Genomic DNA, 57383 nt, shown 5'->3' on the forward strand with positions numbered 1-57383 from the left:
CGCCGACGTCTGCGAATCCCCGCTGGCGAACAGGGTGACATCGTGCCCGAGAGCGACGAGTTCTTCGGTCAACCAATGAACGACCCGTTCCGTGCCGCCATACAGCTTCGGAGGCACAGCCTCCGTCAATGGAGCAACCTGCGCGATGCGCATCTCACCGTCTCCTCTTCGTGATCATGAGTGAAGCCCCCATGGCACCGGCACTGCCAAGGAGCGGGAACGTGCGGTGCATCTGTGAAGTTCCCCTCGCGCGATCACTCTTTATTCGACGTAACGTGTTCCCTCCGACCTCATTGATGCCATCCGACGCTCCAACGCTCTGACCGCGCCGTCGTCAGGGCTGCTGTGCGGGAACCGCGGAAACGGTTCATCGTTCACTGGCCGCAAATGGATGTCGCCGACATCAGATCATCGGGACTACAATGGATCAGCTTTCAGGCTACGCCCACCGGCCGTTTCCGTTCGTCATGCGCTATCTGCGCCATCGTCCGGCAGCCCATCTCATCATTCTGCTCTCAGTCGTTGGCGCAGTTGCCTGCTCGGTAGGCACGCAATACGGCGTGAAGTTCCTCGTCGACAGTCTCTCGGCCGGACCGCACGGCAACGGAGCTGTATGGGCGGCGTTCGCGCTGCTGATGCTGCTGATCGCCGCCGACAACGTTCTCTGGCGGGTCGCCAGCTGGATCGCGAGCTTCACCTTCGTCAGGGTGACGGGAGATCTTCGCCGCGACATCTTCCGTCATCTCACCGGCCATGCACCGAGCTACTTCGGCGATCGCCTGCCGGGCATGCTGTCGAGCCGCATCACCGCAACGTCGAACGCCGTGTTCACGGTCGAGAACATGTTCGTCTGGAACGTGCTGCCGCCCTGCATGGCGACGCTGGCGGCGATCGGACTGATTGGAACCGTGAGCGGTCCCATGGCGATCGCACTGCTGCTGATCGCGGTGATGATGGTGCTGGCGATGTTCCGTCTGGCGGCGGCCGGCAAACCGCTGCATGATGACTTCGCCGACAAGGCGGCGATGGTCGATGGCGAAATGGTGGACGTGATCTCCAACATGCCGCTGGTCCGCGCCTTCTGCGGGCTGCGTCATGAACATGACCGCTTCGACGCGACCGTCGACAAGGAGCTGGAGGCGCGCGGTCGCAGTCTTCGTTACCTCGAGAAGCTTCGCATCCTGCATGCGACGGTCACGATCGTGCTGACGGTGGCGCTGATGGCCTGGGCAATCTCACTTTGGCAGCGGGGCGGCGCGACGACGGGCGATGTCGTGCTGGTCTGCACGCTCGGGCTCGGCATTCTCAGCGCGACGCGTGATCTCGCCGTGGCGCTGGTCGACGTGACCCAGCACGTGGCGCGGATGAGCGAGGCGATCGCCACCCTGCTGCAGCCGCACGAGCTGCGCGACCACCCCGAGGCGGAGCCGCTGGTCAAGAGCGGCGCCGCGATCGTGTTCGACAACATCACCTTCCAGTATCCCGGCGGCCACAAGCTGTTCGAGAACTTTACGCTGCGGCTGCAGCCGGCTCAGCGCGTCGGGCTGGTCGGGCAATCCGGTGGCGGCAAGTCGAGCCTGTTCACCTTGCTGCAGCGGTTCTACGATCCGCAAGTCGGGCGCATCACGATCGATGGCCAGGACGTCGCCAAGGTGACGCAGCAGAGCCTTCGCGAGGCGATCTCGGTGGTTCCGCAGGACATCTCGCTGTTCCACCGCTCGATCCTGGAGAACATCCGCTACGGCCGCCCCAGCGCCACCGACGACGAGGTTTTGCGCGCCGCCATCGCCGCGCGCTGCGATTTCGTCGAGACGCTGCCTGAGGGATTGCAGACCATGGTCGGCGATCGCGGCGTCAAGCTGTCGGGCGGCCAGCGCCAGCGCATCGCGATCGCGCGCGCCTTCCTCAAGGATGCGCCGATCCTGCTGCTCGACGAGGCCACGGCCGCGCTCGACAGCGAGTCGGAGGAGGCGATCCGTGAGGCGCTGAGCCGGCTGATGCGCGGGCGCACGGTCATCGCCATCGCGCACCGGCTGGCGACGTTGCGCAATTTCGACCGCGTGGTCGTGCTCAGGGCGGGCCGGATCGTCGAGGACGGTGCACCCGACCGGCTGATGCAGAGCGAGGGTCCGTATCGCGAACTCGTGACCCAGGAGATGGACCGGCTGGCCAAATTCGCCGCCTGACACGTTCGACGCCTGATCTGTGTGTCGCGTTCCGTCCACATCGTGCACGCCCGGCCGCGCGGCCGGGCAGGCGCCAACATCGCACGAGGGAAACATGCCGGTCGAAACCGCAACCCAATTGAGCTCGATTGCATCCGAGGGGCCTGCCGAGCAGCCGTTCTACATCCCGATGACCGGGCCCGCGGCGCGGCCGCGGCGCTCGCTGAAACACGACGACACCTTCATCGTGCTCGACGGCCATGGCGACATCGGCGCGTCGGCCGGAGGGCCTGACGGCCTGTTCAACGCCGACACGCGCTATCTCGCGCGGCTCGAGCTGACGCTTGAGGACGTCCAGCCGCTGCTGCTCGGATCAAGCCTGCGCGACGACAATTCGGCGCTGACGGTCGATCTCACCAATCCGGACATCTACGAGCAGGGCCGGCTGGTGCTGCCGAAGGACATGCTGCACATCGTCCGTACCGTATTCCTGTGGCACGGCACGGCCTATCAGCGCATCGGGCTGCAGAACCATGGCGATCGCCGCGCCAGCTTCAAGATCAAGCTGACGTTCGACAACGACTTTGCCGACCTGTTCGAGGTGCGCGGCGCCGTCAGGGCGAAGCGTGGCATCGGCTCCGGCCGGCTCGTAGGGCCGTCCGACGTGATGCTCGACTATCGCGGCCTCGATGGCGCGACACGGACCACGGCGCTGCATTTCGATCCGCGTCCGAGCCGGCTCGCGGTCGATGCGGCGACCTATCATTTCGATCTTGACCCGCAGCAGTCGACCTCGCTGTTCATCGCGGTGACATGCAACGTCCGCGCCGGCGAGCAGCCGGGGCGGTTCTTCCGCAGCCTGCTCGCGCATCGCCGCGAGATGCGCCGCTGCACGCAAGGCGCGGCCAGCATCGAGACCTCGAACGACATCTTCAACGAGGTGCTGTGCCAGGCGGCGGCCGATCTCAACATCCTGATGACGGACACGCCGGAGGGACGCTACCCCTATGCCGGCATTCCCTGGTATTCGACGACGTTCGGCCGCGACGGCCTGATCACGGCGATGCAGATGCTCTGGGTCGATCCGCGCATTGCCCGCGGCGTGCTGCGCCGGCTCGCGGTGCATCAGGCTGATAAGACCGATCCGCTCGCCGACGCCGAGCCGGGCAAGATCCTGCACGAGATGCGCGGCGGCGAGATGGCTGCGCTGCGCGAGGTGCCGTTCGCCTGCTACTACGGCAGCGTCGATTCGACGCCGCTGTTCGTGCTGCTCGCCGGCCTCTACATCGAGCGCACCGGCGATATGGCGACCTTGCAGGAGCTGTGGCCTGCGATCGAGCGCGCGTTGCGCTGGATCGACGGACCCGGCGACCCCGATCGCGACGGCTTCGTTGAGTACCAGCGTGCCACAGAGCAGGGCCTCGCCAACCAGGGCTGGAAGGATTCCTACGACGCGGTCTTCCACGCCGACGGGCATCTCGCCGAGGGCAACATCGCGCTGGCCGAGGTGCAGGGCTACGTCTTCGCCGGCAAGCAGCTGGCGGCGCGCTGCGCCCGCCGGCTCGGCAAGACCGAGATGGCGGAGCGGCTGCAGGCCGAAGCGGCGCGGCTCGCTCAACAGTTCGAGGAGGCGTTCTGGTGCGAGGATCTCAACACCTACGCGCTCGCGCTCGACGGCAACAAGCAGCCTTGCAAGGTCCGCACCTCCAATGCGGGACAGCTGTTGTTCAGCGGCATGGTGCGCGAGGATCGCGCCCGCAAGGTCGCTGCCGACCTGCTGCGGCCGCATTTCTTCTCAGGCTGGGGTATCCGCACCGTCGCCCGTGGCGAGGCGCGCTACAATCCGATGTCCTATCACGACGGCTCGATCTGGCCGCACGACAACGCACTCATCGCGCTCGGACTGTCGCGCTACGGTCTCAAGCATGCTGTAGAGCATGTGTTCCGCGGCCTGTTCGAGGCGGCGTCCTACATGGATCTGCGGCGGTTGCCCGAGCTGTTCTGCGGCTTCCGCCGCGAGAAGCACCGTGGTCCCACGCTCTATCCGGTGGCCTGTGCGCCGCAGGCCTGGGCCAGCGCAACGCCGTTCACCTTGCTCGAGGCGGCGCTGGGGCTCGAATTCGATGCGGATTGCGGCCAGATCCGTCTCCGTAACCCGCGGCTGCCGGCGTTTCTCGACTGGGTGGTGCTGCACGATCTCCGACTCGGCGGTGCGGCGATCGATCTGCGCATTCGCCGCCACGGCGAGGACGTCTCCATGGAGGTGCTGCGCCGCCGCGGCCAGATCCAGGTCTCGCTGGTGCTGGCGCAATGAGGCGGCCGGTACGCACCCTTCGTCGCGCCGCTCGTAGCTGCGCGGTCATGCTGCCGCTGCTCGCGGCGTTGCATGCGGACCATGGGCAGGCGCAGCAGCCGTCACCGACACCGCCGGCCAAGGACGCGGCCGCGCCGCCGCCGTCGGTCACCATTCTGGGAGCACGCGACGCGCATAGCGTGCTTGGCCGCGACGTGCGCAGTTCGGCCGGCGAGGACATGGGCCGCATCGTCGACGTCATCGTCGATGCCGCCGGCACGGTGCGCGCCGCTGTGGTCGATTTCGGCGGCTTCCTCGGCGTCGGCAGCCGCAAGATCGTGGTCGACTGGACCGCGCTCGATTTCAAGCACGTCGCGGAGAAGAGCGATCAGGTCACGCTCGACCTCACCAAGGAACAGGTGAAGGCCGCGCCTGAATACAAGGAGGACAAGCCCGTCGTCGTGCTCGGCGCGGCCGGAAAACTGTCTCCCTGGAATTTCGAGCACTGAATCGATGCGTGCGACCGCAAAGTCCGCCGCCGCGTGCGGAGGGATTTCGCGGAGACATGTCTCCGCAACTTCATCCGACGCGAAGCGTTGACTGCCATGCCGATTGCGCGGCCGTCAATATCATCCGACCAGGGCGCCGAGCCGCACGGCGCGGACGAGTCGCGCCCGGATCCGGCGCGCGGTCATGGCCATGCCGGCAAGCCCGCGCCGTCGCGACAGAGCCTGCGCGGGCTCGACTGGTTCATCTTCTTCCTGGCCGACGTGCAGACCGGATTCGGGCCCTTCATCGCGGTGTATCTGACGACGCAGAAATGGACCCAGGCGCAGATCGGCCTGGTGCTCTCGATCGGCGGTCTCGTCGGGCTGATCGGCCAGATGCCGGGCGGCGCCATCATCGATGCGGCCAAGTCCGAGCGGCGCGTCGCCGGGCTTGCCATCGCCGCCATCGGCTGCAGCGCGCTGGCCTATGCCGCATGGCCGATCTTTCCCGTGGTCGCCGGCGCTGCAACCTTGCACGCGGCGGCGAGCTGCGTGCTGGGGCCGGCGATCGCAGCGATCAGTCTCGGGCTGGTCGGGCCGCGCGGCATGGCGGAGCGACTCGGGCGCAATGCGCGGTTTGCGTCGCTGGGCAACGGCGTGGCCGCGGCTGTGATGGGGACGTGCGGCTATCTGCTCTCCAGCCGCGCCGTGTTCCTGGTCACTTTCATTCTCGCCTTTCCGACGCTGATCGCGCTGTCGCGGATCCGCGAGCACGAGATCGACGTCGCGCGTGCGCACGGCCGCGCCGATCTGGAGGACAGGGAGGTTGCACGGCTCTCGAATCTGCTTGGCTTGCTGCGCCAGCGTGCGCTGCTCGTGTTTGCGCTCGGCGTATTCCTGCTGCAGCTCGCCAATGCGGCGATGCTGCCGCTGATGGCCGGCGTGGTGACGACAAAGTCGAGCGAGTGGGCGCCGATGCTGATCGCGTTCTGCATCGTGGTGCCCCAGGCGATCGTGGCGCTGACCTCGCCGTCGGTCGGCGCATTGGCACAGCAATGGGGCAGGCGGCCGCTGCTGATGCTGGGATTTGCCGCGCTCGCGATCCGCGGCGTGCTGTTCGCCGTGGTGCACGACCCCTACGTGCTGGTGGTGGTGCAGATCTTCGACGGCGTCACCGCTGCCGTGTTCGCGGTCATGATTCCACTGACGGTGGCCGATGTCGCGTTCGGCAGCGGCCATTTCAATCTGGCGCAGGGAATTGTCGGAACGGCGTCGGGTATCGGCGGCTCGTTGTCCACCGTCATCGCCGGCTTTGCCAGCGACCAGTACGGCAGTCTCACCGCCTTCATGGGCCTGTCCGGCGTGGCGCTGACAGGCCTTCTTCTCATCGCGCTGCTAATGCCCGAAACCGGGCAGCGCGTTCGCAGGGTGTGAACGGCAAGGACGCCTCAGGCGTCCATGCTGCGCAGGCGCTGACGGTTGCGCAGCACGATCTGGCGGGCGCCGGAGAAGCCGAGAACGCCTTGGCTGTGCAGCTGCGACAGCGCGCGCGACACGGTCTCGAGGGTCAGGCCGAGATAGTCGCCGATGTCGCGGCGGCACATCGGCAGCGCCATCATGCCGGCGACGGCGAGGCGGCGGTCCATTTCGAGCAGGAAGGTCGCGACGCGCTCCATCGCGGTCTTGCGGCCCAGCAGCAGCATGTGGTCTTCGGCGTGGCGGAGATCGCCGGCGGTCATGGTCCAGAGCTTGCGGGCAACCGCGACGTCGACGCCGGCGGCCTGCTCGAGGCTGCGGCGCTTCACCAGCCGCACGGTGGTGTCGATGATCGCCTCGGCGGCGAGGCGGTGGGCGGAGCCGAATTCGAGGCCGAACACGTCGCCGGGGAGGTGGAACGCGCCGATCTGGCGGCGGCCGTCGGATAGCAGCTTGTAGCTGCGAACGGCGCCAGAAATGACCTGGTAGACGTACTCGGCCGGCTCATCCTCGCCATAGATCTCCTCGTCCTTCTTGTAGGAGAACTCGCTGGCGATCAGGCCGGCATGACCGGTGATCTCGGCAAACGGATTGGCGGCAGGAGAGGGGACGGTCTGGGAGGCGCTGGTGCTGACGACCGAATTGGTGAGCGACTGATTGAGCATGACCATCTCCTTGCGGCGGATGGCGATGTGGTACATTGCGGCTCCCGTTAAGGACATTTCGCGCGATATCTTAAGGGGGGTCCCTTACGTAGATGTACGTAGGTCGGCCGGTCAGGACGCCCTCTGGGCGGTAGCCGAATGCTCGTTGGCGATCGCCTTGCGGATGCGCTTGACGAGATTGTCGTCGAGCAGCGGCTTGAGCAGGAAATCCTGGATGCCGACGGCCGCGGCGCGCGCCTCCAGCCTGTCGTCATAATGCCCGGTGATCAGCACCACCGGCGCGGTGGCGCCTTGCTTGCGCAGCCGTTCGGCAAGCTCGACCCCGTTCAGCTCCGGCATCTTGTAATCGACGACGAAGCAGTCCACCGGCGCGTGGTCCGATGCCTTGAGCAGCGCGTTGCCGCTGCGAAACGTCCGCACGTCGAAGCCATCGGCTTCCAGCAGGAAGCGCAGCGAGCCGAGGACGTCAGCATCGTCATCGGCTACGTAGACCGTAGGTTTGATATGAGCCGACATCGCACGTGCCGCGAGAATGTGATGGTGAACCGAGGCACAACATAACACTCGATGGTGTCAAGCCAGCTTGATCTAGCTCAATCCTTCAGCGCACCGGCCCGCATCGCCAGACGAACCAGTTCGGACAGGCTGTTGGCCCCCATCTTGGTCATCACGTTGGCGCGGTAGACCTCGATGGTTCGCGGGCTGATGTCGTATTCCCGGGCGATCAGCTTGTTGGAGAGCCCAGCCATCAGCCCGTCCATCACCTGGCGCTCCCGCGGGCTCAGGCTCGCGATGCGTCCCAGGATGTCCTGCGTCGCCGATTCGTTCTTCGCTGCAGGCTCGGCCTGCCGAATCGCGAGCTCGATCATCGCGACGAGGCGCTCGTCCTCGAACGGCTTCTCGAGGAAATCGACGGCGCCGAGCTTCATCGCCTCGACGGCGAGCGGCACGTCGCCATGGCCGGTCATCACCAGGATCGGAAAGCTGCTGCCGATCGCCTTCATGCGCTTGAGCAGCTCGATGCCGTCGATGCCGGGCATCCTCACGTCCGAAACGACGCAGCCGAATGCGAGCGTCGGAAGCCGGTCGAGAAATGCTTGCGCATTGTCGAACAGGGTGACGTCGAAGCCGGAGGAGTCGAGCAGGAAGTTGAGCGAGTCCCGCATCGCCTCGTCGTCGTCGATCACATAAACCCTGGCCTGCTCAGCCATCATGCTCAACCTTGGTTGGGGCCGCCGGCAAGGTGAAGCGGAAGGTCGCGCCGCCCGCTTCGTTGTTCTCGGCCCACATGCGTCCGCCATGGGCCTCGATGATCGACCTGCTGATCGAGAGGCCCACGCCCATCCCGGTATCCTTGGTGGTGAAGAAGGTCTTGAAGAGGTTCGGAATGACGTCGTCGTGGAAGCCCGTTCCGGTGTCCGACACCGCCACCTCGATCAGGTCGTCGCTGACCCGCCGATTCGTCGCGGCGAGCTCGCGACGCCCGGACTGCGACATCGCCTCGAGAGCGTTGCGGAACAGATTGACCAGCACCTGCTGGATCTGAACCCGGTCGGCGAGCACCAGGTCGGCATCCGGATTGAGCTGGAAGCGCAACTGGACGTTCTGCTCGCGCGCACCGGCGAGGCCGAGCGCGCCGGCTTCCTCGATCAGCTTTGACAGGCTCTCGACCCGCTTTTCCGATTCGCCGCGCGAGACGAAGTCGCGCAGGCGGCGGATGATCTGGCCGGCGCGGATCGCCTGCTCGGCGGCGCGATCCATCGCGCTCTCAATCTTGCCGGTGTTCGGATCGCTGCTGCCCACCAGCAGCCGGCGCGAGCCTTTCATGTAGTTGCTGATCGCGGCGAGCGGCTGGTTGAGCTCATGCGCCAGCGCCGAGGCCATCTCGCCCATCGCGCTGAGGCGCGACACGTGGACCAGCTCGGATTGCAGCTCGCGCAGCCGCGCCTGGGTCTGCTGATGCTCGGTCAGGTCATGTGCGAAGGCAGTGAAATAAGGATGGCCGGCGGACTGCATCTCGCCGATCGACAGGTGCATCGGAAACGTCGTGCCGTCGCGTCGCTGCCCGGTCACGATGCGGCCGATGCCGATGATGTGGCGCTCGCGGCTGGCATGATAACGGCGCAGATAGCCGGAATGGCGCGAGCGGTCCGGCTCCGGCATCAATTCGCTGACGTCGAGACCGACCGCTTCCGCCTCGCTGAAGCCGAACATGCGCTCAGCGGCCGCGCTGAAGAACTGAATGATGCCGTCGCCGTCGATCACGATCATCGCGTCGGGAACCGTGTCGAGGATCGAGCGGAAGTGCTGCTCGCGCAGCCGCAGCGCTTCCTCCAGCCGCTTCTCCTGATCGACGTCGAGCGCAATGCCGCGCAGAAACCGCGGCTGGCCGGCCTCGTCGGGAACCACGCCGGCCAGCACGCGAACCCAATGGCCCCCGCCGGACACCTTGAACGACATGTCGATGCCGGTGCCCTCGCGGCGCGCATGCGCGATCGCCGCCTCGACCGGCGCACGATCCTGCGCCGCGAGCAGCGACAGGAAGGAGCTGTAGGTCACCGGCTGATCGGCAGGGACCCCGAACAGCTTTCGCGTCGTCACCGACCAGTAGAACGCGTCGGAGGCGAGGTCGAGATCCCACGCGCCGAAGCCGAGGGCACGGGCGTCCTCGGGCCTGACGGATGCATCGGGAAAAGGTTGGGTGACGCCGCGCACTTCGAAGCCTTCGATCGATTCGCCGTTCTGACGCAGCCGGGCAGGCCGGCCACCACGTCATTCTATACTAGATCGTGCCGATGCAACCCGGCCCGTCGTAACATTTGGTTCGATAATTCAACGGTTTCTCGGTTTTCCGCCGGTTCCATCTGGGGCTTTCCGGTTGTGTTCCCGTGCCGCACATTGATCTATCTCATCACGCCCGGCGATTTCACCTCTAAGACATGCATGGAAGCAATGTTTGGAGAGGCGGGATGACGTTCGCCACTGTCATGGTGAGCTTGGCGCTCAACCAGCCGAATGAAGCCCGCCTTCAGGTCGCGAGCGATCTCGCGGGCCGGTTCGAAGCGGCCCTGATCGGCACGGCAGCCGCGGAATTCACCCCGCCGCTCTATTTCACCACCGGCGAGCAGGCCCAGGATCTGATCGAGCAGGGCGAGGCGGCGCTGCTGAAGCGACTGGCCGAGCTGGAGCAGCAGTTTCGCAGCGTCGTCGGCGACCGGGCTGCGCCATTGAGCTGGCGCAGCGCTCTGGATTTCCCCGCGCGCCACGCGCTGGCGCAGGTCCGCGCCGCCGACATTCTGGTCACCGGCACTGCGTCTCACGGCATCTCCGATGCCTTCGCGATCGCAAGCCCGAAGGACCTGGTCATGCAGGCCGGCCGGCCGCTGCTGGTGGTGCCGGACAATGCGGCTTGGCTCGATCTCTCGACCGTGCTCGTGGCCTGGAAGGAGACGCCGGAGGCGCGCCGCGCCGTGAGCGATGCGCTGCCGCTGCTCGCCAAGGCCACCGATGTCGTCGTGACCGAAATCCTGGAAAACGCCTCGGACTACGACGCCTGCGAGATGCGGCTGAATGACGTGATCGGATGGCTCGCGCGTCACGACATCGTCGCCTCGGCCCGCGTCGAGGAAGCGGGGCAGAGCCGCAGCGTCGCGGCCAAGCTCGACGCTGTTGCGGCCGACCTGGCGGCTGGCCTCGTTGTTGCAGGGGCCTATGGTCATTCGCGCTTCCGCGAGCTCGTGCTCGGCGGCGTTACCGAACATCTGCTGACCCGCACTGAGCGCTGCGTGCTGCTGTCGCACTGAGATTCAACTCCGAGAACAGGATTGCCGCCTTGTACAAATTTCTCGAGGACACCGCCGGCAGCTACATGACGCGGACCATCACGACCGTGAGCCGCGACACGACGATTCGCGAGCTCGGCGAGATGTTCGACCGCGACGATTTCAACACCTATCCCGTCGTCGAGAACGACGAGGTGATCGGCATCGTCACCAAGTTCGACGTGCTGAAGTGCTTTGCCTTCACGCCGAATCAGATGCTGCCGCGCTACAGCGATCTGATGAACCGGACGGTCGCCGACGTCATGACGTCCGAGTTCATCTATGTCAGGCCGGATACCAAGCTCACGCGCGTGCTGCAGCTGATGGTCGAGCATCGCATCCGCAGCCTTCCCGTGACCGATGGCGCCAGCCGGCTGGTCGGGATCCTCGCCCGCGAGGATATCGTGAGGGCGCTCGCGGCCGCGGCCAAGGACTGACGGTAACGCCGTCTCTCCGAAACTAATACGGAAGTCTAAGACGACGTGATCCCGCATGCAGGTGCTGCGTGCGGGACGCGTCTGTTTGCGTGTATCGCGGCCGTGGCCGCCGAAGCCCGGTGGCGCAACATTGCGACGCTTTACTGGCGAACGGGTCGCAAGGTTGATTTCGATCAATTCCACGTGTGGACGATTATGGTTGCTGGTCTCGTGTTCTTTCAGCGAGATTCCGCATGAGCGCGTCCTCACCAACAAAATCCATGACCATCGGCGAAAGTGGCTTGACGCTTACTTTTGCCGTCACCGCCTTCTTGTGCGTCTTCGCTGCGGCGAAGGCACTGGATCCGGCCTTCGCGTTCCACGCCTCGCTCGCGGCTGCCGCCAGCGCGGCGTCCGTCTTCTTCATCCTCAACCGCTACTTCGAGCGCGGCGAGCTGCCGCCGCAGGAGATCAACGGCCGGCCGAACTACAATCTCGGCCCGGTCAAGTTCTCCTCGTTCATGGCCATGTTCTGGGGCATCGCCGGCTTCACGGTCGGCCTCATCATCGCCTCGCAGCTGGCCTGGCCGGCGCTGAACTTCGATCTGCCCTGGACCAGCTTCGGCCGCCTGCGGCCGCTGCATACCTCGGCGGTGATCTTCGCCTTCGGCGGCAACGTGCTGCTGGCGACGTCGTTCTACGTCGTGCAGCGCACCTGCCGCACCAGGCTCGCCGGTGACCTCGCGCCTTGGTTCGTGGTGGTCGGCTACAACTTCTTCATCCTCATCGCGGGCACGGGCTATCTGCTCGGCGTCACCGAGGGCAAGGAGTATGCCGAGCCCGAGTGGTACTCCGATCTCTGGCTGACGATCGTCTGGGTGGTCTATCTGCTGGTCTTCCTGGTGACGCTCATCAAGCGCAAGGAGCCGCACATCTTCGTGGCGAACTGGTTCTACCTGGCCTTCATCGTCACGATCGCGGTGCTGCACCTCGGCAACAACCCGGCGCTTCCGGTGTCGGTCTTCGGATCCAAGTCCTACGTGGCCTGGGGCGGCGTGCAGGACGCGATGTTCCAGTGGTGGTACGGCCACAACGCGGTCGGCTTCTTCCTGACCGCCGGCTTCCTCGCCATCATGTACTACTTCATCCCGAAGCGGGCGGAGCGGCCGATCTATTCCTACCGGCTGTCGATCATCCACTTCTGGGCGCTGATCTTCCTCTACATCTGGGCCGGCCCGCACCACCTGCACTACACGGCGCTGCCGGACTGGACGCAGACCCTCGGCATGACCTTCTCGATCATGCTGTGGATGCCCTCCTGGGGCGGCATGATCAACGGCCTGATGACCTTGTCGGGTGCGTGGGACAAGCTGCGGACTGACCCGGTGCTGCGCATGCTGGTCGTCTCGGTCGCCTTCTACGGCATGTCGACCTTCGAAGGTCCGATGATGTCGATCAAGGTGGTCAACTCGCTCAGCCACTACACCGACTGGACCATCGGTCACGTGCACTCCGGTGCGCTCGGCTGGGTCGGCTTCGTGTCCTTCGGCGCGCTGTACTGCCTGGTGCCGTGGATCTGGAACCGCAAGGGTCTCTACAGCCTCAAGCTCGTGAACTGGCACTTCTGGACGGCCACGCTCGGCATCGTGCTCTACATCTCCGCGATGTGGGTCTCGGGCATCCTGCAGGGTCTGATGTGGCGGTCCTACACGGCGCTCGGCTTCCTCGAATACTCGTTCATCGAGACCGTCGAGGCGATGCACCCCTTCTACATCATCCGTGCCGCCGGTGGCGCGCTGTTCCTGATCGGCTCCCTCATCATGGCCTACAATCTCTGGATGACGGTCCGTGTCGGTGAGGAAGAAGTTCAGTCGCCCGTCGCCCTTCAGCCGGCGGAGTGAGGTATCCAACCATGTCATTCTGGCAACGACACCAAATCTTCGAGAAGAACTCGATCATCCTGATCGTCGGCATCCTGCTGATGATCGCGGTCGGCGGCCTCGTCGAGATCACTCCGCTCTTCTATCTGAAGAGCACGATCGAGGCGGTCGACGGCGTGCGTCCCTATACGCCGCTCGAACTGGCCGGCCGCAACATCTATGTCCGCGAGGGCTGCTACCTCTGCCACTCGCAGATGGTGCGTCCGCTGCGTGACGAAGTGGAGCGTTACGGCCACTTCTCGCTCGCCGCGGAGAGCATGTACGACCACCCGTTCCAATGGGGCTCCAAGCGCACGGGTCCGGACCTTGCCCGCGTCGGCAACAAGTACTCCGACGACTGGCACGTCACCCACCTGACCAACCCGCGCGCCATCGTTCCGCAGTCGATCATGCCCGGCTATCCCTTCCTGAAGGAGACCGAGGTGAACGTCGACAACGCCGCGGATCACCTGAAGACGTTGCGGGCCGTGGGCGTGCCCTACACCGACGACCAGATCGCCAACGCCGCCGCCGACTTGAAGGCGCAGGTCGATCCGGACAATGCCGGCGCGGAGGCGCTCACCAAGCGCTATCCAAAGGCGGTGGTGCGCAACTTCGATGGCAAGACGGGTGCGCCGACGGAAATGGATGCGCTGGTGGCCTACCTGCAGATGCTCGGCACGCTCGTCGACTTCAAGATCTACAACGAAAAAGCCAATCTGCGCTGAGATCGAGAGGCGAGCATCATGAAGCCCATCATTGCAGTCGAAAACATCGCGTCGTTACTCGTAACGACGCTGTGGACCCCGATCTTCGTCGCGATCTTCATCGCGATCGTGACCTACGCCCTCTGGCCTCGCAACAAGGCCGCTTTCGACCAGGCGGCAAGCATGCCGTTGCGGGAGGAGTAATTCAACATGGCTGACCATACCGAAGTCGACAGCGTCTCCGGCACCGCCACGACGGGCCATGCCTGGGACGGCATCAAGGAGCTCAACACCCCGCTGCCGCGGTGGTGGGTGATCACCTTCTACATCACCATCGTCTGGGCGATCGGCTACTGGATCGTGTATCCGGCCTGGCCGACCATCTCCAGCAACACGGCAGGCCTGTTCGGCTACTCGTCCCGTGCGGACGTGGCGGTCGAGCTCGCCAACCTCGAGAAGATCCGCGGCGCCAAGATGGCGGCGCTCGCGACCGCCTCGCTCGCCGACATCGAGAAGGATCCGGCGATGCTTGCCCTGGCGCGTGCCAAGGGCAAGACCGTGTTCGGCGACAATTGCGCCGCCTGCCACGGTACCGGTGCAGCCGGCGCCAAGGGCTTCCCGAACCTGAACGACGACGACTGGCTGTGGGGCGGCTCGCTGGACCAGATCCAGCAGACCCTGCTGTACGGCGTGCGTTCCGGGCATCCCAAGACCCGTGAAGGCCAGATGCTCGCCTTCGGCAAGGATGGTATCCTGAAGCCGGCGGAGATCGTCAACGTCGCCAACTACGTGCGGGAATTGGCCGGTCTGCCGACCCGGCAGGGCTATGACGCCAAGGCCGGCGCCAAGGTCTTCGCCGAGAACTGCGTGGCCTGCCATGGCGACAACGCCAAGGGCAATCCGGACGTCGGTGCACCGAACCTGACCGACAAGATCTGGCTGTACGGCTCCGACGAGGCGACCGTGATCGAGACCATCACGAATGGCCGCGCCGGCGTCATGCCGGCCTGGGAGGGCCGTCTCGACCCGACCACGATCAAGGCGATGGCGGTCTACGTCCACTCGCTGGGCGGAGGAAAGTAACGGAAATCCAACGGAACTTTCCTTTCAATTGAGCTGGATCAACTGAGCGGCCGGAGGTGGACATACCTTCGGCCGCAACTGCGAGAAGACACCCCCAGCCATGACCCGCCAGCCATGAACAAGACGGTCACACCCCAGGACCTCAAGTCTCGCGACCCGCAGCCGGTAGACGATTACGGTCCGCTGTATGCCGCGCACAAGAAGGTCTATCCGCAGAGCGTCACCGGCACCTTCCGCCGGATCAAATGGGGGCTGATGGGGTTCTGCCTCGGCGTCTACTACTTCCTGCCGTTCGTGCGCTGGAATCGCGGTCTCAGTGCGCCCGATCAGGCGGTGCTGATCGATTTTCCGAACCATCGTTTCTACTTCTTCTTCATCGAGCTGTGGCCGCAGGAAGTTTACTACTTCACCGGCCTCTTGATCATCGCCGCGATCGGCCTGTTCCTGATGAACGCGATCGGCGGCCGCATCTGGTGCGGCTATCTGTGTCCGCAGACGGTGTGGACCGATCTATTCTACGCGGTGGAGCGCCTGATCGAAGGCGATCGCCGGGAGCGCATGAAGAAGGACGCCTCCGGCGACCCGATGAAGCTGGAGCGGATCTCCGAGCTGGTGCTCAAGCATTCGATCTGGCTGATGATCGCCTGGTGGACCGGCGGCGCCTGGGTGCTGTATTTCAGCGACGCGCCGACCCTGGTGAAGGATCTCGTCACCTTCCAGGGACCGATGCTCGCCTACATCTGGATCGCGATCCTGACCGCCACGACCTACACGCTCGCCGGCTTCATGCGCGAGCAGGTCTGCGTCTACATGTGCCCGTGGCCGCGCATCCAGGCGGCGCTCACCGACGAATGGGCGCTTAACGTCACCTATCGCTATGACCGCGGCGAGAACCGCATGTCGGTCAAGAAGGCGGCCGAGCTGCGCGCGCTAGGCCAGCCGGCCGGCGACTGCATCGACTGCAAGCAGTGCGTGGCGGTGTGCCCGACCGGCATCGACATCCGCGACGGTTCGCAGATGGACTGCATCCAGTGCGGCCTGTGCATCGACGCCTGCGACACCGTCATGACCAAGATCGGCCGGCCGACGCGGCTGATCGGCTATGACAACGACATCAACATCCATCGCCGCCAGGAAGGCAAGGCGCCGGTCTACAAGCTGGTACGCGCCCGCACCGTCGCCTATGTCGCGATCATCGCCGTGGTCGGTGGTGCGATGGTCTACAAGCTCGCGACCCGCTCGCTGCTCGAGGTCAACGTGCTGCACGATCGCAATCCGATCGCGATCAAGCTGTCCGACGGTTCGATCCGCAATGCCTATACCGTGCGCGTCCTCAACAAGCACGGCTTCGACCGCGTCATCGCCATCGACATCGAGGGGCCGGTCAACTCCACCGTCCACGTCGTCGGCGCCGATTCGGTCACGCCCGATCGCCCGATGATCGTGATCGGGCGCGACCAGACCGAGGAACTGCGTCTCTTGGTGACCGCGCCCGAGGAGAACAATCCCGAGAAGTCGATCCCGGTGAAGTTCCACGTCACCGACATCGGCCTCGGCGTCGTCGCCTCCGCCACCGACAATTTCGTCAGCCCGTAAGCTCAAGGAGCCCGTCCATGGCCAGCCGTTCCAAGCCGTCCTTCCAGCTGACCGGACGCATGGTGCTCGCGATGCTCCTCGGCTTCTTCGGCCTCGTGATCGGCGTCAACGTCTACATGATGAAGATGGCGATCTCGACCTTGCCGGGCACCGACGTCGACAGCGCCTATAGCGCCAGCCTCGGCTACGAGAAGGAGATCGCGGCGGCGCGCGCCCAGGAGGCGCGGCGCTGGCAGGTCGAGGCGCATATCGAGCGCGGCGCCGGCGGCGCGGCGATCGTGCAGGTCAATGCCCGCGACGCCAGCGGCAATCCGGTGTCGGGCCTGACCTTCCAGGGCCGGCTCGAGCGGCCCGCCGACAAGCGCGCCGACCAGGAGGTCGCGCTGGCCGAAATCGGCAGCGGCATCTATCGCGGCACGGCAGAAGCCATCGCTCCGGGCCAATGGGACCTCGTGCTCGAAGGCGATTCCAGCGGCCGGCGGCTGTTCATGTCCAAGAACCGCGTGCTGCTGAACTGAAGGACTCATCGATCATGCACGTGACGCGTGACTTCTCGCACTACATCAAGGATCTCGGCGCCGGCCTGCAGCACATCGACCTCGCCGTCGAAGGCGTCAGCTGCGCCGGCTGCATGGCCAAGATCGAGCGCGGCCTGTCGGCGCTGCCCGACGTAACCCTGGCGCGCGTCAACCTGACCGACCGCCGCGTCGCGCTGGAATGGAAGCAGGGCACGCTCGATCCGGCCAAGTTCATCGATCGCCTCGCCGAGCTCGGCTACAAGGCCTATCCGTTCGAGAAGGCGAGTGCGGAGGCCACCGAGGCCGAGGAATCGCGCTTCCTGCTGCGCTGCCTCGGCGTCGCGGCGTTCGCGACCATGAACGTGATGATGCTGTCGATCCCGGTGTGGTCCGGCAATGTCAGCGACATGCTGCCCGAGCAGCGCGACTTCTTCCATTGGCTCTCGGCCTTGATCGCGCTGCCGGCCGTGGCCTATGCTGGCCAGCCGTTCTTCCGCTCGGCCTGGCGCGCGCTGAAGACCGGCAACGTCAACATGGACGTGCCGATCTGCATCGGCGTGATCCTGGCGCTGGGCATGTCGATCGTCGAGACGTTCCATCACGCCGAGCACGCCTATTTCGACGCCGCGATCATGCTGCTGACGTTCCTTCTGGTCGGCCGCTATCTCGACCAGAACATGCGGCGGCGGACCCGCGCGGTGGCCGGCAATCTCGCCGCGCTGAAGGCGGAGACCGCGACCAAGTTCATCGGCACTGACGAGATTTCCGAAGTGCCGGTCGCGGCCGTGCGCGCCGGCGACCTCGTGCTGCTGCGCCCCGGCGAGCGCTGCGCCGTCGACGGCGTCGTGGTCGAAGGCCGATCCGAGATCGACCAGAGCCTGATCACCGGCGAGACGCTGTACGTGCCGGCCGAGCAGGGCACTGCCGTCTATGCCGGCTCGCTCAACATCTCCGGCACCTTGCGCGTCCGTGTGTCCGCTGCGGCCGAAGGCACCTTGCTCGCCGAGATCACGCGCCTGCTCGACACCGCGCTGCAGGCCCGCTCGCGCTACATGCGGCTCGCCGACCGCGCTTCGCGGCTCTATGCGCCGGTCGTGCATGCGACCGCGGCGCTCACCGTGCTCGGCTGGGTGCTCGCCGGCGCGAGCTGGCATGATGCTATCGTCACCGGCATCGCGGTGCTGATCATCACCTGTCCCTGCGCGCTTGGCCTTGCCATTCCAACCGTGCAGACCGTCGCGTCGGGCGCGATGTTCAAGTCGGGCGTGCTGCTCAATGCCGGCGATGCCATCGAGCGTCTCGCCGAGGCCGATCACGTCATCTTCGACAAGACCGGCACGTTGACATTGCCGGAGCTGGAGGTCGTCAACGCCGCCGACATTCCGGCCGACGTGTTTGCCCTGGCAGGGCAGCTCGCGCTGTCGAGCCACCATCCGGTCGCGTCAGCCGTGGCGCAGGCGGCGCATGCGAAATCGCCGCTGATGGGCGCGACCGAGGAGCCGGGGCAGGGCGTCCGCGCCGTCATCGACGGCGTCGAGATCAGGCTGGGACGTCCGGCCTTCTGTGGTGCCGAGGCGCTGGCGGGGCAGACGGCCGGCCTCGATCCGGAGGCATCCGTGGTCGCGTTCAGCCGTGGTGATCAGAAGTTCCTGTTCTCGGTGCGCCAGGGCCTCCGCCCCGATGCGGCGAGGATCGTCGCCGGGCTGCAGCGGCGCGGCATCAAGGTCGAGATCCTCTCCGGGGATCGCGATGCCGCGGTCGCCGCCGCCGCAAAGGCGCTCGGCATCGGCGACTGGCGCGCGGCCGTCACGCCCGCCGACAAGATCGCGCGCATCGAGGAGCTGAAGCGTGCGGGTGTCAAGGTGATGATGGTCGGCGACGGCATGAACGATGCGCCATCGCTCGCCGCCGCTCACGTCTCGATGTCGCCGATTTCCGCGGCGCATCTCAGCCAGGCGACCGCCGACCTCGTGTTCCTCGGCCGCCCGCTGGCGCCGGTGCTCGCCGCCGTCGACTACGCGCGCAAGGCGCTGCATCTGATGCGGCAGAACCTGTGGCTCGCGGTGATCTACAACGTGCTTGCGGTGCCACTCGCCATCAGCGGCGTCGTCACGCCCCTGATCGCTGCAGCGGCAATGTCGGGTTCGTCGATCCTGGTGATGCTGAACGCGCTGCGCGCCCGCAAGGTCGCCGAGGAGACCGCGTCATGGAAGTGATGATCATCCTGGTGCCGCTGGCGCTGGCGCTCGGTCTCGCCGGCCTGGTCGGCTTCCTCTGGTCGCTGAAGAGCGGCCAGTACGAGGATCTCGATGGCGCGGCATGGCGGGCGATCGCTGATGACGATGAGGCCGCGCCGGCGGTTCAGCCGGAGCCTGCACCGAGCCGGTCCTGAGCGCCCGCCGGCGTCAGCCGGCCTGCCAGAACGGCAGCGATCGCCAGCGCCGCGGCCACGCCGGCGACGCAGGCGGTCCAGCCGAATCGGTCGAACAACTGGCCGAGCACGGCCGTGCCGACGATGCCGCCGGCGAAATAGCTGGCGAGATAGAGCCCGCTGGCGACGCCCTGGTCATGGCTGGCGGCCTTGCCGACGAAGCCGGTGGTCACGGCCTGCGCGAAGAACGTTCCGGCGCCAACCAGCACCATGCCGGCCAGCACCGCCCCTAGCCATGACGACAGCATCAGCGCAAGGCCCAAGCCTGCGATCGCCAGCGATGCCCAGATCGCCGGCCTCGTGCCGATCCGTGACACGATCCTGCCGGCGAGCAGGGTGGTGACGATCGACGGCAGGAACACGACGTAGACCAGCCCGATCTCCATCATGCCGAGCGACAGCGGCGGCCGCACCAGCACGAAGTTCACGAAGGTGAAGGCGCCGATGAAGGCAAACAGCACGCAGAAGCCGACGCCGAAGGCGGCGCGCAGGCGGCTGTTACACAAGTGGTCGAAGATCGCCGCGCTACGCAGCGCGTGGTTGGATCCGCCCGCCATGACGCCGCCTCTCATCGTGCTGGCGACCAGCAAGGCGCCGACGAAATTGAGCACCGCGAACACATAGAAGGTCCGCTCGAGACCGAGCGTGCTCGTCAGGCTGGCGGAGAGCAGGCGGCCGACGAGATTGCTGGCGACGTTGCCGGCAATGTAGGCCGCGAACGCACTGCCGGCGTCGGTCGCGCTGCACTGCTCGCCGAGATAGGCCAGAGTGAGGGCGAACGCCGAGGCCATGCACAGTCCCTGCAGGATGCGCAATCCTGCGAACACGGCGAGGTTCGGCGCGCTCGCCAGCAGCGCCGTCAAGATCGTGAGCAGACCCAGGCTGCAGATGATGCCGATTCGCCGATCGATCAGCGGGCTGAGCAGGCCGGTTGCGAGGCTCGCGATCGCCATGCCGAGCGTGCAGGCGTTGACCGCGAGCCCCATCGCCGCGGGGCTGACCTGATAGTGCTTGATCAGGGCCGGCAGCATTGCCTGGGCTGCAAACAGATCGACCAGACTGAAGAACGCGATCAGCCCGATCACCAGGGAGCGCCGGGCCATGGCGCGGGGAGGCGTGCCGTCGACGCGCATCGCGGCCGCGGCGGATACATTCGTCATCGCAAGTCTCCGGCTGTTCGTGGCAACGCTGTCACGCCGGATCGCCTGCGTAGGCAATCCGGACGCGGCAGGGGTACGCGCTCACATGTTGTGATCGTGCGGATCCTTGCGGACGTCGCCGACATAGAGAATGACCGTCTCCTTGCCGTCGTTCTTCCACCAATGCGAGGTGCCGAACACTTCGGGCCTGATGTCGCCGGCCTTGTGCAGGATCGGCTCGGCACAGTTGCTGGCGTATTCGAAGATCTCGCCCTGCTGCACGAAGATCAGCGCCGGCCTATCGTCATGGCTGTGCCACGGCACGATGCCGCCGGGCGCGATGGTCAGCTTGCGGAAGCGCAGCTCGCGATCTTTGATGGCGGCGGGCTGCTTCTCCAGATCGATGGCCCCGAGCGTGACGTCGGTGACGCCGAGGGCCTTGACCTCGACCTTGTCGCGCACACCGGCCTTCATCTTGTCGGCCGGACATTCGCCGGCGTTAGCGATGGACGACGCCATCAGCGTCGTTGCAACGGTCAGGGCGAAAGCCGCGCCGCGGCGGCTGATGCGTTGAGCTGCGATTGGCATGGACATGGGATGTCTCCTCTGGTGAACCGCGGCCGGCACCGAGCTGGCCTCGCGATGCGCAACCATCGGCGTACGGAGGCCATAACGGAAATGCGTCCTTCCTCTGGAGGTGATAGGCCTTAGCTATCGATAGGCGCGCGCTATCTTCGCGATTGGACAACGGCATTTCTCAAGCAGGCCCAGGCGCGCTTGTAATGCGAACGCCCGACAGAAAATTCCTGCCGGCCATGCGACCGGTGGACGGTGCGCCCTTGTGGGTGGCTTGCCCGGGAAACTATCATGCTGAGGTCCTGACGTGCCGGAGCAGATCATGACAGTGCTTTCACCCGAAGATGCCGAGCGGCTCAGGCAGTCGTTCCAGCGCTGCCGGGAGATGCAGGGTACGTTGCGCCAGCAGCTCGAAGCCTATGCCGCGGCGGGACGCGACATCTTCCCGGCCTATGCCGCCGCAGTCGATCGCCTGGTGGCGCGGCTCGACGAGAATGGCGGCGGCGAGAATGCGCCGCGGCCGGGCGAGCCGATGCCGCCCTTCGTCCTGCCCGATGAGGGCGGCCGGCTGGTCAGCCTGCAGGGGTGCCTCGCCAATGGCCCGGTCGCGGTGATGTTCTTCCGCGGCCATTGGTGTCCCTATTGCCGGCTGAACGTTCGCGCGGTGATCAACGCGCAGCCGCGCATCGAGGCGGCGGGTGGTGCTGTCGTCGCGATCATGCCGGAGCTGCAGGCGTTCACGCAGCGATTCAAGTCGGAGGCCGGCGCCGGCTTTCCGGTGCTGACGGATCTCGACAACGGCTATGCGCTGTCACTCAATCTCGCGATCTGGCTCGGTCGCGAGATCCAGCAGCTGCTGGCGCATCAGGACATGGCGAGCTTCCACGGCAATGACGGCTGGATCCTGCCGATCCCGGCAGCCTTCGTCGTGGGGCGCGACGGGCTGGTGAAGGCGCGGTTCGTCGATCCCGATTTCCGCAAGCGCATGGAGATCGACGATCTGGTCGAAGCGCTTCGCCAGGCAGCTCAGGGCAGCTGACCGAGCCATTCCTGCCAGTTCTTGCCGCGCAGCATGCGCATCACGGTGGACGCCACCGCCGTGCGCTCCCGCCCGGCCACGCCGTAGAGCTGCACGGTCCGCCTGATATCCAGCCCCTCGACCGCAGTCCGATGCAGGCTCGCAGGCAGCGCAGTGGTTTGCGGCACGACGGCGATGCCGACACCGGCCTCCATCAGCGCAATCAGGTCGCGTTCGGAATGGACTTCGTGATTGCGGCCGAGATCGACACCGCGCTCACGCAGCAGCGCGCGTAGCCTCTCGGCGTGTTCGCAATAGCCGCGGCACAGCAACGCGTCACCGCCCAGTTCGTCGATCGTGATCGTCTCCTGAGCCGCGAGCCGATGGCCGTTGCTGACAGCGAGCGCAAATTCCTCGGTGAAGAGCGGCCAGACATCGAGTCGATCCCAGCTCTCGTCGATCTCCGAGGCGATGCCGAGCTCCGCCTCGCCGCTCTTCAGATGTTCTGCCACCATGTGGCTGGTGCCGCGCAGAAACTTCAGCTCGAGCTTGTTGAACTGACGCTGCAGCTGGTCGAGCAGCGGCAACAGGATTGCGAGATCGACCGAGTCGGCGAGCGCGATCCTGAGCGTGCCGACTTCGCCGCTCTTGAACGAGGATGCAAGCGTTCGGGCGCCGGCGGCAGCCTCGTAGCACTGCTTGAGCAGGGGATGCATGCGCTGGCCGAGCTCGGTCAGTTGCGCAGCCGGCCGCTCACGCCGGAACAGGTCGCCGCCGAGCTCGGCCTCCAGCTGTTTGATCGCGCGCGTCAGCGATGGCTGCGTCACGTTGCATTCCTCGGCCGCGCGCGTGAAGTGCAAGAGACGGGCAACGGCAAGAAAATACCGAACCTGATGCATTTCCATGGAAGCGCTCCGTTCGACCGGGCCGACGTCCCGTCTGCAATATCCCAATGGGCCACGCTTGGCACCAGCGATCGCGATAGCGAGACCCTATCGTGTGGCGAGCCAAACGGCATTTCCGTCCGGCGCGTCGGCCCGGCAGATTGTCCTCACCAAGCTGATTTGACGAGGAAGGACACGCCATGGCGGGAGATACGATGAAAGCCGAGCCGATGTTACGTTCACTGTCCGGCAAGGTGGCGGTGATCACCGGCTCGACCAGCGGCATCGGCCTCGGCATCGCGCGGTCGCTCGCTGCGGCCGGGGCGCAGGTCGCGCTGAACGGCTTCGGAGCCCCCGACGAGATCGAGCGAATTCGGGCCGGAATCGCCGCGGAGTTCGGTGTCCGTACCGGCTACGCAGCAGCCGACATGATGCAGCCGGCAGCCATCGAACGCATGATGGCGGAGACGCTGCGGGAGTTCGGGCGCATCGACATCCTGGTCAACAACGCCGGTATCCAGCATGTCGCGCCGCTGGAGGAGTTTCCCGTCGAGAAGTGGGACGCGATCGTCGCGATCAATCTCTCGTCGGCCTTCCACACCACGCGGCTGGCGCTGAAGGCCATGCGCCGGCACGGCTTCGGCCGCATCATCAACGTCGCCTCGGCGCACGGCCTGGTCGCTTCGCCGTTCAAATCGGCCTATGTTGCCGCCAAGCATGGCATCGTCGGACTCACCAAGGTGGCGGCGCTGGAGGCAGCCGAAAGCGGCATTACCTGCAATGCGATCTGCCCAGGCTACGTCTACACGCCGCTGGTCGAAGCGCAGATCGATGGGCAGGCGAGGGCGCACGGCATCTCCCGGGATCAGGTCATCCGCGACGTGCTGCTGGCGCAACAGCCCAACAAGCGCTTCGCGACGGTCGAGGAGATCGGCGCGCTGACCGTGTTTCTCGCCGGCGACGCAGCTGCGTCGATCACCGGCGTCGCCCTGCCGGTCGACGGCGGCTGGACCGCGCATTGATCACCGGTTGAAGTAACGACAAGGCTGAGCAAAGCGAACAAGACACGTCACCAGAGGAGGGAGACATGGCCGAGGTCAACGACACGATGCGTACGACGATCGATCGCAGCAAGCTTCCCGGGCAGGTGGTTCTCGTGCTGCAGGGCGGCGGCGCGCTCGGATCCTATCAGGCCGGCGTCTACCAGGCGCTGCACGAGGCCGGTCTGGAGCCGGACTGGGTGATCGGAACGTCGATCGGCGCCATCAACGCCGCCTTGATCGCCGGCAATCCGGTGGAGCAACGGCTGGCCCGGCTGCAGGAGTTCTGGGCGCGGATGCACCGCGGGCCGGGCTGGACGTTGCGCACGGCGTTCCCCGATTTCAATGAGCGGGTCTCGTATTGGAACACTGTCACCCACGGCGTCGCCGATTTCTTCCGCCCCAACGCCCTGGCGCATGCCGGCGACTCCTATCCGCTCGGCGCCGAGCAGGCCGGCTACTACTCGATCGCGCCGCTGCGCAAGACGCTGCAGGACCTGGTCGACTTCGATCGCATCAACCAGAGCGGACTGCGTCTGACCGTCGGCGCGGCGCATGTCCGGACCAGCCGGATGGACTATTTCGACAGCCGCGACGGCGCGATCGACCTCCGCCACATCCTGGCCTCGGGCGCGCTGCCGCCGGCATTTCCCGCCGTCCGCATCGATGGCGAGCTGTATTGGGACGGCGGCATCCTGTCGAATACGCCGACCGAGGTCGTGTTCGACGACAACCCGCGCAAGGACTCGCTGATCTTCGCGGTGCATCTGTGGAATCCGCACGGGCCCGAGCCGACGACCATGGCGGAGGTGTTCAACCGTCACAAGGACGTGCAGTATTCGAGCCGGATCTCCAGCCATATCGCGCGGCAGCAGCAGACCCACCGGCTGCGCCACATCATCAATCAGCTCGCGGCCCGCTTGCCGGAGGCGGCGCGCAACGATCCTGCGGTTCGCGAGCTCGCCAGCTATGGCTGCCAGACGCGCATGCACGTCGTCCGGCTGCTGGCGCCGCAGCTCGACCGCGAGAGCCATACCAAGGACATCGATTTCACCGAGCGCGGCATCACCGCGCGCTGGAGCGCGGGCTATCAGCACACGCAGTCCGTGCTGGAGCGGATGCCGTGGATGGGTGAGTTCGACCCGCTCTCCGGCGTCGTGCTGCACGATCCACCGGCTCCAACCGCTTTGGCTGCCGAGTAGCCGGTGGGCGGCCACCGTCCATCGCGCATCGCCCAACCGCGGGTGGCATTTTCATACCGGATGGGCTGTCAGGCTTAAGGGATTAGTTGGAGTTAGAGCCTAATCATTAAGGCGGCGGCAACGTTGCCGCGATCCGGATTGCGGTGATCTCGCCGGAATGGCCATTGCGCAGTTGCGCCGTCGGCCATGGGCTGATGTCACCGGCCGGCAAAACCGACTTTGATTGGGATCTGCCAATGTCCGAGCACGCGATGCTGCACCACGGGACGGTCGAGAAGGAGACCGGAGCGGTCAGTCTCAAATGGAAGATCCTGGCCGGCAATCTGCTGACCGGCTTCTTCGCCATGGCGTTCGCCGCCGTGCTCGCATGGGCCAGCTGGGGCGATTTGCACAAGCGCGAGCAGGCGGCCCGCGTGCTCGATGCCTTCGAGCTGGCGCTGAAGGTCAACGCGCAGATCCCGCTCGAGCGTAGCCAGTGGAATCTTCTGGGTGCTGCAGCGACCGCATCGGCCGACGACGTCGCCAAGCTGGACAAGGCGATTGCGACGACGGACGAGACGCTGGCGCAGGCCAAGACCGTGGCCCAGATCGCCGGCCTGCCGACCGCGAGTCTCAACGCCGCCGAGCAGACGCTGCGCGGTGTTCGATCCGCCGCGCGCAGCGCTGCGCCGCTTCCGGCCGCGCAGCGCCCGGCGAACATCCAGGCGACGACGACCGACGGTCTCGGCCGCGCCGCGGAGTCGCTGAACTCCGCCATCGACGAGACGGCCATCGAGCTGTCGCGGGTCGGCGGCGACGTCGAGAACCTGCTGCCGTCGGGCCAGCTGGCGCAGCTGTCGCAGTCGATGCGCACGATCAACGGTGCGCGCTCGGCCGTGCTGCGCTTCTTCATTCAGAACACCGGTTGGACGCCGGCCCGCCTTGCCGAGGTGACGGAGCAGAGCGGCCAGGTCACCTTGCTCTGGCAGCAGATCGAACTCGCCGCACGCAGCGTGCGCAACACCCCGGAGGTGTCCGCTGCGCTCGAGCATGTGCGCTCGACTTTGATGGGGGACGGCGAGCGCCGTTACCGCGCGATCGTGACCGCCGCACGCGACGGTCAGCCGTCGCCGGTCACCGCCGACGAGTGGGGCCGCTGGACCACCCCGATGTTGAACAATGTGATCGTGCTGCGCGACGCGGCGCTGAAATCGTCGCATCAGGCGATCGATCAGGCGATCGGCGCAGCGCGGCTGCGCCTGTCCATCGCGCTCGGTGTGCTGCTGATGGTTGCCATCGTGTCGGTCGCCGTCGTCATCGGGGTCGTGCGCGGCGTCATCGGCCCGCTGGTCGGACTGACCGGCGTCACCCTGCGCCTCGCCAATGGCGAGCTGGGCGCGGACATTCCGAACGAGGCCCGCAAGGACGAGATCGGCGCCATGGCGCGTGCGCTCAAGATCTTCAAGGATGCGCTGATCGCCAAGAAGGACTCCGACGAGGCCGCGCAGCGCGACGCGCAGGCGCAGATCGACCGCGCCCGCCGGCTCGATACGCTGACCCGCAACTTCGAGGCCACCATCGCCGACATCGTCAACACCGTGTCGTCGGCCGCTTCCGGGCTCGAGAATTCCGCCGATACGCTGACCAACACCGCCAATCGCTCCGAGGAGCTCAGCACGGTGGTGGCGGCGGCGTCGGAGGAAGCCTCCACTAACGTCCAGTCGGTGGCGTCTGCAACGGAGGAGCTGTCGTCCTCGGTGCAAGAGATCAGCCGCCAGGTGCAAGCCTCGGCGCGCATGGCGGGCGACGCCGTGGACCAGGTCCGTCAGACTAACGGCCGTGTCGCCGATCTGTCGCAGGCCGCGGCCCGCATCGGCGACGTCGTCGAGCTGATCAGCAGCATCGCCGGACAGACCAACCTGCTGGCGCTGAACGCCACCATCGAGGCCGCCCGTGCGGGCGATGCCGGACGTGGCTTCGCGGTCGTGGCCACCGAGGTGAAGGCACTGGCCGAGCAGACCGCAAAGGCGACCGACGAGATCTCGCAGCAGATTTCGAGCGTTCAGTCCGCGACGCAGGAATCGGTTAACGCGATTCAGGCGATCAGCTCGACCATCGAGCGGCTGGCGGAGATCGCCTCTGCGATCGCGGCCGCGGTCGAGGAGCAGGGCGCCGCGACGCAGGAAATCTCCCGCAACGTGCAGCAGGCGGCTCACGGCACCCAGCAGGTCTCGTCCAACATCACCGACGTGCAGCGCGGCGCAGCCCAGACCGGCTCCGCCTCCGCCGAGGTGCTGTCATCGGCCAAGTCGCTGGCCGGCGATTCCAACCGGCTCAAGCGCGAGGTCGGCAACTTCCTCGAAGCCGTGCGCGCGGCCTGACCTGGCCGACCGCGGAGTCAGAATGAGAAAGCCCGGGCGATGTCCGGGCTTTTTTGCTTTCAATCAAGATGTGAGCATCTTTCGATACAGCGCGTTGTAGCAGGCCGCCGACAGGTTCCAGCTGAAGGACCTGGCCATCGCCGAGCGACGCATCGCGTTCAACGTTTCCGTCCTCGTGAAAGCCGAGAACGCGCGCTTGACGCCGCCGAGGAAGGATTCGGCCGACGGCTTTTCGAACAGAAACCCGGTCTCGCCGTCGGTGATGGTCTCGGCCAGGCCGCCGGTCTGATGGCCGATCGGCAGCGAGCCGAAACGCTGGGCGTACATCTGGCTGAGGCCGCACGGCTCGAAGCGCGACGGCATCAAAGTGAAGTCGCTGCCGGCGAAGATGCGCCGGGCCTGCGCGTCGTTGAAGCCGATCGCGACCCCGATCGCGTCCGGGCGGCGGCGGTGCGCCTCCATCAAGGCGCGCTCGATCGCGGGCTCGCCGGTTCCGGTGACCACGATCTGGCCGCCGGCCCCGACGATCTCGTCGGCGGCTTCGAGCACGAGATCGATGCCCTTCTGATGCACCAGGCGCGCGACGATCCCGAACATCGGGCCGCGCGAGACCGCAAGCCCGAACTGCTTGCGCACGTAGTCGGCATTGGCCTTCTTGCCGTCCCAGTCGCCGGCCGCGAAGGGTTGCGCCAGCTTCTGGCAGTAGCGCGGGTCCCAGCTCTCGTCGATGCCGTTGAGGATGCCAGTCAGCTCATGCGCGTTGGAGCGCTGACGGAGCAGGCCTTCGAGGCCGCAGCCGAGCTCGGAGGTCGTGATCTCCTGGGCGTAGGTCGAGCTGACCGTGGTCAGGTGCGAGGCGTAGACCAGGCCGCCCTTCAGGAACGACAGCTTGTCGTAGAACTCCAGCCCGTCGATATGGAAGGAGGATTCCGGCGCGCCGATCCGGCGCAGCGACTCGCGCGGGAACAGGCCCTGGTAAGCGAGGTTGTGGATGGTGAGGATCGACGGAACCGCAACCCCGCGCCACGCCAGATAGGCGGGCACCAGCGCCGCCTGCCAGTCGTTGGCGTGGACGAGGTCGGCTGCCCAGGTCTTGTCCAGCGTGCCCGCCGCCAGCTCGGCCGCCGCCGCCGCGAGGCGGCCGAAGCGGATGTCGTTGTCCGGCCAGTCGTTGCCGTTCTCGTCGCCGTAGGGATTGCCCGCGCGATCATAGAGCTCGTCGCAGAGCAGGACGTAGACCGGCAGTCCGTCGCGGGTCGACGAGCGTCCGAGCGCGCAGCCGGGCATCTCCGCCAGCGGATCGCAGTGGCCGACGATTTCGATGTGCGTGAGCTGCTCGACCACGTCCCGATAGCCGGGCAACATGATCCTGACGTCGGTATGGGAGCGCAATGCCCGCGGAAGTGCGGCTGAAACGGCGGCCAGTCCGCCCACCCGGACGAAATCGTCCATTTCGGTCGTAACGAACAGAACCCTCAAGAGATGTCCTCGATCAAGCCCCATGATCGTCCTATGCAAGAAAAGGTCCAAGTTCAGCCATCAACGGAAAGCTTTTGCCGCACCGCGGCGAAAGGCCAAACGCTTTCGACATCGAATGGTTCGATCTACAAGCGACGGGCACCGTCGCTGATGGCTTACGCTTCGTGAATCAGCTGATGATGCGGCCCGTCCGGCCCTGTTAGGTGGCGGCTGCGGAGCGAGAAGAGTGCAAACCAGGGAGCTGCAAGGGTGAGTCTAGTTGGAAACGATGAGAGCCGTTTGACAGGATGCTTCGCGGGGCTCCGCGTCCTCGACTTCTCGACCACCATCGCCGGCCCGCACTGTGCCCGCATGCTTGCAGATATGGGGGCGGAGGTGATCAAGATCGAGTCAGCCGAAGGTGAAACCATGCGCATCCGGCCGCCGGTCCGCGGCGGCTGCTCGACCGCCTTCGGTCAGCTCAACGTCGGCAAGAAGAGCGTCGTGCTCGATCTGAAGTCGGCTGATGGCGTCGAGGCGGTGCGCCGGCTGGTCTCGACGGCCGATATCCTGGTCGAGAATTTCCGGCCGGGGGTGATGACTAGGCTCGGGCTCGACGATGCCTCGCTACGCGCCTTGAACCCGCGGCTGATCTATTGCTCGATTTCAGGCTATGGCCAGACCGGGCCGTCGGCGGAACTGCCGGCCTATGCGCCGGTGATCCATGCCGCGTCGGGCTATGAGATGGCCCATCTCGCCTACCAGCCGGGCCGCAGCCGGCCGGACTATTGCGGCATCTATCATGCCGACGTGGTGACCGGCACCTATGCGTTCGGCGCCATCGCCTCCGCACTCTATCAGCGCGAGCGCACCGGCCTGGGCCAGCACATCGACTGCTCGATGCTCGAATCGATGCTCAGCCTGACCCTGACCGAGATCCAGGGGGCGCAGTTCACGATCGAACCGCCGCAGCGGCCGCCGTTCGGTCCGGCTGAAACAAGCGACGGCTACGTGATGATCGCGATCGCCAGCGAGAAGACGTTCCAGAACCTGATGGGCGTGATCGGCCGCCCCGACTGGGTCGAGGATCCGCGCTTCGCGCGCTATGCCGACCGGCGCCGTCACTGGGGGGAGCTGATGGATGGCGTCGAGGCATGGTCGACCAGCCTGACGACCGCCGAATGTGTCGCGGCGTTGAGCGCAGGCGGGGTGCCCAGTTCGGCCTACCGCAGTGTCGCCGATGCGCTTGCCGATCCGCAGCTCGCCCACCGCGACGCGTTGGCCGAGGTTACGGATGCCGCGGGGACGTTCAAGGTGGTCAATCTGCCGTTCCGGATGTCGGCCGCGAAGGTCGCGGCGGGAGCACGGGCTGCGAGTTTAGGAGAGCATACGGCGGAGGTCCTGCAGGAGGTCGGCGCCGCTGGCCCCGGCGAACGCAGCGATCGCTGAGGCAAAAGGCTGCAGGGCAGCCATGACGGCCAGCGACGCGCGTGGCCTTGCCGCTCCGCACGTTTCCGGCCAATGTCGCGCCCGCAAGAACAGTCCGGACCAGCCGGACGCGCCCGTGCCGGGAGGATGTTTCGAGGGACCGTTGCCGTGCGCAGCCGTCACCCGCTCGCCCGTCATGTGCCGTCCGCCAACCGGACCACGGGAGTGAGACATGAAGAGCTTCAAGGTCACCGATTTCAACGCGCCGCTGGCCGAGATCGACGAGCCGACGCCGCAGCCGTTCGGCAAGCAGGTGCTGATCAAGGTCAAGGCCGCCGGCGTCTGCCACAGCGACCTGCACATCTGGGAAGGCGGCTATGATCTCGGCCATGGCCGCAAGCCGCTCTCCTTGAAGGATCGCGGCGTGTCGCTGCCGCGGACCATGGGCCACGAGAGCGCCGGCGAGATCGTTGCGTTCGGGCCCGAGGTGACCGAGGCGGAGAAGGGGGGCTTGAAGGTCGGCGACGTCGCGCTGGTCTATCCCTGGATCGGCTGCGGTCAATGCGCGACGTGCCTCGCCGGCGACGAGAACATGTGCCTGAAGCCGGCCTCGCTCGGCGTCTATTGCGACGGCGGCTATGCCGACCACCAGACCGTGCCGCATCCGCGCCACCTGATCGATCTCAAGGGCCTCGATCCGGTAACGACCGCGCCTTACGCCTGCTCCGGCGTCACCACCTACAGCGCGCTGAAGAAGGTCGAGAAGGATTTCGACACCCCGATCGTGATCTTCGGCGCCGGCGGCCTTGGGCTGATGGCGCTGTCGATCCTCAAGGCGATGGGCGGCAAGGGCGCCATCGTGGTGGACATCGATGCGCGCAAGCGCGAGGCTGCGTTAGCGGCCGGTGCGCTCGCCGCCGTCGACGGCAAGGCCCCGGATGCGCTGGAGCAGTTGAACAAGGCAGCGGGACAGCCGATCCGCGCCGTGATCGACCTGGTCGGCAATCCCGCCACGGCGCAGCTCGGCTTCGATTGTCTGACCAAGGGCGGCAAGCTCGTCATCGTCGGCCTGTTCGGCGGCGGCGCGCCATGGGCGCTGCCGCTCATTCCGATCAAGGCGGTCACGATCCAGGGCAGCTATGTCGGCAATCTCCGCGAGACCAAGGAACTGCTCGACCTCGTCCGCACCAAGAACATCGCCCCGATCCCGGTGACCCCGATGCCGCTCGCCAAGGCCAACGACGCCCTGCGCGAGCTGCAGAAAGGCCAACTGGTCGGACGCGCGGTGCTGACGCCGTAACCGTTGCTCTCATATCCGTCATTGCGAGCGGAGCGAAGCAATCCAGGGCCCAGGTTGAGACCCTGGATTGCTTCGTCGCTTCGCTCCTCGCAATGACGGCCGTAACTCCCTCGGATCGTGAACGAAACACATGCCCTCCAGCAACGCCCTCCACATCGCAGTCCTGCCCGGCGACGGCATCGGCCCTGAGGTCATGTCGCCGGCACTTGAAGTGTTGCGCAAAGTGGAGGCCAAGGCGGGCCTGTCGTTCCGCTTCACGGAAGCGCAAGCGGGCGCCAACAACTATCTCGCCACCGGCGTCTCGATCGCGGATACCACGATCAAGCTGTGCGAGCAGGCCGATGCGATCCTGCTCGGCGCCTGCGGCCTGCCTTCGGTGCGCTATCCCGACAACACCGAGATCGCGCCGCAGATCGAGCTGCGCTTCCATTTCGATCTCTATGCGGGTGTGCGTCCGGCGCGGCTGATCCCGGGCGTGCCGAGTCCGATCGTCGGCGCGGCCGAGCGTGGCATCGATTTCGTCGTCATCCGCGAGTCGACCGAAGGCCTGTTCGCCTCGATGGGCAAAGGTGTCGTGACACATGAGGAGGCGCGCGAAACCCTCGTCATCACCCGCAAGACCTCCGAGCGGCTCTTCAACTTCTCCTTCAAGCTCGCCGAACGGCGCAAGGCGCGCGGCCGCCCCGGCACCTTGGGCTGCGTCGACAAGGCCAACGTGTTCAAGGCTTTCGCCTACTTCCGCAAGATTTTCGACGAGGTCGCTCAGCTGCATCCGAACGTGACGACGGACCGGCTCTACATCGATGCCTGCGCTCTGATGTTGGTCAAGCGCCCCTGGGATTTCGACGTGCTGGTCACCGAGAACATGTTCGGCGACATCCTGTCCGATCTCGCCGCGGGTCTCGTCGGCGGCATGGGCATGGCGCCGTCGGCCGACATCGGCGACCGTCACGCCGTCTTCCAGCCGTGCCATGGCACGGCGCCCGACATCATGGGGCAGGGCAAGGCCAACCCGACCGCGATGATCCTGTCGGCCGCGATGATGCTGGATTGGCTCGCCGACACCCACGGCATCGAAGGTGCCGCCGAGGCGGCGCAGCGGATCGAGCAGGCGGTCGACAAGGTCTACGCGTCCGGTCTCAAGCCCTTCGAGTTCGGCGGCCGGGCCGGCACGATCGACGTCACCAAGGCGGTGCTGGAGGCGCTCTAGAATCCCGAGCGTTCGACGTGTTGTATCGGGCCGGTTCGCGTCGCCGCTTTCTCCAGCGAGAACCAGGTAACCTTCCGTGCGATGCCGCGAACGGGATCGGCACGTCCTGCAGGGAGGCCGAAGCATGTCGCGACACGTCCGGATCACGCATAGGGCCAGCGGCGAGGTCATCGCGGAGGGCCCGATCGCCCTGTTCGGCATCACACCGTTCGAAGGCAACTACTACATCGCGCGGAGGTACCTGAAGACGGCGCGGCTGAAACCGAACTGGCGCCCCGGGCTTTGCGTCTACAAGTTCTTGTACGTCTGGCTCGACCTGCGTCTTCCGGACGGGACGCGTGAGCCGTTCGTCGGCTGGTTGTACTGGCTGCCAAACCCGCTGTTTTTCTTCACCGCGTTCCGGCCCGCTGTTCCCCAATCATCGCCGGTCTTGTCGGTCGAGGAGATCGCCTGAAGGCACTGGTCTTCTAGCGATCTTCCTCGCTTCCATCGGACGTGGCGTATTCGAATGCCGACACTGCGTCGAGCAACCTAACCTGCCCAATCACCAGCACGAACGGTAACGCGGGAAACCGACCTTGGGCTCCGGCAAGGGCATGATCTGGGTAGGGCGCAAGCCTTGACGCCCGGCTGGATAGCGGTGGGTGAGATCGCCTGTGTAACCTTTTCCGCGTTCCGGCGAACATCTCATTGAACGGGACAAATCGCCCGCTCGCTTGCCGCCGAGCCGTCGGCAAGGTCACCTCGAAGCCAGCGGAGATCGTGTTGTCGGCCTTGCTGATCCCTGGATTTGCGACGCGCTTGGACGGGATTGCGATTCCGTTCGGGCGCGCGACCGCCCCGGACATCTCCGCCGGATGCCGTCGATGAGCGATCCAGGCGGCCGCGCGCCGCAACTCAGGCTCGTCGGCGGCGATCGTGACGCTCCGCGCATCATATCCGGCCCCACCATCCGCGATGCCGACTGGGCGATCCTGATGGCCCACGCCCAGGACGGCGATAGAGCTGCCTATCAGCGCCTGCTTCAGGACATCACGCCGTACCTGCGATCATTGGCGGCGCGGCGGCACCGTGACCCGAGCGATATCGAAGACGCGGTGCAGGATGTCCTGCTGACCGTCCACGCCATCCGGCACACGTTCGATCCAACCAGGCCGTTCGGCCCGTGGCTCGTGACCATCGCGAAGCGGCGGTTCATCGATCGGCTGCGCCGGCAAGGGCGCCAACGCCGCCGCGAGCTGCCGCTGGCGCCCGAGCATGACACCGTCTCCGGACCCCAATCGAAGCCGGATGGCGGGCCGGACCGGCACGAATTGAAGAAGGCGATCAATGAGCTCCCACCGATGCAGCGCAAGGCGGTCCATCTTCTCAAGCTCAGCGAGATGTCGTTGAAGGAGGCTTCGCAGGCGAGCGGAATGTCGATCACCGCGCTCAAGGTCAACGTGCATCGCGCCGTGAAGAATCTGCGCAAGGTCCTGGGCGATCGGAGGGAGCCATGATCGCGACACCCGATCTCATCGACTCGCTGGCCGCGAACATGAAGCCGGTGCGACGCCTGCGGCCTCCCTTGCTGCGCGCGGCCTGCTGGTTGCTCCTCGCGGCAACGGTCGTGGCGCTCATGGCGGTCAGTCAGGGGGTCCGTTCGGACCTCATGCAGCGGCTGCTTGACCCCGTGTTCGCCGCCGGTTTGGCCGGGGCCGCCTGCACCGGCGTATTGGCGTCCGCCGCGGCATTTCTCGTCAGTCTGCCGGACCGCTCGCGGTGGTGGCTGCTGCTGCCTGCGCCGGCCATTGCGATCTGGCTCTCGAACGTCGGCTACCAGTGCCTCTCGCAATGGATATCGATCGGGCCGGACGGGGTCAGTCTTGGCGAGGCGACCCGTTGTCTTGCGACCCTGGTGCTGACGAGCCTGCCGCTCTCTCTCGCCATGCTCGTGATGCTGCGGTACGTGGCGCCGCTGCGCCCCATGGCGGTCACGCTCATGGGCAGCCTGTCGGTCGCGGCCATCACCGCGACGGCCCTGTCGCTCCTTCACGCGGGCGACGCGACCCTGATGATCATCATGTTCAACTTTGGAACGGCTGCCGTGTTCGTCAGCACCGGCGGCCTGTTCGGCCGCCGCATGTTCGAGTGGATCGCGCCCCGCGCTGATATCAGGAGCTAGACGAGGCGCCGCGCCTGATGCGCTGCCAGCGTCTGGGCTCTCTCATGAGGACGATCGACGCGACCGCGGAGCGCGAGACCAGAGGTCAGCGTCCCTTGAACGCCGGCTTGCGCTTCTCCATGAAGGCGCGGCGGCCTTCGCGGAAGTCTTCGGAGTCCATGCAGGCGTCGCCGATCTGCTTGATGGCCGCCATGTCGCGGCGGCTTTCGTCCTTCAGCACCTCGGCGATCGTGATCTTGGCGGCCTGCACCGCGAGCGGCGCGTTGCCGGCGATGGTTCGGGCGATGTCGAGCGTGGCCGGCAGCAGCTCGTCCTGGCTCATGATCCGGTCGACGAGGCCAATGCGCAGCGCTTCCGCGGCGTCGATCCGCATCCCCGCGTACAGCAGCAGCCGCGCCTGCGACGGCCCGACCAGGGACACCAGGTTGCGCAGCCCGTCATAGCCGTAGGCGATGCCGAGCCTGGCCGCGGGGATGCCGAACTGGCAGTCGGGCGCGGCGAAGCGGATGTCGGTCAGCATCGCGATCTGCAGGCCGCCGCCGAGGCAGAAGCCGCGGATGCAGGCGATGGTCGGCTTGGGGTAGTCTGCCAGCAGCGCCCGCTGGGCGGCGCTGCGTTGCGCGTAGGCCTCCGAGGCCACCGCGTTGTGACGGTTCTGCTCGAACTGGCTGATATCAGCGCCGGACACGAAGGCCTTGTCGCCGGCGCCGGTCAGCACGACCACCCGGATCTCGGCATCGTCCCGCAGGGCGACGAGCGCCTGGCCGAGGCCGTCCCACATCTCCAGCGACATCGCGTTGCGCTTGTCCGGATTGTTGAAGGTCACGAGGCCGACGCCGCCGCCCGGACGGGTCAGCAGGATCTTGCCGTCGGCGAAGGCGAGAGAGGGGGCAGCGGCCGGCATGGTCGTCCCGGAGCAGGAGGGCAGGTGGCCGCATCGTTCACGGGGGCAGCTGCGGCGTCAACGGACGATCCCGCATGACCGGGCGCCACGCGCCTGTCGGCTGGCATAACCGAATCGCAGTTCTGGGATGGGATCAGGCGGTAACGTGAGGGCCGTGGCTCCGCCACCGGCGCGCATACATCTTCATGCCGCCACTTCCTATGACGGCAGAGAAAACACCATTGGCAGCCGCGCGGCTTCCGCAGGGCGCTGAGGTTGGACCCGACGCTGGCCGCGTCGATCCACCGACGTGACAAAGCGAGGTCGGGCACTGCTAGAACCGTGAACCCCGCCCGAGCTGGCTGGCCGCCTGGCGCCCCCAAGTTGCGCCCTCGAGCGATGATGGCCCACGTCCATCAGGAGACTCGTCTGAACCGATCAGACGGCCGTGCCTTACTCTTCGTTTGCTGCAATCGATTCCATCAGGGCAACAAGCTGACGTTGCACCGTCTGGTCCTTGATCTTGCTATAGGCGCGCAGCAACCGCAGGCTGAAAGCCGAGTCCAGGAACAGCAGGCTCTCGACTTCACGAGCCTTGTTGTCGCCGTCGTAGAAGAACGTGACGGGCACGTCGAGCGCGGTCGCGATCTGCTGCAGGCGCGCAGCGCCGACGCGATTGACGCCCTTTTCGTACTTCTGCACCTGCTGGAAGCTCACACCGAGCTTTTCGCCGAGCTCTGCCTGCGAGATCTTCTGCTCGACGCGACGCAAGCGGATCCGCTTGCCAAGCTCAATGTCGGGCTTGCCGGCACTGCGCTGCTTCATCTTCTTTGCCGCTGATTTATTCATACTGATTTTACCGTCCTTCCATCGGAAATCCCCCGAATAGATGGGTCAGGGGTTCACCCATATATACTGTTTTAAGTTGCTGTGGATGAATGAATTCGTCTTTAAACCACGGGTATTTGCCAGGGTTAAAAGCCTCCACCAGCCAGTCGATCATGTGGCGCACCCTAGGGATGCGTCCGGTGGTGGCATGGTAAGATAGCCAGATATCGTAGGACCACTTGAGGTCGACCTCAAGCGGTACGATCTTCCCGCCCAGCGCACTCGCATAGGTTGGGAATACCCCGATACCGGCGCCATGGGCGACGGCCCAATAATTGGCGCTCGACACGTTGGTGGTCATGGCGATCAGGTCTCGCTGATCATGACCGGGGAAGATGCTGGCGAACGCTTCATTGGCGGCGGCCTCGTCGGCGACCTGCAGAACCAAGCGATGTTTGACGAGATCGTCAATCGTCTTTGGTATGCCGTACGCCTCCAAATATCTTTCGCTCGCGAAGCACATCAGGTGCATGCGGCCCAGCCGGACCAGCTTGACGTCGAGCGCGGCCGGCCGCGACAGATGGATGGCCACATCGGCCTCGTGCCGCGACACGTCGGCCGAGCGCATCGCGCAATACAGGTCGACATTCACGTTCGGGAAGCTCTGCTGAAACTCGACCAGGCGGGGAGCGAGCCAGAAGGTGCCGAGCCCTTCCGTCACGGCGACTCGAACCTCGCCTGATGCAGCGCCGGCCAGTCCATCGCCCGAACGCAACAGCTCGAACGAAGCGGCTTCCATGCGCTCGACCGCCGAGACCACCAACGCGCCTTCGTCGGTCAGGCGGGCACCGTGCACGTCGCGAGTGAACAGCGTCGCGCCGATCTGGCGCTCGAAATCATCGATGCGCCGGCGTACGGCGTTGATCGAGAGCGTGAGACGCTCGGCAGCGGAGCGGAAGCTGCCGGCGCGCACGACTTCCAGAAAGATTCGCGCGGCATCCCAATCGGTCAGGCTCGCCAGAGTCGGCTTGCCCGCGACAGCCTTCGCCGGCGCAACTCGGCCGGGCGCGGCTCGGCCGACTGGCTTTGCGGCCGGCGACTGCGATGCGTTGACTGCACCTGTATCGGCCGTCTGATCACTATTGGGTGCATTCGGAGCAATGGACGGGTCACCGGACTGCGCCGAAACGTCCGCGGTACGTGACCCGGCTACCTCTTGGCGTTCCTTCTGAGGAACGCCCCGTTCCGCCGCAACGCGCATACAAGCTCTCTCCGGCTGCTAGAGTGGTCCCGATGAACTACGGAAGTCTCCGATACGTTGCCATGGGTAGAGTGAGAACAGTCGGACAGTCGAAAACAGTGGATTGGTCGAGAACAGTGGATTGGTCGAGATATTGACGTTCGACACGTGTGCTCTGCAGCAGGGGACGCCGGTTGCAGAAGTTCGGCACAACACGCCGAGTAGCACGTGGACACGCGGAGCGCGAGTCGAACGCAGCATCGACGGTTTTTGCCTCGACTGCAATGAAATGGTATTCGAAGATGGCCGGCGGTCATGCTATCTGTATGAACGCTTGGTAGCGCCGACTCTTCAAATGCCGTGTTCGATAGATGGTCGTGCGGTGATGGGGTGACAGTCGGCGTGCCGACCGCGATGATGGGCGGAAGGAATGTTCGACGCGCGTGTCGGGTGCGCATGGGGGCATGCGCTATGAGGAACGAGATGATGCATCTGGAAGCCATCCGCGGGGCGGGACTGTCTCGGCTCCATTTCGTCAGAAGCTAGAACGGAACGACGCCTGTGGCCAATTCAGACGAACAAATGCTTGCGGTGCTGGCAACTCTGGAGCAATGCCGCGCGGCCCTCGTTGCGGCGGGGAATCGCGAATCGGCGCACATGGTCTCGGTTGCGATCCTCGACCTTCGCATGAAGCTCAACAGTCTCAGCGAAGACGACCTCAAATCGTTGTGCGACGAAATGGTGCAAGCTGATAACCCCGATAAGCTGCGTGATCCGAAGCTGCAGCCCGGACAGCGACGCCCGCCGCTGCTCCGAGTCGTCAAATAGCACAATTCGCTATGCGCACAAAGGTGCATTTAGCTTCAACGTGATTTGATGAGCTGACCGGTACGAGCGAGCAACGCAGCTCGCGCTTCCAATCTCCCCCCTTTGCGGCAGCGGCCGCGCCAAAAAAGGCCGGTGTGGCGGCGGCGACGTCTCGCCGTCTCCTGAGCGGGTCAGCTGCAGCCGTTCGGTTCCCGGCCGTAACTTCGGCGCCTCTGTTGCGTATTCCGGATATCGGCGGCATGAAGCAGTCATGCTGCGGCGCCTCGATCGGCGCGGCGCCACGAGCGGGAATAGCATGATTCAGAACGTATCGATTCCGGCCGCGTTCATCGCCGGCCTGGTCAGCTTCCTGTCCCCCTGCGTGCTGCCGCTGGTCCCTCCCTATCTCGTCTATCTGACCGGTGCGACGATCGAGCACATCGAGAGCGAAGAGGCGCCGGCCGTGTCCCGCCGCGCGGTGATGCTGTCCGCGGCGCTGTTCGTGCTCGGCTTCTCTACGGTGTTCGTGATGCTGGGCGCGAGCGCCTCCGAGATCGGCCAGCACCTCCGCGCCTGGTCGGCCGAGCTGTCCATTTTGGCCGGCATCATCATCATCATCATGGGCCTGCACTTCCTCGGTCTGACCCGGATCGGCATCCTGATGCGCGAGGGCCGCCTGCCGATCCCGAAGCCGGTAAGCCTGTGGGGCGCCTATGTCATGGGGCTCGCCTTCGCGTTCGGCTGGACGCCGTGCATCGGGCCGATCCTCGCCGCGATCCTTTCGATCGCTGCGGCCAAGGCCTCGGTGGCCGAAGGAGCCTGGCTACTCGCCATCTACTCGGCGGGCCTCGGCATTCCGTTCTTGGTCGCCGCCTTCATGATCGAGCAGTTCTCGGCGCTGTTCATGCGGATGCGCGGCCACCTGGTGAATGTCGAGCGCGCCATGGGCGTGCTGATGGTCGCCACCGGCATCGGCTTCCTGACCGGCGCCGTGTCCACCTTCAGCATCTGGCTGCTCGAGACCTTCCCGGCTCTGCAGAAGTTCGGCTGACGCGCCCTGTTGCGCCCGGTCAGTCGGCGAGCGTGAAGGTGATGGTGTAGATGACGCCGGGCGGCAGGAAGTCGACGGTCGCTTCGCCGCCGAGTTGATCGCGCGCGCTGCGCTCGATCAGGCGGGAGCCGAAGCCGCGCTGGATCGGCGCCGAGACGATCGGGCCGCCGGTCTCCCGCCATACCAGCCGCAGCCGCGCCGGCAGCTTCTTCGCTGCGTCGGCTTCGCTCAGGAGCTCCCACGACAGGTCGACCGTTCCGCTGTCGTTGGACAGCGCGCCGTATTTGGCGGCATTGGTCGCAATCTCGTGCACGATCATCGACAGCACCACGGCGAGCCGCGGCGACAGCGCCACCTTGGGCCCCGTGATGCGGATGCGTTCGGGATTGTTCAGGCGGTAGGGCTTGAGCACGCGCCCGATCACGTCATCGAGCTCGGACCCCTGCCATTTCTCCTTGCTGAGGAGATTGTGGGCCTCGGCGAGCGCACCAAGCCGGCCCTCGAACTTGTCGCGCTCGAAACGGCTGGCGCTGCGGAAGGTCTGCACAGCGATCGCCTGCAGGATCGCCAGCGTGTTCTTGACGCGATGGTTGAGCTCCTCGATCAGCAGGTCATGCAGCATCTCGGCGCGTGCGATCGTCGTCGCCATCCGCACCGCGAAGGCAAGACCGATCGCCAGCATGATGCCGCCGATCAGGCTGGTGATGGCGAGATTGCGCCACAGCGGTGCGACCAGCGAGGCCTCGCTGATGCCGGCGCCGATGATCCAGCCAGTCAAGGTCGAGTGGGTGAAGCTCGACAGCAGCGGCTGGCCTTCCAGCGAGAGGCTCGACAGCGTCGCCTCGTGCTCGCTCATCATGCGGTCATAGACCGAGGTCGAGGCCTGCTTGCCGAACGTCTCGGCGAGATTGGGCACACGAGCGAACACGGTTGCCTTGCGGTCGAGCAGCGACAGGGTCCAGTCGGCGCTCGGACGCTGCTTCTCTAACAGGGTCTGAAACATCTCGAGCGGCGGGCTGAACGAGATGTCGTAGATGACCTCTCCGTTGCGAAACACCGGCACCTCGACGGTCACGATCAGCTTCTTCTTCACGACGCCGTAGAACAGGTCGGAATATTGCGGCTGCCGGGTCTCGAACACCCGCTCGGTGATCTCGCGGTTGCCGCGCAGCGGCAGGTGGGCCGTGTCGGTGCTTGCCGAGGAGAAGAACTGGCGGCCGCTGCGATCGGCCACCACGATCGTGCCGTCCCGGCCGTACTGCTCCAGGAAGCCCATGGCGATCGGCCGGAAGCGCTCGAAGTCTCCGTTGGTCAGGGCATCGGTGAGCGCCAGCACCTGGACGCCGCCGGTCATGCGCTGCATCTCGGCATCGAGCGTCAGGCGGATGCTGCGCACCGTCTCCAGCACCCGCTGTCGCGCGTCGCTGCGGTCCTGCATGTAGTTGTGGAAGACGATGCCGCTGGCAAACAGGATGAGCGGAAGCGTGGTCCCCGCGACCAGAAGAGCAAGCCGGACCGGCAGGGAGAGCTTTGGCAAGGAGGCCCCGTTGAGGTCGCGTTTCGGATCGCCGGTGGGACGAGAAAAAGAGACGTGGGCTCGGTGCGATGGGCAGGCCGCGATTGGATATCAGGCTGGAGCGGCTGCGTTCGCAATGGCTCTGCGGTTGCAGCCGTTCACATCGTCGTCAGCATCGGAACGCGGCCGCGGCGAGCCAAGCTCGCTGCGCGGTGATCTCCCGGTTCCGGCAGCGGATTCGGCGCCACACTCCCGCTGCTACAGATTGCTCTCGCTGATCGCGGCATAGACCATGGTGCGCAGCTCGCGCCGGATCGGATAGGCGCTCGACGGCAGCACCTGGGTCATGAAGATCGTGATCAGCTCTTCGGTCGGATCGATCCAGAACGCGGTCGAGGCCGCGCCACCCCAGGCATATTCGCCGGGGCTGCCGGCGATCAGCGTCTTCGCCGGATCCATCGTCACCGAGAAGCCGATACCGAAACCGATGCCGTTGTAGGCGGCTTCGGCAAACATCGAGCGCGACAGCGCCGGCAGATCGACGCCGCCGGGCAGATGGTTCGACGTCATCAGCTTCAGCGTCTTCGGCCCGAGCAGCCGGACGCCGCCGAGCTCGCCGCCATTGATCAGGGCGCGGCAGAAGGTGAGATAGTCGGCCGTCGTCGCGCACAGGCCGCCGCCGCCGGAGATGAAGTGGGGCGGGGTGAGGAAGGTGCTGGTGGCCGGATCATCCTGCAGGGTCAGGCCGCCCTTGCGGTCGGCCGCATGAAACGACAGGCTACCTGCAGGATCGGCCGAGTAGCACGCGGCGAACCGGTGCGCCTTCGATGCGGGGACGTGGAAGTCGGTGTCGGCCATCCCGAGCGGATCGAAGATGCGCTCCTTCAGAAACTGCTCGAACGGCTTGTCCGCGATCTTGCCGACGAGATAGCCGACGACGTCGGTGGAGACCGAGTAGTTCCAGGCCTCGCCGGGTGAGAACTCCAGCGGAATCTTCGCCAGATCGTCGATCATCGATTGCAGCGTGCCCGCCTTCTCCACAGCACCGATCTTGGCGTCGCGATAGGCGGCATCGACGTTGGAGCGCTGCTGGAAACCGTAGGTGAGGCCGGAGGTGTGGCGCAGCAGGTCGATGATCAGCATCGGCCGCGTCGGCGGCCGGCTGAGGAAGGCCGGCGCCGTGCCGGCGACGAACACGCCGAGATTCTTCCACTCCGGAATGTATTTGGCGACGGGTTCGTCGAGCGCGACCTTGCCTTCCTCGACCAGCATCATGAAGGCGACCGAGGTGATCGGCTTGGTCATCGAATAGATGCGGTAGATCGTGTCGTCCCTGACCGGCACCTTGCGTTCGACGTCGGCATAGCCGAGCGAGCTCGCATGCACGATCTTGCCGCGGCGGTAGACCATGAGCTGGGTGCCTGGAAAGCGGCCGGCATCCACATAGCGCTGCTTCAGATGCGCATCGATGCGCTCGAGCGCGGCTTTCGACATGCCGACGGTTTCGGGCGAGGCGGGTGTCGGGGCGAGCATCAGGCGTCTCCGCGGTCTTTGTCTTGGTTTTGTTGGCCCGATGCGCGTCGCGTTATCGGAGGCGCGCATCTCAGGGTGGAGGGGTGATAGCCGAAATCGCCAGCCCTTCCAATGGCGGCTGCCGTGCGCGAAGCAGCACTTCGTCAAAGGTGAACTCACATGCTGCGGGCCAGTCCGGCCTTGCCGGACCATGCTCACGAGAGCTCGGTTTGTGGGAGCCTTTGCCAGCTTCGGGCGGGTCCGCCCACTTTTTGTGCAACGCACAGGAAGTGGGCGAATCGCAAATTTTAGGTGCGGTGGCACGCGTCCGAAGCCTCCGGCTGCTTCGCCTAGGCCTTTGATTATCCAAGGCCTATTCCGTGATCGATCCTTGGCACGAAGCTTGAATAGATGGTTCCGACGCCATCGATGCCGTCTGCGCAATCCCCATCCGACATCTGACGCTGCCCCTCCGAGGCCGCCCTCGGAACGCGCACCTATGCGCAGGGCTGAACAGCGATTGGCAGGAGGGGATTTTCAACCGATCGAGCGCTTTTCACACAAGGGACGACAGCACTCATGACGAAGACGACCAATCCTGCTCGCCGTGGCGGTCTCAGCCGCCGCCAGCTTCTCAAGGCCGGTGCCGGCACCGCGGCGCTGCTCGCGGCTGCGAAGCTGGGCTTTCCCGGCGGAGCTTTTGCTCAGGGAGCAGGGCCGGAAGTCACCGCGGCGAAGCTCGGCTTCATCGCGCTCAGCGATGCCGGCCCGCTGTTCGTCGCCAAGGACAAGGGCATCTTCGCCAAATACGGCATGCCCGATGTCGACGTGCAGAAGCAGGCTTCGTGGGGCACGACGCGAGACAATCTCGTGCTCGGCTCCGAAGGCAACGGCATCGACGGCGCGCACATCCTGACGCCGATGCCGTACCTGATCTCGTCCGGCAAGGTGACGCAGAACAACCAGCCGACGCCGATGTACATCCTGGCTCGGCTCAATCTCGATGCGCAGTGCATCTCGGTCGCCAAGGAATATGCCGATCTCAAGCTCAGCCTCGACACCGCGCCGTTCAAGGCGGCGCTGGAGAAGAAGAAGGCCTCCGGCAAGTCCGTGAAGGCGGCGATGACCTTCCCCGGCGGCACCCACGATCTCTGGATCCGCTACTGGCTCGCCGCCGGCGGCATCGACCCCGACAAGGACATCGAGACCATCGTGGTGCCGCCGCCGCAGATGGTGGCCAACATGAAGGTCGGCACCATGGACTGCTTCTGTGTCGGCGAGCCGTGGAACGCGCAGCTCGTCAACCAGGGCATCGGCTACACCGCGGTGACCACCGGCGAGATCTGGAATAAGCATCCCGAGAAGTCTTTCGCGATGCGCGCCGCCTTCGTCGACAAATATCCCAAGGCTGCGAAGGCGCTGACCATGGCGGTCATGGAAGCCCAGCAGTGGTGCGACAAGATGGAGAACAAGCAGGAGCTTGCGACCATCATGGCCAAGCGGCAGTGGATGAACTGCCCGGTCGAGGACGTCGCCGGGCGCACCGCCGGTAAGTTCGACTACGGCACCGGCAAGGTGGTCGAGAACTCGCCGCACATCATGAAGTACTGGCGCGACTTCGCCTCCTATCCGTTCCAGAGCCATGACCTCTGGTTCATCACGGAGGACATCCGCTGGGGCAAGTACGAAGCCGGCTTCGACGCCAAGTCGCTGATCGCCAAGGTCAACCGCGAGGACATCTGGCGCGAGGCCGCCAAGGAGATGAACGTCGCTGCCGCCGAGATTCCGACCTCGAAGTCGCGCGGCAAGGAGACGTTCTTCGACGGCAAGGTGTTCGATCCGGAAGATCCCGCTGCCTACCTGAAGTCGCTGTCGATCAAGCGCGTCGACGTCTGATCAGGACTGTCGCCGCGCGCGTGAACCGCGCGCGGCTCCTCTCATTGCACGGAGAAAGCTTCCGATGTCCATGCCAGCGTTGACCAATGATCACGCACCGAAGGTCTTGCCGATCGCGTCCCCGTCCGTTTCCGCGTCCATCGTCGCGATGACGCCGAAGCAGCCGCCGAGAGCGGAGCGCTATGTGAAGATGGCCCGCGAGGTCGCGGTACGCGTCGTGCCGCCACTGATCGTTTTGGCGCTGTTCATGCTGATCTGGGAGCTGCTCTGCCGCCGCTCCGGATCAGCGCTGCCGCCGCCGTCGCGTGTGTTTGCCGATACCCGCGAGTTGATCTTCGATCCGTTCTTCGATCATGGCGGCATCGACAAGGGCCTGTTCTGGCACCTCGAGGCCAGCATTCGCCGCGTCGCGATCGGCTATGCCATCGCCGCTGTCGTCGGCGTTGCGCTGGGTACCCTGATCGGCCAGTCGGTGTGGGCGATGCGCGGCCTCGATCCGATCTTCCAGGTGCTGCGCACCATCCCGCCGCTCGCCTGGCTGCCGCTGTCGCTCGCGGCGTTCCGCGACGGCCAGCCGTCGGCGATCTTCGTCATCTTCATCACCTCGGTGTGGCCGATCATCATCAACACCGCGGTGGGCATCCGCAACATCCCGCAGGACTATCGCAACGTTGCCGCTGTCGTGCAGCTCAATCCGCTGGAATTCTTCGCCAAGATCATGATCCCGGCGGCCGCGCCCTACATCTTCACCGGCCTGCGCATCGGCATTGGCCTGTCCTGGCTCGCCATCGTCGCCGCGGAAATGCTGATCGGCGGCGTCGGCATCGGCTTCTTCATCTGGGACGCGTGGAATTCCTCGCATATCAGCGAGATCATCCTGGCGCTGTTCTATGTCGGCATCATCGGCTTCGTGCTCGACCGCCTGATCGCGGTGGTCGGCAAGATCGTCACCCGCGGCACCGCGACGAACTGAGAGGGATAGAGATCATGGCCTATCTGAAGCTCGACCACGTCGACAAGGTCTTCACCCGCGGCGCGGCGACCACCGAGGTGCTCAAGGACATCAACCTCTCGATCGAAAAGGGAGAGTATGTCTCGATCATCGGCCATTCCGGCTGCGGCAAGTCGACGATGCTCAACATCGTCGCCGGCCTCACCACGGCCACCACCGGCGGCGTGCTGCTGGAGGAGCGCGAGGTCAATTCGCCCGGACCGGACCGCGCCGTCGTGTTCCAGAACCACAGCCTGCTGCCCTGGCTCACCGTCTATGAGAACGTGCGGCTCGGCGTCGACAAGGTGTTCAGCAAGACCAAGACCCGTGCCGAGCGCGACGCCTGGACCATGCACAATCTCAACCTGGTGCAGATGGCCCACGCCAAGGACAAGCGCCCGAACGAGATCTCCGGCGGCATGAAGCAGCGTGTCGGCATTGCGCGTGCGCTCGCGATGGAGCCGAAGGTGCTGCTGCTCGACGAGCCGTTCGGCGCGCTCGACGCGCTGACGCGGGCGCATCTGCAGGACTCGGTGATGGCGCTGCATCAGAAGCTCGGCAACACCATCCTGATGATCACGCATGATGTCGACGAGGCCGTGCTGCTGTCGGACCGCATCGTGATGATGACCAACGGCCCGAGCGCGCATATCGGCGAGGTGCTCGAGGTCGCGCTGCCGCGTCCGCGCAAGCGGCTCGATCTCGCGACCAACCCGACCTACGTCAAGTGCCGCCAGCGCGTGCTGGAGTTCCTCTACGAGCGGCACCGCTTCGTCGAAGCGGCCTAATCAGCCGGCCTTCGAAGAGTGGTCTACCACTCTTCGCCCTGGGGAGGTGAGACCTTGAGTGAACCGCTCGTCATCGTCGGCAACGGCATGGCCGCCGCGAAGCTGGTCGAGGAGCTGTCGCAGACGGCGCTCGGCCGCTACGCCATCGCCGTCATCGGCGAGGAGCCGCGGCTGGCCTATAATCGCGTGCTGCTGTCGTCGGTGCTGGCCGGTGAGGCGGCGTCGCACGAGATCGAGCTCAGGCCGGCCGCCTGGTGGCGGGCGCGCGGCGTGACGTTGAAATATGGCGCACGCGTCACGGCCATCGACGTCGGCCGCCGCGAGTTGCAGATCGCAAACGATGAGAACGTCGCGTTCTCCCGCCTGGTGCTCGCCACCGGGTCGCTGCCGCTGCGGCTTCCGGTGCCCGGTGCCGATCTGCCGGGCGTGCATACGTTCCGCGACAGCCGCGACACCGACGTGCTGCTGACCCTCGCGGCAAAGAAGGCGCGGGTGGTGGTCGTCGGCGGCGGGCTGCTCGGGCTGGAGGCCGCCTATGGCCTGGCGCGCGCCGGCGCCAAGGTGACGCTGCTGCATCTGATGGACCGGCTGATGGAGCGGCAGCTCGATGTACCCGCGGCGGCGCTGCTGAAGGTGCTGGTCGAGCGCAAGGGCATCGAGGTGCTGCTGCAGGCGAGCACGGCCGCGATCCATGGCGCGGCCCGTGTCGAGAGTGTCGAGCTCGCCGACGGACGCCGGATCGCCGCCGACGCGGTGATCTTTGCAGCCGGAATCAAGCCCAATGTCGCGCTCGCGAAAGAGGCGGGGCTCGCGGTCAACCGCGGCATCGTCGTCGACGACGCGATGCAGACGTCGGCACCCGGTATCTTCGCGCTCGGCGAATGCGCCGAGCATCGCGGCACATGCTACGGCCTGGTCGAGCCCGCCTATGAGCAGGCGCGGGTGCTGGCGCGGCATCTCGCCGGGCGCAAGGCGGCCTATGGCGGCAGCATCGTCTCGACCAACCTGAAAGTGTCTGGCGTGTCGGTGTTCTCGGCCGGCGACTTCGTCGGCGGCGAGGGCAGCGAGGCCATCGTGCTCAACGATGCCAGGCGCGGCATCTACAAGAAGCTCGTGATCGCCGATGGCCGGCTCGCCGGCGCCGTGCTGATCGGCGACACCCAGGATGCGCTCTGGTATCGCGACCTGATCCGCGCCCGCGAGCCGGTCGCGTCGATCCGGACCGAGATGATGTTCGGCCGCGCGGGGGCGCGGCCGCGGGCAGCGTGAGAAGGGGCCACGCACGACCATGACCACAGTCGATCCGAAGCTGCGCACGGTGCGCACCGCCTGTCCCTACTGTGGTGTCGGCTGCGGCGTGCTGGCGACGCCCGACGGCAGCGGCGGCGCCGCTATATCGGGTGATCCCGCGCATCCGGCCAATCTCGGTCGTCTCTGCTCGAAGGGCTCGGCGCTCGGCGAGACGCTCGGGCTCGATAGTCGCCTGCTGTATCCGATGATCCGCTGCAAGCACGGCATGGAGCGGGTGGCGTGGAGCGATGCGCTCGACCACGTCGCGACGCGGATGAAGCACATCGTTGCCCGCGACGGCGAGGACGCGGTGGCCTTCTATCTGTCCGGCCAGATGCTGACCGAGGATTACTACGTCGCCAACAAGCTGATGAAGGGGTTTCTCGGCTCGGCCAATGTCGACACCAATTCGCGGCTGTGCATGGCGTCCTCGGTCGCCGGCCATCGCCGCGCGTTCGGCGCCGACACCGTGCCCGGCAGCTATGAGGATCTCGATCAGGCCGACCTTCTGGTGTTCGTCGGCAGCAATGCAGCGTGGTGCCACCCGGTGCTGTACCAGCGCATGCTGGCCAACAAGCAGAATCGCGGCGCCAAATTCGTCGTCGTCGATCCGCGCCGTACGGACACGTCGAGCGAGGCCGATCTGTTCCTCGGGCTGAGGCCCGGCACCGACGCCGCGCTGTTCTCCGGCCTGCTGGTGCATCTCGCCGACAGCGGCGCGCTCGATCGCGACTATATTGCGGCTCACACGGTGGGCTTCGACGAGACGCTTGCGCGGGCGCGCAATCTCGCCGGCAGCACGGCAGCGACCGCGCTTGCGACCGGCCTGTCCGAGGCGGACGTCGCCGCCTTCTTCAAGCTGTTCCGCGACACGCCAAAGGTCGTCACGCTGTATTCGCAGGGCGTCAACCAGTCGGCGCAGGGCACCGACAAGGTCAACGCGATTCTGAACTGCCATCTCGCCACGGCGCGCATCGGCAAGCCGGGCATGGGGCCGTTCTCGCTCACCGGCCAGCCCAACGCGATGGGCGGCCGCGAGGTCGGCGGGCTCGCCAACCAGCTCGCCGCGCATATGGGCTTCACGCCGCCGGACATCGATCGTATCAGACGCTTCTGGAACGCCTCCGACATCGCCACCCATGAAGGTCTCAAGGCGGTCGCGATGTTCGAGGCGATCGCGCGCGGCGAGATCAAGGCGCTGTGGGTGATCGGCACCAATCCGGCGGTGTCGCTGCCGGACGCCGATCTCGTCCGCGCCGCGCTCAAGAAACTCGAGCTGTTCGTCGTCTCCGAGAACGTCCGCTCCAACGACACCGTGGACGTCGGCGCCCATGTGCTGCTGCCGGCGCAGGCCTGGGGCGAGAAGTCGGGCACCGTCACCAACTCCGAGCGCCGCATCTCGCGGCAGCGCGCCTTCATGGCGCCGGCCGGCGAGGCCAAGCCGGATTGGTGGATCCTGAGCGAGGTCGGCAAGCGGCTCGGCCATGGCGCGGCCTTCAACTACACCTCCGCCGCGGACGTGTTCCGTGAGCATGCCGCGCTGTCGGCGTTCGAGAACGACGGCAGCCGCGATTTCGACATCGGCGCGCTGGCGACGCTGAGCGACGACGAATACGAGACGATGGCCCCGGTGCAGTGGCCGGCGCCTGCGGGCAAGCCGCCAACGCCGCGCTTCTTTGCCGACGGCGCGTTCTACACGAACGATCGCAAGGCGCGCTTCGTCGCGCCCGAGGTGCCAGCGCTGCGCAGCGAGACCAATGCCGCGCGTCCGCTCCGGCTGAACACCGGACGCATCCGCGACCAGTGGCACACGATGACGCGCACGGGCCTCAGCCCGCGTCTCGGCGCGCATCTGCCGGAGCCGTTCGTCGAGGTGCATCCGGACGACGCGCTGCGCTACGGCCTGACGCCCGACGGCTTCGCCAAGGTCACCACCGAGCACGGCCAGTGCATCCTCAAGGTCGTCGTCAGCGAGCGCCAGCAGCGCGGCATGCTGTTCGCGCCGATCCATTGGAACGCGACCAATTCCTCGCATGGCCGCGTCGGCGCGCTGGTCGCCTCGCATGTCGATCCGTTCTCCGGGCAGCCCGAGGCCAAGGCGACGCCGGCCGCAATCAGTCCCTATGAGTACGTGTTCCGCGGCTTCATCCTGTCGCGCACCGAGCTCGCGCTGCCATCCCATCTGTGGTGGGCGCGCGCGACCGTGACCGGCGGCTTCGGCTATCTGTTCGCCGACAATGGCGACCTCATGCGCTGGCCGGCCTGGCTGAAGGCGCGCGCCACCGACGACGTCGCCGACTACATGGATGTCGGCGGCGGCGTCTATCGCGCCGCGTCGTTCGCCGGCGATCGCATCGCGACCTGTCTGTTCGTCGGGCCCGGCCACGATGCCGGCGATTGGAACATCGTCAAGACGATGTTCGCCACTGAGCGTCTCGACGACGAGCAGCGCCGCATGCTGCTGTCGGGACGCGCGCCCGACGGCACCGGCGGCGGCCCGATCGTCTGCGCCTGCTTCGGCGTCGGCCGCGACACGATCTGCGACGCCATCGCCGCCGGCGCGCGGACGCCTGCCGCGATCGGCGCGGCGCTCAAGGCGGGTACCAACTGCGGCTCGTGCATCCCCGAGATGAAGCGGCTGATCGCGCAGACGCCCGCGCAGGCGGAGGAGTCGGTGAAGGTGGCGAGCTAGCCAAGTCCGCACCTGAGACGATGGCGCAGCCCTCGTCACTGCGCTCGCAATGACGGAGTGAAGGCGTCGACGCCACGCGCGGCATCCTCTATGCTCGCTGCCATGAAGCACAAGCCATTCGGAACCGGCGGCGCCGGCGTGTCCGTGATCGGGCAGGGCACCTGGTATCTCGACCACGCCGACCGCAGGCGCGCCATCACCACGTTGCAGCGCGGGCTCGACTGCGGCATGAGCCACATCGACACCGCGGAGATGTATGGCGAGGCGGAGCTCGTCATTGCCGAGGCCATCGCCGGCCGCCGCGACGAGGTGTTCCTGGTTTCGAAGGTGCTGCCCAGCAACGCCTCGCGCAAGGGCACCATCACCGCCTGCGAGCGCTCGCTGAAGCGGCTGAGGACGGACCGGCTCGACTGCTACCTGCTGCATTGGCCGGGCTCGTATGCACTGGAGGACACCGTCGCTGCCTTCGAGCAGCTGAAGGCCGCCGGCAAGATCAAGTCCTGGGGCGTGAGCAATTTCGACATCGACGATCTCGACGAGCTGCTCGACGTCGCCGGCGAGGGCCAGATCGCCTGCAACCAGGTGCTCTATCATCTGCAGGAGCGCGCCATCGAGCACGCCGTGATCCCGTGGTGCGATCAGCATGGCGTCGCCGTGGTGGCGTACTCGCCGTTCGGCCATGATGATTTCCCCGAGCCGCGCAGTCCCGGCGGCGAGGTGCTGCAGCGCATTGCCGCGCAGCACGCAGCGACGCCGCGCCAGGTCGCGCTGGCCTTCCTGACGCGCGCGCCGTCGCTGCTCGCCATCCCCAAGGCCTCACGGCCGGAGCACGCCGAGCAGAACGCCGCCGCCGGCGGAATCGCGCTGACCGAGGCTGATATCGCCGTGATTGATCGCGCGTTCCCACGCGGGCCGAAGCCGCGCGGTCTGCCGATGTTGTGATGCAGCATCACATGTTGTGATGCGGCATCACGGAGTATTACGGATGTTTGCTACCGCGGCGCGTGGCAACGCATAAGTGCTGCCCGCTTTAGGCGGGTTGTCGTTGCGGCGCATTTGGCGTTTTGTCGCCTCTCACCGATTCGCTTCGCATTCCAATTCCGAGTTCGACCGTGACCCCGCCCCCCAGCGCGGCTGCCGCCGCGCGGCTCGACGATATGCCGAGCGCGCTCCAGGACAAGCCGCAAGATCAGCACAAGCGCGCGCCCGCCCGCGCCGACCGGCCATTCCACGGCATCGCGCTGATCCTGCTGTCGACCGTGTTCCTCGGCACCTCGGACGTCACGGCGAAATACCTGTCGAAGACGCTGCCCTCGATCGAGATCACCTGGATCCGCTTTTCCATCTTCGCGCTGATCATGGTGCCGGCGATGATCCCGGGCTCGCCGCTGTTTGCGATGCGCACCGAGCGGCCGAAGCTGCAGCTGCTGCGCGGCGTCGCGCTGCTCGGCTCGTCGCTGATGTTCATCACCGGTTTACGCTATCTGCCGATCGCGGAGGCCTCGGCCACCGGCTTCGTCGCGCCGCTGTTCGTCACCGCGCTGTCGATCGTCTTCCTCAGTGAGAAGGTCGGCCTGCGCCGCTGGATCGCGACCGCGGTCGGCCTGTTCGGCGTGCTGGTCATTCTCCGCCCCGGCACCGGCGCCTTCCATCTCGCCGCGCTGTTCCCGATCGCCTCGGCGTTCGCCTGGGCCTGTACCCTGATCATGACGCGCATGATGAGTGGTCGCGAGCATGCCATCACCATCATGACCTATTCGTCGATCGCCGGCGTCTGCCTGCTCACGGCGATGGTGCCGTTCGTCTGGGTCACGCCGTCCTGGCAGGACATCGGCTTCGGCGTGCTGGTCGGCGTCGCCTCGACGATGGGACAGTGGATCGTCGTGCTGGCCTTCCGCTACGCGGACGCCTCGGTGCTGGCGCCGTTCTCCTACACCCAGCTGCTGTGGGTCAGCATTCTCGGCTTCCTGGTGTTCGGCGAGGTGCCGGATGTGTGGACCATCGTCGGCGCCGCCTTCATCGTCTCCAGCGGCCTCTACACCGCCCATCGCGAACGCGTCCGCCGTTCGCAATTGCTGCAGGTCGCCGGCGAGAGCTCGCCAAATCCGTGAGCCCGGCCCATCCCCGAACGGAATGAGACTGAGCGGCTTGGAGCCGGCGCAGGCCGATGCTAGGTGTGCCCTGACCAACGAGAAAAGCCAGGGGAGCACGCCGCCATGATCAACCTCACGCCCGAATCCGTCCTGCCCGACGACGGCACCAGCGGAACGCTGGTCGGCCGGATCTGGTGGCCCGATGTCGACGGCCCGGCCGTGGTCGCCGTTCGCGAGGACGGCGTGTTCGACGTCACCTCAGCTTTCCCCACCGTCACCGCGCTGTGCGAGCACGACGATCCGGCGGCCGCCCTGCGCGCGATGAAGGGCGAGCGCATCGGCGATCTCGCCGCCATCCTCGCCAACACCGCGCCGGACCGCCGCGATCCGGCAAAGCCGTGGCTGCTGGCCCCGGTCGATCTGCAGGTGCTCAAGGCCGCCGGCGTCACCTTCGCGATCTCGATGCTGGAGCGCGTCATCGAGGAGCGCGCGCGCGGCAATCCGGCCTCGGCCGAGGCGATCCGGACCGAGGTGGTGCGCCTGGTCGGCGACGATTTCTCCAAGCTCAAGCCCGGCTCCGACCAGGCGATGCACCTCAAGCAGGTGCTGATCGAGCAGAACGCCTGGAGCCAGTATCTCGAGGTCGGCATCGGCCCCGACGCCGAGGTCTTCACCAAGGCGCCGACGTTATCATCGGTCGGCACCGGCATGGATGCCGGGCTGCATCCGAAATCGACCTGGAACAATCCGGAGCCGGAGGTCGTGCTGATCGTGTCGAGCCGCGGCAACATCGTCGGCGCGACGCTCGGCAACGACGTGAACCTGCGCGACTTCGAGGGCCGCTCGGCGCTGCTGCTCTCCAAGGCCAAGGACAACAACGCCTCCTGCGCCATCGGCCCCTTGCTGCGCCTGTTCGACAAGAGCTTCACGCTGGACGACGTTCGCAAGATGGACGTCGCGCTCAACGTCAGAGGCAGCGACGGCTTCGTGCTCGACGGCCACTCCTCGATCTCGAAGATCAGCCGCGACCCGACCGATCTCGTCGCCCAGACCATCGGCACCGTGCATCAATATCCGGACGGTTTTGCGCTGTTCCTCGGCACGATGTTCGCGCCGGTGAAGGATCGCGACGCGCCGGGGCAGGGGTTCACGCACAAGCGCGACGACATCGTCACCATCTCCGCCCCGCAACTCGGCCGCCTCGTCAACCGCATGCGCAACAGCGACGAATGCGAGCCCTGGACCTTTGGTGTTGGTGCGCTGATGCGGAGTTTGGCAAGGCGCAAGCTGATTTGACGAGGAGCTGCCTCTCCACCTTCGGTGTCATTCCGGGGCGCGCGGAGCGCGAGCCCGGAATCCATACGCCGCAGCGGTCGTGGGTCCGTCGGCCTGAGTTGCCATCGCACTTCGACACGCAGGTTCGTGGTTATGGACTCCGGGCTCGCTCGCTATCGCGAGCGCCCCGGAGTGACGACCGTTGATGACCGAGCCGTATGGGGCCTCTCACACATGCCCCGACGCCATCTGGTTGGCGGTGCGGCGAGGGCGGTCCTGCAGTTGGGGATCGCCGAGCGCGCGTTCGCGGACCAGCGACAGCGCGTGGTCGCGTTCGGCGGCCGCGCTGCGGCGGGGTTCGGGGCGGCGCGGGGCGAGATCGTCCTCGATCGGATCCTTCGGCACCAGCGACAGCGCGCGCTCGAACGGATCGAGCGAGCTGTCGCGGCTCTTGCCACTGTCGCGGCCCTTGCTGCTGTCGCGGCTCGGCTCCGGCTCGGGCGGCCGGCGCGCCACCAGCGTCTTGATGCGGCCGATCAGGCCGGACGGCGCCTCCGGCGGCGCCGAATCGAACGGATCGGCGTAGAACGTCGCGCCGGCCTTCTCGACCATGCCGGCGAGCGCGGTGACCATGCGCGGCGAGCCGCAGGCATAGACGACGTCGGAGGCCGTCAGCGTCGGCATGTGCGGCTCGATACGGCCGGTGCGGATCGACGGGTGGTTGATCGGGCCTTCCTCGACGGTCGGGATGATCGTGACGTTGGGCATCCGCGCCAGCTGCGCGAGAATCGGCGTCATGTAGAGCTGCGGCAGCTTCTTGGCGCCGGCGATGATGACCATGGGACGGCTGCGCTGCTCGCGCAGCGCCATCGCCGCGATTGCCCAGATCGGTGCGAAGCCGGTGCCGCTGCCGGCGAGGACGAGGCGGCCGGCGCCGCCGGGACGAAGGAAGGCATGGCCATACGGCCCCTGGATGCGCAGCCGGTGGCCGGGGCGGATGCCGCTGCCGAGCGCTTGCGTGACGCGACCGCCGCGCACCTTCTTGATGTTGAGATGGAGGACGCGGCCGCCGATGCGGCCGTCGAACGAAGCGGTCGGGCTGTAGGCGCGCGCCGGATAGCCGGCGAAGGTGAACTTGAAGTACTGCCCGGGCAGATAGCTGATGCTCTTCTCGGGTGCGATCATCAGCTCCATGATGTCGGGCGCGACCTCGCGCAGGCCCACCAGCCGCGCCTTGCTGATATCGATCTCCGGCACGTCCTCGACGTCGACGTCGAGGTCCGAGACGACGCGCGCCTGGCACGCATAGATCATGCCCTGCGTATGCGTCTCGCCGCACACCGTCTGGCCCTTGGCGACGTGAACCATGCAGGTGCCGCAGGTGCCGGCGCGGCAGTCGAACGGAATCTCGACGCCGTTGGCGAGCGCGCCATCGAGCAGCACGTCACCCGCGCGGACGCGGAACTGGCGGCCTTTGACGGTGACGGTCCTGAAGTTCGACATGGTTTACTCCTCGATCGAAGACGCTGTGACGGTGGGGAAGATCGTGCCGGATCACGTGCCGGGTGAGACGCGGATCAGATTCTTGTTGGCCGTGCTCTCGAACCGGCTCGACCAGTAGTTCGACGCCATCACCGGCCGCTTCAGCCAGCTCACCTTCGGCGAGCGCAGCACCAGGAACCAGAAGAAGAACGGCGTCGTGACGAGGTGCGAGACCAGCGGAAACCAGTCCGGCAGCAGCGACGCCGGGCCGGGCAGGCGGTACCAGTAGTAGGTGCTGATCGCGGCTGCCGCGAAGATGCGATGCATCTTGGTCCGCGTGGCCGGCTTGTAGCGCAGCACGTGCTCGCCGATCTTGAAGATGACGTAGCTGACGATGGCGGCCACGAACGGCCAGGCATAGGCGGTGATGATCTCGGGCTGCCCGACCTGCTCCGGCGGATAGTCTGGCACCTGGAACCAGCCCCAGACGAAGCCCGGAAAACTGCCGGTCAGGAAGTTGCCGAGGAACTGCTGCACCTTGGTGGGCACGCCCGCGGTCGGCGTCAGCTCCGGCGTCGAGTCCGGGCACGGATTGCTGCAGGCCTCGCAGATGTTGCAGCGGGCGTTCTTGAACGTCAGGGCCGGGTTGGTGCCGTAGAGCCGCTCGACAGGATGGATCGGGCACAGCGAGGTGCACCAGCCCGAGCGCATCTCGAACACCGAGCCCATCGCGAACGCCATGAACGCGGCCGACAGCAGCATCAGCGCCGTCAGCGGCCCGTCGACATTCAGCCCGATGCGCCGCATCGGCACGACGATGAACAGCATGGTCACGCTGATCACCGCGAGCGTCGCCGCGCCCCATTCCGGCATGCGGATGTTCTGCGAGATGCCCAACTTGTTCGGCAGCAGATGAAAGGTCGCCATCGGGCAGATGTTGCGCCACAGGCCGGGCGAGATCGTCACCAGCGCCGGCGCGACCGGAATCAGGAGATTCCACATCAGCGCGATGCCGAGCGGAGGAAAGAACAGCAGCAGGTTCACCAGGAGAACGCCGACGACCAGCAGGACCGTCTGCATCGTCAGCCAGAACCGCCGCTCCGCCCGCCCGGTGCTGCGGCTGCCGGGCTGTGCGGCCGGCTGATAGCGGGCGGGAGCCACCTTGACCGCCACATGCGTGAGCGGCCGGGCGTCTCCATACTGCGAAGCGTAGTCGTATCGGGACGAACGTTGAGCGCTGTTGTTCTGCATTGCTTTCCAGGTCGCGAGTTGGTCTTCACGATCGCGCTGACGTCACGGTTACAGGGGCGGAGTTGTTAGTCTCGCAATCCCTGTGACTCCGTGCCGCAGCGCATGCTGTGCCGCAGAATCTGACGGCGAGATGTGGCGCTTTTTGACGGCCAATATGGACGTCCCTGGGCCATGCTGCGGTCGGCCTGCGGCCGTTTGATCTGGATCAAATCGAGGAACATCAAGGATTTGATCGGGTCGACGGTGATTATTAGCACTCGTTTGATCTGGATCAATGACGGCCTTGGTCGTGACAGATCGCAGGCGTGAATAAGGCGATGAGTCTGCGGGCCTCATCGCTGGCCTCACGGTTCGAGACGGCGCTTCGCGCCTCCTCCGTCCAGAGTTGCTGCTTTGAAAATCGGAGTTGTGTGCCTGTCCATCTCCGCGTC

The 57383-nt window shown here is 66.0% G+C and carries 50 protein-coding genes (1 of these 50 running past the window's edge); 34 read left to right on the forward strand and 16 right to left on the reverse strand.

The genetic code is table 11. The annotated features are described in order from the left end of the window. On the reverse strand, positions 1–153 hold the beginning of the coding sequence (locus ACQR07_RS24765) for a glycosyltransferase family 4 protein (RefSeq protein ID WP_434904736.1). It extends 918 nt beyond the left edge of the window; 153 of the gene's 1071 nt are visible here — the first part of the coding sequence; the start codon lies at positions 151–153; the stop codon falls past the left edge of the window. Positions 154–422: 269 nt separating this feature from the next. On the opposite strand from ACQR07_RS24765, the gene ACQR07_RS24770 reads away from it, so the two are divergent. The 4 genes from ACQR07_RS24770 (at position 423) to ACQR07_RS24785 (ending at position 6380) form a co-directional block, all read left to right on the forward strand. Continuing rightward, complete coding sequence (locus ACQR07_RS24770) at positions 423–2186, forward strand: ABC transporter ATP-binding protein (protein WP_434904737.1); 1764 nt, start codon at positions 423–425, stop codon at positions 2184–2186. Between the two features lie 94 nt (positions 2187–2280). Next, positions 2281–4479 carry an amylo-alpha-1,6-glucosidase gene (locus ACQR07_RS24775; RefSeq protein WP_434904738.1) on the forward strand — a complete coding sequence of 733 codons (2199 nt, stop codon included), beginning with the start codon at positions 2281–2283 and terminating at the stop codon, positions 4477–4479. 47 nt (positions 4480–4526) lie between these two features. Continuing rightward, positions 4527–4967, forward strand: coding sequence for a PRC-barrel domain-containing protein (locus ACQR07_RS24780; protein WP_434904739.1), 441 nt, complete (start codon positions 4527–4529; stop codon positions 4965–4967). 96 nt (positions 4968–5063) lie between these two features. Next, positions 5064–6380: an MFS transporter gene (locus ACQR07_RS24785; RefSeq protein WP_434904740.1), complete on the forward strand. Its 1317-nt coding sequence runs from the start codon at positions 5064–5066 to the stop codon at positions 6378–6380. Between the two features lie 14 nt (positions 6381–6394). On the opposite strand, the gene ACQR07_RS24790 is transcribed toward ACQR07_RS24785, so the two are convergent. The 4 genes from ACQR07_RS24790 to fixL form a co-directional block, all read right to left on the reverse strand. Continuing rightward, a complete protein-coding gene (locus tag ACQR07_RS24790; RefSeq protein ID WP_434904785.1) occupies positions 6395–7087 on the reverse strand; it encodes a helix-turn-helix domain-containing protein in 693 nt (230 codons plus the stop codon). A 111-nt stretch (positions 7088–7198) separates the two neighbouring features. Then, a complete protein-coding gene (locus ACQR07_RS24795; protein ID WP_434868162.1) occupies positions 7199–7603 on the reverse strand; it encodes a response regulator in 405 nt (134 codons plus the stop codon). A 77-nt stretch (positions 7604–7680) separates the two neighbouring features. Then, entirely contained in the window at positions 7681–8298 is a 618-nt protein-coding gene (gene fixJ, locus ACQR07_RS24800) for a response regulator FixJ (RefSeq protein ID WP_434904741.1), read from the reverse strand. After that, on the reverse strand, positions 8291–9802 hold the full coding sequence (fixL, locus tag ACQR07_RS24805; protein ID WP_434904742.1) for a sensor protein FixL: 1512 nt from the start codon (positions 9800–9802) through the stop codon (positions 8291–8293). Before fixL ends, fixJ begins: the two co-directional genes overlap by 8 nt. A 254-nt stretch (positions 9803–10056) precedes the next feature. On the opposite strand from fixL, the gene ACQR07_RS24810 reads away from it, so the two are divergent. The 10 genes from ACQR07_RS24810 to ccoS all read left to right on the forward strand — a co-directional run bounded on the left by ACQR07_RS24810 (position 10057) and on the right by ccoS (position 19539). After that, positions 10057–10890 (forward strand): universal stress protein, encoded by an 834-nt coding sequence (locus ACQR07_RS24810; RefSeq protein ID WP_434868164.1) that lies wholly within the window; start codon positions 10057–10059, stop codon positions 10888–10890. Positions 10891–10919: 29 nt separating this feature from the next. After that, entirely contained in the window at positions 10920–11345 is a 426-nt protein-coding gene (locus ACQR07_RS24815) for a CBS domain-containing protein (protein WP_434868165.1), read from the forward strand. A 233-nt stretch (positions 11346–11578) separates the two neighbouring features. Beyond that, the gene (gene ccoN / locus ACQR07_RS24820) at positions 11579–13225 is read left to right on the forward strand and encodes a cytochrome-c oxidase, cbb3-type subunit I (protein WP_434904743.1); all 1647 of its coding nucleotides are present in this window, start codon (positions 11579–11581) and stop codon (positions 13223–13225) included. Between the two features lie 11 nt (positions 13226–13236). Then, positions 13237–13971, forward strand: coding sequence for a cytochrome-c oxidase, cbb3-type subunit II (gene ccoO / locus ACQR07_RS24825; RefSeq protein ID WP_434868167.1), 735 nt, complete (start codon positions 13237–13239; stop codon positions 13969–13971). An 18-nt stretch (positions 13972–13989) separates the two neighbouring features. Beyond that, on the forward strand, positions 13990–14154 hold the full coding sequence (locus tag ACQR07_RS24830; RefSeq protein ID WP_434868168.1) for a cbb3-type cytochrome oxidase subunit 3: 165 nt from the start codon (positions 13990–13992) through the stop codon (positions 14152–14154). Positions 14155–14160: 6 nt separating this feature from the next. Then, positions 14161–15033: a cytochrome-c oxidase, cbb3-type subunit III gene (gene ccoP, locus ACQR07_RS24835; RefSeq protein ID WP_434904744.1), complete on the forward strand. Its 873-nt coding sequence runs from the start codon at positions 14161–14163 to the stop codon at positions 15031–15033. 114 nt (positions 15034–15147) lie between these two features. After that, entirely contained in the window at positions 15148–16629 is a 1482-nt protein-coding gene (ccoG, locus tag ACQR07_RS24840) for a cytochrome c oxidase accessory protein CcoG (RefSeq protein ID WP_434904745.1), read from the forward strand. A 17-nt stretch (positions 16630–16646) separates the two neighbouring features. Next, positions 16647–17147, forward strand: a complete 501-nt coding sequence (locus tag ACQR07_RS24845; protein WP_434868171.1) for a FixH family protein — start codon at positions 16647–16649, stop codon at positions 17145–17147. A 14-nt stretch (positions 17148–17161) separates the two neighbouring features. Further along, positions 17162–19363, forward strand: a complete 2202-nt coding sequence (locus ACQR07_RS24850; RefSeq protein WP_434904746.1) for a cation-translocating P-type ATPase — start codon at positions 17162–17164, stop codon at positions 19361–19363. Further along, positions 19354–19539, forward strand: coding sequence for a cbb3-type cytochrome oxidase assembly protein CcoS (gene ccoS, locus ACQR07_RS24855; protein WP_434904747.1), 186 nt, complete (start codon positions 19354–19356; stop codon positions 19537–19539). Before ACQR07_RS24850 ends, ccoS begins: the two co-directional genes overlap by 10 nt. On the opposite strand, the gene ACQR07_RS24860 is transcribed toward ccoS, so the two are convergent. Then, entirely contained in the window at positions 19509–20738 is a 1230-nt protein-coding gene (locus ACQR07_RS24860; protein ID WP_434904748.1) for an MFS transporter, read from the reverse strand. The two genes, ccoS and ACQR07_RS24860, sit on opposite strands and share 31 nt — an antisense overlap. Positions 20739–20819: 81 nt before the next feature. After that, on the reverse strand, positions 20820–21311 hold the full coding sequence (locus ACQR07_RS24865) for a cupin domain-containing protein (protein WP_434904749.1): 492 nt from the start codon (positions 21309–21311) through the stop codon (positions 20820–20822). 304 nt (positions 21312–21615) lie between these two features. Between ACQR07_RS24865 and ACQR07_RS24870 the strand changes: the two genes are divergently transcribed. Next, the gene (locus tag ACQR07_RS24870; RefSeq protein WP_434904750.1) at positions 21616–22332 is read left to right on the forward strand and encodes a peroxiredoxin-like family protein; all 717 of its coding nucleotides are present in this window, start codon (positions 21616–21618) and stop codon (positions 22330–22332) included. On the opposite strand, the gene ACQR07_RS24875 is transcribed toward ACQR07_RS24870, so the two are convergent. Further along, positions 22320–23216 carry a LysR family transcriptional regulator gene (locus ACQR07_RS24875; protein WP_434904751.1) on the reverse strand — a complete coding sequence of 299 codons (897 nt, stop codon included), beginning with the start codon at positions 23214–23216 and terminating at the stop codon, positions 22320–22322. The two genes, ACQR07_RS24870 and ACQR07_RS24875, sit on opposite strands and share 13 nt — an antisense overlap. A gap of 194 nt (positions 23217–23410) precedes the next feature. Here ACQR07_RS24875 and ACQR07_RS24880 point away from each other — a divergent pair, with 194 nt between their 5' ends. The 3 genes from ACQR07_RS24880 (at position 23411) to ACQR07_RS24890 (ending at position 27797) form a co-directional block, all read left to right on the forward strand. After that, positions 23411–24217, forward strand: a complete 807-nt coding sequence (locus tag ACQR07_RS24880) for a 3-hydroxybutyrate dehydrogenase (protein ID WP_434904752.1) — start codon at positions 23411–23413, stop codon at positions 24215–24217. A gap of 65 nt (positions 24218–24282) precedes the next feature. Continuing rightward, a complete protein-coding gene (locus ACQR07_RS24885) occupies positions 24283–25437 on the forward strand; it encodes a DUF3734 domain-containing protein (protein WP_434904753.1) in 1155 nt (384 codons plus the stop codon). A gap of 236 nt (positions 25438–25673) precedes the next feature. Continuing rightward, positions 25674–27797, forward strand: a complete 2124-nt coding sequence (locus ACQR07_RS24890; protein WP_434904754.1) for a methyl-accepting chemotaxis protein — start codon at positions 25674–25676, stop codon at positions 27795–27797. Between the two features lie 63 nt (positions 27798–27860). Here ACQR07_RS24890 and glgA read toward each other — a convergent pair whose 3' ends face one another. Further along, positions 27861–29276, reverse strand: a complete 1416-nt coding sequence (gene glgA, locus ACQR07_RS24895) for a glycogen synthase GlgA (protein ID WP_434904755.1) — start codon at positions 29274–29276, stop codon at positions 27861–27863. A gap of 249 nt (positions 29277–29525) precedes the next feature. Here glgA and ACQR07_RS24900 point away from each other — a divergent pair, with 249 nt between their 5' ends. From ACQR07_RS24900 to ACQR07_RS24925, 6 genes are all read left to right on the forward strand, one after another. After that, positions 29526–30704, forward strand: coding sequence for a CaiB/BaiF CoA transferase family protein (locus tag ACQR07_RS24900; RefSeq protein WP_434904756.1), 1179 nt, complete (start codon positions 29526–29528; stop codon positions 30702–30704). Positions 30705–30915: 211 nt separating this feature from the next. Beyond that, positions 30916–31983 carry an alcohol dehydrogenase gene (locus ACQR07_RS24905; protein WP_434904757.1) on the forward strand — a complete coding sequence of 356 codons (1068 nt, stop codon included), beginning with the start codon at positions 30916–30918 and terminating at the stop codon, positions 31981–31983. 130 nt (positions 31984–32113) lie between these two features. Further along, positions 32114–33193, forward strand: a complete 1080-nt coding sequence (locus tag ACQR07_RS24910; RefSeq protein ID WP_434904758.1) for an isocitrate/isopropylmalate dehydrogenase family protein — start codon at positions 32114–32116, stop codon at positions 33191–33193. 124 nt (positions 33194–33317) lie between these two features. After that, positions 33318–33647 (forward strand): hypothetical protein, encoded by a 330-nt coding sequence (locus ACQR07_RS24915; protein ID WP_434904759.1) that lies wholly within the window; start codon positions 33318–33320, stop codon positions 33645–33647. Between the two features lie 412 nt (positions 33648–34059). Next, positions 34060–34692 (forward strand): sigma-70 family RNA polymerase sigma factor, encoded by a 633-nt coding sequence (locus tag ACQR07_RS24920; protein ID WP_434904760.1) that lies wholly within the window; start codon positions 34060–34062, stop codon positions 34690–34692. Further along, positions 34689–35357 carry an NrsF family protein gene (locus ACQR07_RS24925; RefSeq protein ID WP_434868186.1) on the forward strand — a complete coding sequence of 223 codons (669 nt, stop codon included), beginning with the start codon at positions 34689–34691 and terminating at the stop codon, positions 35355–35357. The genes ACQR07_RS24920 and ACQR07_RS24925 overlap by 4 nt, the downstream gene beginning before the upstream one ends. Before the next feature lie 85 nt (positions 35358–35442). Here ACQR07_RS24925 and ACQR07_RS24930 read toward each other — a convergent pair whose 3' ends face one another. The 3 genes from ACQR07_RS24930 to ACQR07_RS24940 form a co-directional block, all read right to left on the reverse strand. Next, complete coding sequence (locus tag ACQR07_RS24930; RefSeq protein ID WP_434904761.1) at positions 35443–36261, reverse strand: enoyl-CoA hydratase; 819 nt, start codon at positions 36259–36261, stop codon at positions 35443–35445. A 432-nt stretch (positions 36262–36693) separates the two neighbouring features. Then, a complete protein-coding gene (locus ACQR07_RS24935) occupies positions 36694–37089 on the reverse strand; it encodes a helix-turn-helix domain-containing protein (protein ID WP_012042961.1) in 396 nt (131 codons plus the stop codon). Between the two features lie 7 nt (positions 37090–37096). Continuing rightward, complete coding sequence (locus ACQR07_RS24940; protein WP_434904762.1) at positions 37097–38329, reverse strand: LysR family transcriptional regulator; 1233 nt, start codon at positions 38327–38329, stop codon at positions 37097–37099. 561 nt (positions 38330–38890) lie between these two features. Here ACQR07_RS24940 and ACQR07_RS24945 point away from each other — a divergent pair. Both ACQR07_RS24945 and ACQR07_RS24950 read left to right on the forward strand, forming a co-directional pair. Then, positions 38891–39136 carry a hypothetical protein gene (locus ACQR07_RS24945; RefSeq protein ID WP_434868448.1) on the forward strand — a complete coding sequence of 82 codons (246 nt, stop codon included), beginning with the start codon at positions 38891–38893 and terminating at the stop codon, positions 39134–39136. A 295-nt stretch (positions 39137–39431) separates the two neighbouring features. After that, complete coding sequence (locus ACQR07_RS24950) at positions 39432–40166, forward strand: cytochrome c biogenesis CcdA family protein (RefSeq protein ID WP_434904763.1); 735 nt, start codon at positions 39432–39434, stop codon at positions 40164–40166. A 19-nt stretch (positions 40167–40185) separates the two neighbouring features. Here the strand turns inward: ACQR07_RS24950 and ACQR07_RS24955 are convergent, their stop codons facing one another. Both ACQR07_RS24955 and ACQR07_RS24960 read right to left on the reverse strand, forming a co-directional pair. After that, complete coding sequence (locus ACQR07_RS24955) at positions 40186–41703, reverse strand: sensor histidine kinase (protein ID WP_434904764.1); 1518 nt, start codon at positions 41701–41703, stop codon at positions 40186–40188. A gap of 237 nt (positions 41704–41940) precedes the next feature. Next, a complete protein-coding gene (locus tag ACQR07_RS24960; protein WP_434904765.1) occupies positions 41941–43215 on the reverse strand; it encodes a serine hydrolase domain-containing protein in 1275 nt (424 codons plus the stop codon). 558 nt (positions 43216–43773) lie between these two features. On the opposite strand from ACQR07_RS24960, the gene ACQR07_RS24965 reads away from it, so the two are divergent. The 8 genes from ACQR07_RS24965 (at position 43774) to ACQR07_RS25000 (ending at position 54240) form a co-directional block, all read left to right on the forward strand. Next, positions 43774–45090, forward strand: coding sequence for a CmpA/NrtA family ABC transporter substrate-binding protein (locus ACQR07_RS24965; protein ID WP_434904766.1), 1317 nt, complete (start codon positions 43774–43776; stop codon positions 45088–45090). A 64-nt stretch (positions 45091–45154) separates the two neighbouring features. Then, positions 45155–46063: a nitrate ABC transporter permease gene (gene ntrB / locus ACQR07_RS24970; protein ID WP_434904767.1), complete on the forward strand. Its 909-nt coding sequence runs from the start codon at positions 45155–45157 to the stop codon at positions 46061–46063. 11 nt (positions 46064–46074) lie between these two features. Then, positions 46075–46869 (forward strand): ABC transporter ATP-binding protein, encoded by a 795-nt coding sequence (locus ACQR07_RS24975; RefSeq protein ID WP_434904786.1) that lies wholly within the window; start codon positions 46075–46077, stop codon positions 46867–46869. 54 nt (positions 46870–46923) lie between these two features. Next, complete coding sequence (locus ACQR07_RS24980; protein ID WP_434904768.1) at positions 46924–48138, forward strand: NAD(P)/FAD-dependent oxidoreductase; 1215 nt, start codon at positions 46924–46926, stop codon at positions 48136–48138. A gap of 19 nt (positions 48139–48157) precedes the next feature. Further along, positions 48158–50851, forward strand: a complete 2694-nt coding sequence (locus ACQR07_RS24985) for a nitrate reductase (RefSeq protein ID WP_434904769.1) — start codon at positions 48158–48160, stop codon at positions 50849–50851. 102 nt (positions 50852–50953) lie between these two features. Beyond that, on the forward strand, positions 50954–51793 hold the full coding sequence (locus ACQR07_RS24990; protein WP_434904770.1) for an aldo/keto reductase: 840 nt from the start codon (positions 50954–50956) through the stop codon (positions 51791–51793). Between the two features lie 215 nt (positions 51794–52008). Beyond that, positions 52009–52962 carry a DMT family transporter gene (locus ACQR07_RS24995; RefSeq protein ID WP_434904787.1) on the forward strand — a complete coding sequence of 318 codons (954 nt, stop codon included), beginning with the start codon at positions 52009–52011 and terminating at the stop codon, positions 52960–52962. 105 nt (positions 52963–53067) lie between these two features. Continuing rightward, the gene (locus ACQR07_RS25000; RefSeq protein WP_434904771.1) at positions 53068–54240 is read left to right on the forward strand and encodes a fumarylacetoacetate hydrolase family protein; all 1173 of its coding nucleotides are present in this window, start codon (positions 53068–53070) and stop codon (positions 54238–54240) included. A 207-nt stretch (positions 54241–54447) separates the two neighbouring features. On the opposite strand, the gene ACQR07_RS25005 is transcribed toward ACQR07_RS25000, so the two are convergent. Next, a complete protein-coding gene (locus ACQR07_RS25005; RefSeq protein WP_434904772.1) occupies positions 54448–55722 on the reverse strand; it encodes a 2Fe-2S iron-sulfur cluster-binding protein in 1275 nt (424 codons plus the stop codon). Positions 55723–55773: 51 nt separating this feature from the next. Next, complete coding sequence (locus ACQR07_RS25010; RefSeq protein ID WP_434904773.1) at positions 55774–56952, reverse strand: ferredoxin; 1179 nt, start codon at positions 56950–56952, stop codon at positions 55774–55776. Positions 56953–57383 lie beyond the last annotated feature (431 nt).

Origin of the sequence: Bradyrhizobium sp. HKCCYLS20291 (assembly GCF_051167715.1) — a bacterium.
Lineage (GTDB): Bacteria > Pseudomonadota > Alphaproteobacteria > Rhizobiales > Xanthobacteraceae > Bradyrhizobium.

Bases quoted from the DNA above. Each gene is read 5' to 3' on its own strand.
- ACQR07_RS24770 (WP_434904737.1), top strand. From the start codon at position 423: ATGGATCAGCTTTCAGGCTACGCCCACCGGCCGTTTCCGTTCGTCATG.
- ACQR07_RS24775 (WP_434904738.1), top strand. From the start codon at position 2,281: ATGCCGGTCGAAACCGCAACCCAATTGAGCTCGATTGCATCCGAGGGG.
- ACQR07_RS24780 (WP_434904739.1), top strand. From the start codon at position 4,527: ATGCTGCCGCTGCTCGCGGCGTTGCATGCGGACCATGGGCAGGCGCAG.
- ACQR07_RS24785 (WP_434904740.1), top strand. From the start codon at position 5,064: ATGCCGATTGCGCGGCCGTCAATATCATCCGACCAGGGCGCCGAGCCG.
- ACQR07_RS24790 (WP_434904785.1), bottom strand. From the start codon at position 7,087: ATGCTCAATCAGTCGCTCACCAATTCGGTCGTCAGCACCAGCGCCTCC.
- ACQR07_RS24795 (WP_434868162.1), bottom strand. From the start codon at position 7,603: ATGTCGGCTCATATCAAACCTACGGTCTACGTAGCCGATGACGATGCT.
- fixJ (WP_434904741.1), bottom strand. From the start codon at position 8,298: ATGGCTGAGCAGGCCAGGGTTTATGTGATCGACGACGACGAGGCGATG.
- ACQR07_RS24810 (WP_434868164.1), top strand. From the start codon at position 10,057: ATGACGTTCGCCACTGTCATGGTGAGCTTGGCGCTCAACCAGCCGAAT.
- ccoN (WP_434904743.1), top strand. From the start codon at position 11,579: ATGAGCGCGTCCTCACCAACAAAATCCATGACCATCGGCGAAAGTGGC.
- ccoO (WP_434868167.1), top strand. From the start codon at position 13,237: ATGTCATTCTGGCAACGACACCAAATCTTCGAGAAGAACTCGATCATC.
- ACQR07_RS24830 (WP_434868168.1), top strand. From the start codon at position 13,990: ATGAAGCCCATCATTGCAGTCGAAAACATCGCGTCGTTACTCGTAACG.
- ccoP (WP_434904744.1), top strand. From the start codon at position 14,161: ATGGCTGACCATACCGAAGTCGACAGCGTCTCCGGCACCGCCACGACG.
- ccoG (WP_434904745.1), top strand. From the start codon at position 15,148: ATGAACAAGACGGTCACACCCCAGGACCTCAAGTCTCGCGACCCGCAG.
- ACQR07_RS24845 (WP_434868171.1), top strand. From the start codon at position 16,647: ATGGCCAGCCGTTCCAAGCCGTCCTTCCAGCTGACCGGACGCATGGTG.
- ACQR07_RS24850 (WP_434904746.1), top strand. From the start codon at position 17,162: ATGCACGTGACGCGTGACTTCTCGCACTACATCAAGGATCTCGGCGCC.
- ccoS (WP_434904747.1), top strand. From the start codon at position 19,354: ATGGAAGTGATGATCATCCTGGTGCCGCTGGCGCTGGCGCTCGGTCTC.
- ACQR07_RS24860 (WP_434904748.1), bottom strand. From the start codon at position 20,738: ATGACGAATGTATCCGCCGCGGCCGCGATGCGCGTCGACGGCACGCCT.
- ACQR07_RS24865 (WP_434904749.1), bottom strand. From the start codon at position 21,311: ATGTCCATGCCAATCGCAGCTCAACGCATCAGCCGCCGCGGCGCGGCT.
- ACQR07_RS24870 (WP_434904750.1), top strand. From the start codon at position 21,616: ATGACAGTGCTTTCACCCGAAGATGCCGAGCGGCTCAGGCAGTCGTTC.
- ACQR07_RS24875 (WP_434904751.1), bottom strand. From the start codon at position 23,216: ATGGAAATGCATCAGGTTCGGTATTTTCTTGCCGTTGCCCGTCTCTTG.
- ACQR07_RS24880 (WP_434904752.1), top strand. From the start codon at position 23,411: ATGAAAGCCGAGCCGATGTTACGTTCACTGTCCGGCAAGGTGGCGGTG.
- ACQR07_RS24885 (WP_434904753.1), top strand. From the start codon at position 24,283: ATGGCCGAGGTCAACGACACGATGCGTACGACGATCGATCGCAGCAAG.
- ACQR07_RS24890 (WP_434904754.1), top strand. From the start codon at position 25,674: ATGTCCGAGCACGCGATGCTGCACCACGGGACGGTCGAGAAGGAGACC.
- ACQR07_RS24905 (WP_434904757.1), top strand. From the start codon at position 30,916: ATGAAGAGCTTCAAGGTCACCGATTTCAACGCGCCGCTGGCCGAGATC.
- ACQR07_RS24910 (WP_434904758.1), top strand. From the start codon at position 32,114: ATGCCCTCCAGCAACGCCCTCCACATCGCAGTCCTGCCCGGCGACGGC.
- ACQR07_RS24915 (WP_434904759.1), top strand. From the start codon at position 33,318: ATGTCGCGACACGTCCGGATCACGCATAGGGCCAGCGGCGAGGTCATC.
- ACQR07_RS24920 (WP_434904760.1), top strand. From the start codon at position 34,060: ATGAGCGATCCAGGCGGCCGCGCGCCGCAACTCAGGCTCGTCGGCGGC.
- ACQR07_RS24925 (WP_434868186.1), top strand. From the start codon at position 34,689: ATGATCGCGACACCCGATCTCATCGACTCGCTGGCCGCGAACATGAAG.
- ACQR07_RS24930 (WP_434904761.1), bottom strand. From the start codon at position 36,261: ATGCCGGCCGCTGCCCCCTCTCTCGCCTTCGCCGACGGCAAGATCCTG.
- ACQR07_RS24935 (WP_012042961.1), bottom strand. From the start codon at position 37,089: ATGAATAAATCAGCGGCAAAGAAGATGAAGCAGCGCAGTGCCGGCAAG.
- ACQR07_RS24940 (WP_434904762.1), bottom strand. From the start codon at position 38,329: ATGCGCGTTGCGGCGGAACGGGGCGTTCCTCAGAAGGAACGCCAAGAG.
- ACQR07_RS24945 (WP_434868448.1), top strand. From the start codon at position 38,891: ATGCTTGCGGTGCTGGCAACTCTGGAGCAATGCCGCGCGGCCCTCGTT.
- ACQR07_RS24950 (WP_434904763.1), top strand. From the start codon at position 39,432: ATGATTCAGAACGTATCGATTCCGGCCGCGTTCATCGCCGGCCTGGTC.
- ACQR07_RS24960 (WP_434904765.1), bottom strand. From the start codon at position 43,215: ATGCTCGCCCCGACACCCGCCTCGCCCGAAACCGTCGGCATGTCGAAA.
- ACQR07_RS24965 (WP_434904766.1), top strand. From the start codon at position 43,774: ATGACGAAGACGACCAATCCTGCTCGCCGTGGCGGTCTCAGCCGCCGC.
- ntrB (WP_434904767.1), top strand. From the start codon at position 45,155: ATGTCCATGCCAGCGTTGACCAATGATCACGCACCGAAGGTCTTGCCG.
- ACQR07_RS24985 (WP_434904769.1), top strand. From the start codon at position 48,158: ATGACCACAGTCGATCCGAAGCTGCGCACGGTGCGCACCGCCTGTCCC.
- ACQR07_RS24990 (WP_434904770.1), top strand. From the start codon at position 50,954: ATGAAGCACAAGCCATTCGGAACCGGCGGCGCCGGCGTGTCCGTGATC.
- ACQR07_RS24995 (WP_434904787.1), top strand. From the start codon at position 52,009: ATGCCGAGCGCGCTCCAGGACAAGCCGCAAGATCAGCACAAGCGCGCG.
- ACQR07_RS25000 (WP_434904771.1), top strand. From the start codon at position 53,068: ATGATCAACCTCACGCCCGAATCCGTCCTGCCCGACGACGGCACCAGC.
- ACQR07_RS25005 (WP_434904772.1), bottom strand. From the start codon at position 55,722: ATGTCGAACTTCAGGACCGTCACCGTCAAAGGCCGCCAGTTCCGCGTC.
- ACQR07_RS25010 (WP_434904773.1), bottom strand. From the start codon at position 56,952: ATGCAGAACAACAGCGCTCAACGTTCGTCCCGATACGACTACGCTTCG.